This is a genomic window from Methylobacterium sp. WL6, from assembly GCF_008040095.1.
Lineage (GTDB): Bacteria > Pseudomonadota > Alphaproteobacteria > Rhizobiales > Beijerinckiaceae > Methylobacterium.
The window spans coordinates 1-42,754 of the sequence record NZ_VRVH01000018.1; the positions used below are offsets into that span (position 1 = coordinate 1).

44 protein-coding genes and 5 pseudogenes are annotated in these 42,754 nt (G+C 68.0%); 26 read left to right on the plus strand and 23 right to left on the minus strand.

Annotation, left to right across the window (positions count from 1 at the left end; all coding sequences use genetic code 11):
• A pseudogene (locus tag FV230_RS04685) lies at positions 1–429 on the minus strand (transposase); the annotation flags it as partial.
• 194 nt (positions 430–623) lie between these two features.
• Between FV230_RS04685 and FV230_RS04690 the strand changes: the two are divergent.
• From FV230_RS04690 to FV230_RS04700, 3 genes are all read left to right on the plus strand, one after another.
• Positions 624–1,877 carry an FAD-dependent oxidoreductase gene (locus tag FV230_RS04690; RefSeq protein ID WP_147841458.1) on the plus strand — a complete coding sequence of 418 codons (1,254 nt, stop codon included), beginning with the start codon at positions 624–626 and terminating at the stop codon, positions 1,875–1,877.
• 143 nt (positions 1,878–2,020) lie between these two features.
• Positions 2,021–2,926: an SDR family oxidoreductase gene (locus FV230_RS04695; RefSeq protein WP_147841459.1), complete on the plus strand. Its 906-nt coding sequence runs from the start codon at positions 2,021–2,023 to the stop codon at positions 2,924–2,926.
• Between the two features lie 174 nt (positions 2,927–3,100).
• Positions 3,101–3,799: an HAD-IA family hydrolase gene (locus tag FV230_RS04700; RefSeq protein WP_147841460.1), complete on the plus strand. Its 699-nt coding sequence runs from the start codon at positions 3,101–3,103 to the stop codon at positions 3,797–3,799.
• 720 nt (positions 3,800–4,519) lie between these two features.
• Here the strand turns inward: FV230_RS04700 and FV230_RS04705 are convergent.
• Positions 4,520–5,116, minus strand: a complete 597-nt coding sequence (locus FV230_RS04705; RefSeq protein ID WP_147724767.1) for a hypothetical protein — start codon at positions 5,114–5,116, stop codon at positions 4,520–4,522.
• A gap of 133 nt (positions 5,117–5,249) precedes the next feature.
• Here FV230_RS04705 and FV230_RS04710 point away from each other — a divergent pair, with 133 nt between their 5' ends.
• A complete protein-coding gene (locus FV230_RS04710) occupies positions 5,250–5,720 on the plus strand; it encodes a (2Fe-2S)-binding protein (RefSeq protein WP_147841461.1) in 471 nt (156 codons plus the stop codon).
• A 14-nt stretch (positions 5,721–5,734) separates the two neighbouring features.
• Positions 5,735–7,957, plus strand: a complete 2,223-nt coding sequence (locus tag FV230_RS04715) for a molybdopterin cofactor-binding domain-containing protein (protein ID WP_147841462.1) — start codon at positions 5,735–5,737, stop codon at positions 7,955–7,957.
• Between the two features lie 675 nt (positions 7,958–8,632).
• On the opposite strand, the gene FV230_RS04725 is transcribed toward FV230_RS04715, so the two are convergent.
• From FV230_RS04725 to FV230_RS30520, 6 genes are all read right to left on the minus strand, one after another.
• Positions 8,633–11,266, minus strand: a complete 2,634-nt coding sequence (locus tag FV230_RS04725; protein ID WP_147841463.1) for an MHYT domain-containing protein — start codon at positions 11,264–11,266, stop codon at positions 8,633–8,635.
• 116 nt (positions 11,267–11,382) lie between these two features.
• On the minus strand, positions 11,383–14,355 hold the full coding sequence (locus FV230_RS04730) for a response regulator (RefSeq protein ID WP_187275385.1): 2,973 nt from the start codon (positions 14,353–14,355) through the stop codon (positions 11,383–11,385).
• 194 nt (positions 14,356–14,549) lie between these two features.
• Positions 14,550–14,990, minus strand: a complete 441-nt coding sequence (locus FV230_RS04735; RefSeq protein WP_147841465.1) for a YetF domain-containing protein — start codon at positions 14,988–14,990, stop codon at positions 14,550–14,552.
• Positions 14,991–14,992: 2 nt separating this feature from the next.
• Positions 14,993–15,487: a hypothetical protein gene (locus FV230_RS04740; protein ID WP_147841466.1), complete on the minus strand. Its 495-nt coding sequence runs from the start codon at positions 15,485–15,487 to the stop codon at positions 14,993–14,995.
• 209 nt (positions 15,488–15,696) lie between these two features.
• On the minus strand, positions 15,697–16,128 hold the full coding sequence (locus FV230_RS04745) for a hypothetical protein (RefSeq protein WP_246694733.1): 432 nt from the start codon (positions 16,126–16,128) through the stop codon (positions 15,697–15,699).
• Positions 16,129–16,862: 734 nt separating this feature from the next.
• Positions 16,863–17,237 carry a hypothetical protein gene (locus tag FV230_RS30520; RefSeq protein WP_246694734.1) on the minus strand — a complete coding sequence of 125 codons (375 nt, stop codon included), beginning with the start codon at positions 17,235–17,237 and terminating at the stop codon, positions 16,863–16,865.
• 37 nt (positions 17,238–17,274) lie between these two features.
• Between FV230_RS30520 and FV230_RS30525 the strand changes: the two genes are divergently transcribed.
• Together FV230_RS30525 and FV230_RS30530 are read left to right on the plus strand one after the other, a co-directional pair.
• A complete protein-coding gene (locus FV230_RS30525) occupies positions 17,275–17,412 on the plus strand; it encodes a hypothetical protein (protein WP_246694735.1) in 138 nt (45 codons plus the stop codon).
• A 31-nt stretch (positions 17,413–17,443) separates the two neighbouring features.
• The gene (locus tag FV230_RS30530; protein WP_246694736.1) at positions 17,444–17,605 is read left to right on the plus strand and encodes a flagellin; all 162 of its coding nucleotides are present in this window, start codon (positions 17,444–17,446) and stop codon (positions 17,603–17,605) included.
• A 181-nt stretch (positions 17,606–17,786) separates the two neighbouring features.
• On the opposite strand, the pseudogene FV230_RS30535 reads toward FV230_RS30530, so the two are convergent.
• From FV230_RS30535 to FV230_RS04775, 4 genes and pseudogenes are all read right to left on the minus strand, one after another.
• Positions 17,787–17,924: pseudogene (locus FV230_RS30535) on the minus strand (VIT family protein); the annotation flags it as partial.
• Between the two features lie 61 nt (positions 17,925–17,985).
• Positions 17,986–18,225 carry a DUF2934 domain-containing protein gene (locus tag FV230_RS04765; protein ID WP_246694737.1) on the minus strand — a complete coding sequence of 80 codons (240 nt, stop codon included), beginning with the start codon at positions 18,223–18,225 and terminating at the stop codon, positions 17,986–17,988.
• Between the two features lie 14 nt (positions 18,226–18,239).
• The gene (locus tag FV230_RS04770; RefSeq protein ID WP_147841467.1) at positions 18,240–18,611 is read right to left on the minus strand and encodes a hypothetical protein; all 372 of its coding nucleotides are present in this window, start codon (positions 18,609–18,611) and stop codon (positions 18,240–18,242) included.
• A 70-nt stretch (positions 18,612–18,681) separates the two neighbouring features.
• Positions 18,682–19,332, minus strand: coding sequence for a BON domain-containing protein (locus tag FV230_RS04775; RefSeq protein WP_147724787.1), 651 nt, complete (start codon positions 19,330–19,332; stop codon positions 18,682–18,684).
• Positions 19,333–19,472: 140 nt separating this feature from the next.
• Here FV230_RS04775 and FV230_RS04780 point away from each other — a divergent pair, with 140 nt between their 5' ends.
• Complete coding sequence (locus tag FV230_RS04780) at positions 19,473–19,817, plus strand: hypothetical protein (RefSeq protein WP_147841468.1); 345 nt, start codon at positions 19,473–19,475, stop codon at positions 19,815–19,817.
• Positions 19,818–19,957: 140 nt separating this feature from the next.
• Positions 19,958–20,281 (plus strand): cytochrome c, encoded by a 324-nt coding sequence (locus tag FV230_RS04785; RefSeq protein WP_187274699.1) that lies wholly within the window; start codon positions 19,958–19,960, stop codon positions 20,279–20,281.
• 58 nt (positions 20,282–20,339) lie between these two features.
• On the opposite strand, the gene FV230_RS31335 is transcribed toward FV230_RS04785, so the two are convergent.
• Together FV230_RS31335 and FV230_RS31340 are read right to left on the minus strand one after the other, a co-directional pair.
• The gene (locus tag FV230_RS31335) at positions 20,340–20,522 is read right to left on the minus strand and encodes a hypothetical protein (protein WP_348642122.1); all 183 of its coding nucleotides are present in this window, start codon (positions 20,520–20,522) and stop codon (positions 20,340–20,342) included.
• Between the two features lie 82 nt (positions 20,523–20,604).
• A pseudogene (locus FV230_RS31340) lies at positions 20,605–20,871 on the minus strand (DUF1003 domain-containing protein); the annotation flags it as partial.
• Positions 20,872–21,235: 364 nt separating this feature from the next.
• Here FV230_RS31340 and FV230_RS04795 point away from each other — a divergent pair.
• Entirely contained in the window at positions 21,236–22,210 is a 975-nt protein-coding gene (locus FV230_RS04795) for a universal stress protein (RefSeq protein WP_246694738.1), read from the plus strand.
• A gap of 134 nt (positions 22,211–22,344) precedes the next feature.
• A complete protein-coding gene (locus FV230_RS04800; protein ID WP_147841469.1) occupies positions 22,345–22,758 on the plus strand; it encodes a hypothetical protein in 414 nt (137 codons plus the stop codon).
• A gap of 201 nt (positions 22,759–22,959) precedes the next feature.
• On the opposite strand, the gene FV230_RS04805 is transcribed toward FV230_RS04800, so the two are convergent.
• The gene (locus FV230_RS04805) at positions 22,960–23,394 is read right to left on the minus strand and encodes a hypothetical protein (protein ID WP_147841470.1); all 435 of its coding nucleotides are present in this window, start codon (positions 23,392–23,394) and stop codon (positions 22,960–22,962) included.
• A 332-nt stretch (positions 23,395–23,726) separates the two neighbouring features.
• Here FV230_RS04805 and FV230_RS04810 point away from each other — a divergent pair, with 332 nt between their 5' ends.
• From FV230_RS04810 to FV230_RS04820, 3 genes and pseudogenes are all read left to right on the plus strand, one after another.
• A complete protein-coding gene (locus tag FV230_RS04810; RefSeq protein ID WP_147841471.1) occupies positions 23,727–25,097 on the plus strand; it encodes an MFS transporter in 1,371 nt (456 codons plus the stop codon).
• Between the two features lie 56 nt (positions 25,098–25,153).
• Positions 25,154–26,140, plus strand: coding sequence for a 2-hydroxyacid dehydrogenase (locus tag FV230_RS04815; RefSeq protein ID WP_147841472.1), 987 nt, complete (start codon positions 25,154–25,156; stop codon positions 26,138–26,140).
• A gap of 26 nt (positions 26,141–26,166) precedes the next feature.
• A pseudogene (locus tag FV230_RS04820) lies at positions 26,167–26,535 on the plus strand (hypothetical protein); the annotation flags it as partial.
• Between the two features lie 93 nt (positions 26,536–26,628).
• Here FV230_RS04820 and FV230_RS04825 read toward each other — a convergent pair.
• From FV230_RS04825 to FV230_RS04855, 7 genes are all read right to left on the minus strand, one after another.
• A complete protein-coding gene (locus tag FV230_RS04825; protein WP_147841473.1) occupies positions 26,629–27,057 on the minus strand; it encodes a heme-binding protein in 429 nt (142 codons plus the stop codon).
• Positions 27,054–27,764 (minus strand): hypothetical protein, encoded by a 711-nt coding sequence (locus FV230_RS04830; protein ID WP_147841474.1) that lies wholly within the window; start codon positions 27,762–27,764, stop codon positions 27,054–27,056. Before FV230_RS04830 ends, FV230_RS04825 begins: the two co-directional genes overlap by 4 nt.
• A 72-nt stretch (positions 27,765–27,836) precedes the next feature.
• Complete coding sequence (locus tag FV230_RS04835; protein ID WP_147841475.1) at positions 27,837–28,484, minus strand: BON domain-containing protein; 648 nt, start codon at positions 28,482–28,484, stop codon at positions 27,837–27,839.
• A gap of 608 nt (positions 28,485–29,092) precedes the next feature.
• Complete coding sequence (locus tag FV230_RS04840) at positions 29,093–29,830, minus strand: cyclic nucleotide-binding domain-containing protein (RefSeq protein WP_147841476.1); 738 nt, start codon at positions 29,828–29,830, stop codon at positions 29,093–29,095.
• Positions 29,831–29,887: 57 nt separating this feature from the next.
• Positions 29,888–30,106, minus strand: a complete 219-nt coding sequence (locus FV230_RS04845; RefSeq protein ID WP_147841477.1) for a hypothetical protein — start codon at positions 30,104–30,106, stop codon at positions 29,888–29,890.
• Positions 30,107–30,246: 140 nt separating this feature from the next.
• Positions 30,247–31,344 (minus strand): sensor histidine kinase, encoded by a 1,098-nt coding sequence (locus FV230_RS04850; RefSeq protein ID WP_187275386.1) that lies wholly within the window; start codon positions 31,342–31,344, stop codon positions 30,247–30,249.
• 73 nt (positions 31,345–31,417) lie between these two features.
• On the minus strand, positions 31,418–32,092 hold the full coding sequence (locus FV230_RS04855; RefSeq protein WP_246694739.1) for an OsmC family protein: 675 nt from the start codon (positions 32,090–32,092) through the stop codon (positions 31,418–31,420).
• A gap of 44 nt (positions 32,093–32,136) precedes the next feature.
• Between FV230_RS04855 and FV230_RS04860 the strand changes: the two genes are divergently transcribed.
• The 6 genes from FV230_RS04860 to FV230_RS04885 all read left to right on the plus strand — a co-directional run bounded on the left by FV230_RS04860 (position 32,137) and on the right by FV230_RS04885 (position 36,456).
• A complete protein-coding gene (locus tag FV230_RS04860; protein WP_147841479.1) occupies positions 32,137–33,066 on the plus strand; it encodes a LysR family transcriptional regulator in 930 nt (309 codons plus the stop codon).
• 225 nt (positions 33,067–33,291) lie between these two features.
• Positions 33,292–34,065 (plus strand): PRC-barrel domain-containing protein, encoded by a 774-nt coding sequence (locus tag FV230_RS04865; RefSeq protein WP_187275387.1) that lies wholly within the window; start codon positions 33,292–33,294, stop codon positions 34,063–34,065.
• Between the two features lie 62 nt (positions 34,066–34,127).
• Positions 34,128–34,697, plus strand: coding sequence for a hypothetical protein (locus tag FV230_RS04870; protein ID WP_147841481.1), 570 nt, complete (start codon positions 34,128–34,130; stop codon positions 34,695–34,697).
• A 51-nt stretch (positions 34,698–34,748) separates the two neighbouring features.
• The gene (locus tag FV230_RS04875; RefSeq protein ID WP_147841482.1) at positions 34,749–34,988 is read left to right on the plus strand and encodes a hypothetical protein; all 240 of its coding nucleotides are present in this window, start codon (positions 34,749–34,751) and stop codon (positions 34,986–34,988) included.
• Between the two features lie 550 nt (positions 34,989–35,538).
• Complete coding sequence (locus tag FV230_RS04880; RefSeq protein WP_147841483.1) at positions 35,539–35,760, plus strand: hypothetical protein; 222 nt, start codon at positions 35,539–35,541, stop codon at positions 35,758–35,760.
• A gap of 6 nt (positions 35,761–35,766) precedes the next feature.
• On the plus strand, positions 35,767–36,456 hold the full coding sequence (locus FV230_RS04885; RefSeq protein ID WP_147841484.1) for an MFS transporter: 690 nt from the start codon (positions 35,767–35,769) through the stop codon (positions 36,454–36,456).
• 122 nt (positions 36,457–36,578) lie between these two features.
• Here FV230_RS04885 and FV230_RS04890 read toward each other — a convergent pair whose 3' ends face one another.
• The gene (locus FV230_RS04890) at positions 36,579–36,947 is read right to left on the minus strand and encodes a transposase (RefSeq protein WP_187275388.1); all 369 of its coding nucleotides are present in this window, start codon (positions 36,945–36,947) and stop codon (positions 36,579–36,581) included.
• 266 nt (positions 36,948–37,213) lie between these two features.
• Between FV230_RS04890 and FV230_RS04895 the strand changes: the two genes are divergently transcribed.
• The 6 genes and pseudogenes from FV230_RS04895 to FV230_RS30540 all read left to right on the plus strand — a co-directional run.
• Entirely contained in the window at positions 37,214–38,440 is a 1,227-nt protein-coding gene (locus FV230_RS04895; RefSeq protein WP_147728917.1) for a transporter substrate-binding protein, read from the plus strand.
• A 13-nt stretch (positions 38,441–38,453) separates the two neighbouring features.
• Positions 38,454–40,091: an urea ABC transporter permease subunit UrtB gene (gene urtB / locus FV230_RS04900; protein ID WP_246694740.1), complete on the plus strand. Its 1,638-nt coding sequence runs from the start codon at positions 38,454–38,456 to the stop codon at positions 40,089–40,091.
• A complete protein-coding gene (gene urtC, locus FV230_RS04905) occupies positions 40,088–41,203 on the plus strand; it encodes an urea ABC transporter permease subunit UrtC (protein WP_147841486.1) in 1,116 nt (371 codons plus the stop codon). Before urtB ends, urtC begins: the two co-directional genes overlap by 4 nt.
• Positions 41,200–41,910, plus strand: coding sequence for an ATP-binding cassette domain-containing protein (locus FV230_RS04910; RefSeq protein WP_147841487.1), 711 nt, complete (start codon positions 41,200–41,202; stop codon positions 41,908–41,910). The genes urtC and FV230_RS04910 overlap by 4 nt, the downstream gene beginning before the upstream one ends.
• On the plus strand, positions 41,907–42,623 hold the full coding sequence (locus FV230_RS04915; protein ID WP_243937433.1) for an ATP-binding cassette domain-containing protein: 717 nt from the start codon (positions 41,907–41,909) through the stop codon (positions 42,621–42,623). Before FV230_RS04910 ends, FV230_RS04915 begins: the two co-directional genes overlap by 4 nt.
• Positions 42,624–42,637: 14 nt before the next feature.
• Positions 42,638–42,754: pseudogene (locus FV230_RS30540) on the plus strand (amidase); the annotation flags it as partial.

Here is a 42,754-nt window from a genome sequence, read left to right on the forward strand (position 1 = left end):
AGATCGGCCGTCAGCGCCTCTTCATCATCGCGGCCCCGCGGTACCTTGCGCTGTGTCGAGCGATGCTGTCCGAGCGCCCTGCAGGCACGGCGCTCGGAGACGGTCATCGTCCGCATGATGTGCTCGATACAGGCGCGTCGGCGCGCAGGGCTCGAGACGTCTTCCCCGGGACGCCTCCTGCAGGATCAGCTTGTCCAGCGTCAAATCGGCGATGGCTTTTCGAAGCCGAGCATTCTCGGTCTCAAGACTCTTCATCCGTCGAACTTGATCCGACTTCAGGCCGCCAAACTCACGTCGCCACCGGTAGTATGTCACCGAACTCACACCGAGCGCGCGGATTGCATCGGCCACGCTCTGGCCCTGTGAGATCAGCACGTCTGCCTGACGTAGCTTCGCGACGATCTCCTCGGGCTTCGGGGGCTTTGCCATCTTGTCCGTCCTCCAGGCTCAAAAGCCATACCAAAGGGCGGACCACTTCAATGGGAGCTGACCACGGACGCCCAGGCCGGAGGACGGCGGGGTCGCCGTCTGAAGTTCAATGAGCCGCGGGGTGTGCAGACGACGTTGAGTGCAACCGGCGCAGCTATCTTGGAAGTCGTGTCGGCAGACCTCACCTTGGCCCCATGTGCAGCGCGTTCGACGTCATCATCGTAGGGGGAGGCGCCGCCGGCATCGGTGCCGCCCGGCGGCTCGCGGCACAAGGCTCATCGGCCTTGCTGCTTGAGGCATCTGCACGCCTCGGAGGCCGCGCGTGGACGCAGGACATCGGAGGGTACCCGCTCGACCTCGGGTGCGAATGGCTCCACTCCGGCGATCGAAATGCATGGGTCGGCATCGCCGAGGCATCGGGCTTCCCGGTCGACCGAGGCGAACCGCCATGGGCGAAGGCCCACCCGGGCATCGAGCACGATGAGCACGCACAAGAGGCGGCGCAAAGGGCGTACGGCGACTGGGAAGACCGGCTCCGCATCGTCGCGGCGGGCAGCGACCGGGCCAGCGACGCCCTTCAGCCGGGCGGCCCCTGGAACGCCTACGTGCGGGCCATCGCCGGCTTCATGAGCGGCATGGCGCCCGAGCAGATCTCCGCGACCGATTACCTCGCCTACGACGATGCCTCGACGGGCCGGAACTGGCATCTGCCGTCCGGCCACGGCACGTTGGTCGCTGCCAGCCTGCCGTCCACGACGACGCTGCGGCTCGCCACCCCCGCCGACCGGATCGACCTGACGACGGACGGCGTCGCCGTGACCACCCGCGCCGGCACCATCCGCGCCGGGGCCGCCATCCTCACGATCTCGACCGCGGTCCTGGCCGGCGACGCGATCCGCCTTCCCGCCGGGACCGAACCCTGGCGCGAGGCGGCCGCCGCCCTGCCGCTGGGCCGCAACGAAAAGATCTTCCTGGAGATCGGGCATAACGTAGCGTTCGAGCCGGACTCGCATGCCTACGGCAACCTGCACGACCCAAGGTCGGCTGCCTACTCGATCCGACCGAACGGATGGCCGGTGATCGAGGCGTTCCTCGGGGGCGACGGCGCCCGTATCGTGGCGGAGGGGGGCCCGGCCGCCGGCTTCGCCCACGTGTCGGCCGAACTGGCCGCCCTGTTCGGCAGTGACGTGGCGTCGGCCATCCGTCCCCTCGCGGCGACGTCCTGGAGCCGGATGGCGTCCATCGGTGGGGCGTATAGTTGCGCCCTGCCGGGCCGATCCAATGCGCGGGCGCGGCTGGCCCGGCCATTCGAGGACCGCCTGTTCTTCGCCGGCGAGGCGACGCATCCTTTCGACTTCACCACTGCACACGGAGCCCACGACAGCGGGATACGGGCCGCCGACGAGGCCTTGGCGGCGCTCGGGGACAGGCGGGGCGAAGCGGCCTAGGCGAGGTCCCGGAGGCGTCCGCATGGCCGCAGGGGCCGGAACATCCGGGGGCGGGGCCGATTTCCGAAGTTCCCGGACAGCATCACCCGACACGCGCGCCGCACGGGCTGTCCCGTACGAAGCCGGCGCGCCAGGACAACCCCATGACCGACGCCTCCGACCACCGCCTCACGATGCAGGACCCGCGCACCCAATACCCGCAGCCGCCGTTCAAGCGGCAACCGCAGGAGGCGCCGGGCCTCGCCGGCGCGATGGACCCGAAGCCGGACCACGGCGAGACCAGCTACCGGGGCCACGGCCGCCTCGCCGGCCGGAAGGCCCTGGTGACCGGCGCCGATTCGGGCATCGGGCGCGCGGCCGCCATCGCCTTCGCCCGCGAGGGCGCGGACGTGGCGCTCAGCTTCGTCGAGGCCGAGATGCCGGACGCCCGGGCGGTGGCGAAGCTCATCGAGGCGGAGGGCCGCAAGGCGGTGCTGCTGCCCGGCGACATCACCGACAAGGCGTTCTGCGACACCCTGGTGCACAAGGCCGTGGTCGAGCTCGGCGGTCTCGACATCCTCGTCAACAACGCCGGCAAGCAGACCAACCAGACGGACATCGGCGACATCACGGACGAGCAGTTCGACCGGACGCTGAAGACCAACCTCTACGCGATGTTCTGGATCACCAAGGCGGCGATGCCCCTGTTGCCGGCCGGCGCGTCCATCATCAACACGGCCTCGGTCGTGGCCTACAACCCACCCAAGATCCTGGTTGACTACGCCACCACCAAGGCCGGCATCATCGCGTTCACGAAGGCGCTGGCCAAGCAGTCCATCGAAAAAGGCATCCGCGTGAATGCGGTGGCGCCCGGCCCGTTCTGGACCGCGCTGCAGCCCTCGGGCGGGCAGCCGCAGGAGGCGGTCGAGAAGTTCGGATCTGAGGTGCCGCTCGGCCGCCCCGGCCAGCCGGTGGAACTCGCGCCGGTCTACGTCTTCCTGGCCAGCCAGGAGGCGAGCTACGTCACCGGCGAGGTCTACGGCGCGACGGGTGGCAACGGCACCGCGTGAATTCGCCGAACCGGCGGGAAAACCGCTTCCCGCCGGCTGTCATGCTTGGCACTGCCTGTTCGAGACAAACGTGGCATTCGCCCGAGCCGTACGCGCGCTACAGATCTTCGAGGGGGTGGACGCCAGGCGTTGCAGGCGGGGATACTCTACTTGGCTCGCCCGGTGGGACCGATCATGCTGCAGCTTCAACCGATGCCGAAGGTCATCACCTTCGATTGCTACGGCACCTTGGTCCGGTGGCATGACGCCGTCCGGTCGGCGGCCCACGCGATCCTTGCCCGTCGCCTCCCGGAAGCCGATGCGCAGGAGCAAGCGGCCATCCTGGCCGATCGATTGCGAGAGGCTGCGGTAGAGCGGCAGAAGCGTCCGCAATTCCGCGACTACAAGTCGATCCTGCGATCCGCCCTAGCCGAGGCCCTCGCCGATGCCGGCCATACGGCCAAGCCCGAGGACGGCGACACGTTGCTGAAGGTCCTGGGACGTATCGAGCCGCACCCCGAGGTTCCCGCGGCGCTCGACCGTCTCCGCGCACGCTACCGGCTGGCGGTCATCAGCAACACGGACGACGACCTGATCGCAGGCACCGTCGCGGCCATCGGAGTGCCGCTCGACTTCGTCGTCACGGCCGAGCAGGCCCATGCCTATAAGCCCGATCACGGGCTCTTCCTACACGCCTACAAGACCATGGGCGTGCGGAAAGAGGAAACCATCCATGTCGGCATGGGGCAGTTCACCGACCTCAAGGTCTGCCACGAGCTCGGAATCCGCTCCGTGTGGATCGACCGGGTGGGCGAACCGCCGAACCTTGCATGGCCACCGCATGCGTCGCTCAAGGATCTCTCGCGCCTGCCGGACCTGCTCTCGCCGGAGTGAGCGAACGCCGCGAGGAACCTGATGCCCTAAGATGATGCTCAGCCAGTTCGGCACGGCGATCCGAAGCGGACGTTCCGCATCCCACCCGTCTGAAACGCTCAGACAGGCGGTCTGCGGCGGCCGATGCTGGCCGAAAGCCGCTGATCCGCTTCAAAGTAGGTTCGCCGCAAACGTCGACGTTCTCTGCAGCGAACCTCGACCACAACGCTCATGCAGGAATAGGCTGCATCGCCCCCCGCTGCCAACCACAGTCGGCTCTGCTCGTCGGGCTTGATGAAGCGCACCGTGCGCGTCCGAGCCGACCTGTGGCCGGCGATGGTAGCCGGAAGTTTCCATCAGTCATTCAACAGCCGCTACGCGCTAGCCGAGGCGCCGATCATGCTCGCCCGCATGAGGAAAAACGAGCCTCTCGGAAAGATCGTTCTAAGCGTCTGACGCACCGTCCTGAGCGTCGGCCTCAAACGAGCCGGTCCAGCGCGCGGCGGCCGCTTCACGACTGGATCGCGCCGTTTCGCCGGGAGATCGCGGATGCCCCGTTGCCCGGCCGGCAGGATGCGGCGGCCGACGTGCGCGGATTGGAACAGGGCGCTCCAGCCTTCACCACCGTATTCAACGCATGGGGTAGAGTGTCGAGAACTGCGCGGCATGAGAATCTGAGATCGAGGCAGGGGGCGCCCATGGATCAACGCGTTGCCATAACAGCGGGCCGCGTACTCCGGACTATGGCTTTTGGCTGGGCGGCAGGATCATCGCGGTGTCTGGGTCGGAGACGTCGCCCTCCTGTTGCTGATCGAGCGAGAGCTTGGCCGCGAGGTCCGGCTCCTGTCCGTTCGCCAACTCCTGCGCAGCCGCAACTTCCTTATCACGTGCCTGCTCCGCCGTGAGCTCGCCGCGCACCACCGCCCGGGCCAGGTTCAGGCTCAGGACGTTCTCGGCCTCGCTAGCGCCGTATGCGGTGAGCGTGCCTCGCGTCCGGTCCGGAATGACGCTGCCGTTGAAGGTGGCGACCGCGCTGAAGAAGTTGAGCGGGACTTTGTAGGGCAAGCTCTGCTCCAGCACGTCGTTGTGCTTGGCCGGGAAATCGTGCTCGGCTCCCATCTTGTGCACCACCGTCCGGATCCAAGGCCCGTTGCGGTGCCAGATCAGCAGCGTCGCCGTCTGCTCCTGGGGTGCGCCGTACTTGTCAGCAACGGCTTCAGCGGCCTTGCGGGACGGCTCGGGCCAATCCTGCGCGAGGCGCTCGGCGGCCCCTGCGGGGCCCGCGGACAGCGCGAGGACGAGAGCGAGGATGCATCGGCTGCGGTTCTGCGAGGGCATGCGCTTCCCTGACGGCGCCGGGGGCAGCACGGCTTCCTGCAGCGAATTGGAATCGCTGTCACGCCGCCGCGTTGCTCCGGGTCTACGGCGGGTATAGGCCGAGCACCCGAGAATGGTTCCAGGGAGATGCCCGATGGTGCAGCTGATGTCGCTGGACGTGAATGGGCGCGTGGCGCCCGTGAGCGTGGACGACCCCGATACGCCGCTCCTCTACGTGCTACGCGATGATCTCGGCCTGCACGGGCCGCGCTTCGGCTGCGGGCTGGGCCAGTGCGGCGCCTGCACGGTGCATGTCGATGGGCAGGCGGTGCGCTCCTGCATCACCCCGGTCTCGAGCCTAAGGGCGGGGGCCAAGATCGTGACGCTCGAAGGGCTCGGCAGCCTGGACAAGCCGCACCCGGTGCAGGCGGCCTTCATCGTCGAGCAGGCGGCGCAATGCGGCTACTGCATCAATGGCATGATCATGCAGTCGGCTGCCCTGCTCAACGAGACGCCGAAGCCCAACGAGACCGCGATCCGGCAGGCGCTCGCCCAGAATCTCTGCCGGTGCGGCACCCATCAGCGGATCGTGCGCGCCGTCCAGCGCGCGGCCGGCACACTCTGACAGAGGTTGTTGTCATGACCGCACCCGCCCTCTCCCGCCGCAGCCTGCTCCTCCAGGGCGGCGCCCTCGTGGTCGGCTTCTCGCTGTCCGGCCGCGGCGCCAGCGCCCAGAGCTTCGCGCCGGTCGCCACCAACGGCTTCGCGAAGCCCGTCGCCCCGGACCGCGTCGACAGCTTCCTGGCGCTCGGCGCCGACGGTCACGCCACGATCTTCTCCGGCAAGGTGGATCTCGGCACCGGGGTCGAGACCGCCCTGACGCAGATCGCGGCTGAGGAACTCGACCTGCCGCTCGACCGCGTGACCGTCGTCCAGGGCGATACGGCGCTGACGCCGGATCAGGGACCGACCTACGGGAGCCTCTCGATCCAGAAGGGCGGCGTCGAAATCCGGCAGGCGGCGGCGACGGCCCGCGCGCACCTCGTGCAGATGGCCAGCGAGCGCCTCGGCGTACCGGCCGACGAGCTGGTGAGCGAGAACGGCACCGTCCGGCCGAAAGCTGGCGGCCAGAGCCTCTCCTACGCCGACCTCGTGAAGGATGGGCGCCTCGACCTCAAGGTAGATCCGGCGGTCAAGACGAAGGATCCGGCTCAGTTCGCCCTCGTCGGCAAGCCGGTGGCGCGGGTCGACATACCCGAGAAGATGACCGGCCGCTTCACCTACATGCAGGATTATCGCGTGCCCGGCATGGTGCATGCGCGGGTGGTCCGTCCCCCAACCATCGGGGCGGATCTGCAGGGCGTGGATGAGGCCTCGGTCGCGGACATCCCAGGACTGATCAAGGTCGTGCGCCAGGGTAACTTCCTGGCCATCGTCACCGAGAAGGAGTGGGCGGCCGTGAAGGCCGCAAAGCAGCTGAAGGCGACGTGGTCGGAATGGGAAGGCCTGCCCGAGCAGGGCAAGCTCTGGCAGCACGTGCGCGCCACGAAGGTCACCAAGGACGACGTCACGAGCAGCACGGGCGATGCCGAGGCGGCGCTCGGACAGGCGGCCCGGAAGCTCGAAGCGACGTACGACTTCGCCATCCATACCCACGGCTCGATCGGGCCGTCCTGCGCCATCGCAGAGCTGAAGGACGGGTTCCTGACCTGCTGGACGGCCTCGCAGATGACGCACGCCCTGCGCAAGCAGCTCGCGGCGATGACCGGCCTCGCGCCGGAGGCGGTGCGCTGCATCTACGTCGAGGGCTCGGGCTGCTACGGCCGCAACGGTCACGAGGACGCGGCGGGCGACGCCGCCCTTCTCGCCCGCGCGGTCGGCCGCCCAGTGAGGGTCCAGTGGTCGCGCGCCGACGAGCACGGCTGGGATCCGAAAGGACCGCCGACCCTGATCGACCTGAAGGCCGGGCTCGACCCGCAGGGCAACGTCACCGCCTGGTCCTCCCAGTTCCACATCCCGGAGGGGGCGGCCGGTAACGTGCCGCTGGTGGCGGCCTCGCTGGCCGATCTGCCGCACGAGACTACGATGGCGCCGGGCAACATCATCGGCAACTCGGCGCTGCCCTACGCCTTTCCGAACGTGCGCACGGTCTGCCACCGGCTGGCCTCGACGCCGTTCCGGCCCTCCTGGATCCGCACCCCCGGGCGGATGCAGAACACCTACGCCAACGAGGCCTTCCTCGACGAGTGCGCGGCGGCAGCCGGCGCCGACCCGCTGGAGTACCGCCTGCGGGCGCTGAAGGATCCGCGCGGCATTGAGGTGCTGAAGCGGCTTGCCGAACTCGCCATGTGGCGGGCGCGCCCCTCGCCGGTGAAAGACGCCGCGGGCGACGTGCTGCGCGGCCGCGGGATCTCCTACGTGAAGTACGAACTCAATCGCACCTACGTAGCGGGCGTGGCCGAGGTCGAAGTGAATCGCAGCACCGGGCAGGTGCGCGTGCCGCGCTTCTTCGTGGTCCAGGATTGCGGGCAGATCATCAACCCCGACGGCGTGCGCAACCAGCTCGACGGCAATGTCATCCAGACCGTCAGCCGGGTACTGCTGGAGGAGGTCACCTTCGATCGCGGTGCCGTGACGAGCCTCGACTGGTCGAGCTACCCGATCCTGACCTTCCCGGACGTGCCCGAGGTCGTGATCGACCTGATCGACCGGCCAACCGAGAAGCCGTGGGGCGCCGGCGAGCCGTCCGCCGCCATCGTGCCGGCGGCGGTCTCGAATGCAGTCTTCGACGCGACCGGCGTACGCGTGCGGTCCGTGCCGTTCACCCCGGCCAAGGTGAAGGCGGCTCTGCAGGGGGCCTGAAACGCGAGCAGGCAGGATCGTCGGGGCGTGGCGCCGGTGCCGCGGCGCGGGCCCGGATCGCGGTCGGCCGGCCGCGCCGCGGACACCGGGTGGTGCCTCGGCCGCCGGGATCGACGCAGCTTGATCGAGGCGGCTGGCATGGGCCGGCCCGTGCCGGGGTCCGGTCCGGCACCCTTTGACCGCACCGTGGCGGCGCTCGAACATCTGCTGCTTTACGTTCGTCCCGTACGCCGTTGGACGCCGGCTCCTCGACGGCGGCCGGACAAGGATGGAGCTGTTGGGGGCCTACCCTAACATCGCGAGCGGACCGCCTGCCTATGCCGACGAGGCGAGAAGACACTCCCACCGACCCTGCCGAAGGCGCTTCACGCTGCCCTCCGACATTAAAGTGCTTAGATATTGCTAGGCTGTGAGGCGTGGTATCGGATCCGCAAAGCCCCACAGCGCTCGTTGCAGGTTTACCCGGAAGCGGACGTTCCGCATCCAACTCCACACGGATGCAAAAAGGGATCTAGGAGGCACCCGACAGTGGATATTCTCTGCGTCATTTCAGTGATCTGGGTCAGTTAATCTTGCTCACTGGCAGGCGGTTCGTAGGATGAAGGATTGTTGCGGCGATCCATGACCTCATGGTTTAACTGAAAAACTCTAGGGACGGCAGATCGATCGGATATTCTAGGCCGACTTGCTGGTCTGACGGTTGTCGAGCTTGCGCAATTCGGTGGCGATGTCCTGGAGACTGGAATCACCCTTGCGCAAAACGCGATCGGCTTCTGATAACCGGTCCCGCTCCTCGGCCGTGACGTCCCGGGCGCTGAGGACCACTACCGGCACGTCGGCGCAACCCGGCAATCTTCGCAAGCGGTCAAGGAACGAGAACCCGTCCATCACCGGCATGGTGAGATCGAGAAGGACGAGGCGCGGCACGCCAAGCCCGACCTGCTCGAGCGCCTCGCGGCCGTCGCCGGCCTCGCGGACGCTCCAGCCGTTGCGTTCAAGGGCGGTCCGTAGGCGGTGCCGCATGTCCGCGTCGTCATCGACCACGAGGACGTCGCCGTCCGCTGCCCGGAACTGATCCAGGATCGTCCGGAGGCGCGCCCAGTCCACCGGCTTCGGCACCGCCTCGATGGCACCGAGCGAGGCGCTGAGCGTCGCGTCGGCAACGAAGCTCACCATCACCACCGGGATGCCGGCAGTCTCAGGATCCGACTTGAGAGCGGCGAGCACCGACCAGCCGTCCATCTCGGGCATCATGACGTCGAGGAGGATGGCGCGGGGCTTGAGCGACTGGGCGAGGTTGAGGCCGGTGCGCCCGTCCGCCGCCGTGCGCACGGAAAAGCGCTGGCGTTCGAGGAAGCGGGTCATGAGCTCGCGCTGGGATGCCTCGTCGTCGATCACCAGCACCAAGTCATCCATGCGTTCGCCGTTCTCCGGTACGGCATCCGGCGCGACATCGACCGTCCGGTCCGGTGCCACCGCCGGCACGCGCAGGGTGAAGCTCGTTCCCTCGCCCTCGACGCTCGTCACGGAGATGTCGCCGCCGAGCAACTGGGCGAAGGCGCGGCTTAGAGCCAATCCAAGACCGGTGCCGCCATAGTTGCGTGTGGTGCTCTCGTCGGCCTGCGTGAAGCGCTCGAACAGGCGCCCGACCTGCTCCGGGTTCATGCCGATGCCCGTATCCCGCACCGTGAACTGGAGCCAGCCGCCGCGGATACCCGCCTCGCGCCCGGCTTCCAGCGTGATGGTGCCGCCCTCGGTGAACTTGGCGGCGTTCGAGAGCAGGTTGAACAGGCACTGGCGCAGCTTCACCGCGTCCGTTCGGGCTCGGCCGACGCCATCGGCCACGTCGAGCACGAGGACGTTTCCCTTCTTTCCGACGAGCGCCTCGACGGTGGCGGCCGCGTCCGTGACGAAGGCGGCGACGTCGATGTCCTCGGGGTAGAGCTCCATCTTCTCCGCCTCGACCTTCGACAGGTCGAGCACGTCGTTGATCAGGCCGAGGAGGTGCTGGGCGTTCGATTTGATTTTTCCGAGATCCTTGAGGAGGCTCTCCTGACCGAGCTCCTCCGCCTCTTCCTCGAGCATCTCGGAGTAGCCGATTACGGCCGAAAGCGGCGTGCGCAGCTCATGGCTCATGTTGGCCAGGAACCGGCTCTTCGCCCGGCTGTGCTCCTCGGCCGCGTCCCGCGCCTCCTTGAGCGCCACCTCGAACGCGTGCCGCTCGGTGATGTCCTCATGGACGCCCACCCACTCCCGGATCGCGTCGTCGGCATCGCGCACCGGCACTGCCCTTGCCACGTAGCGGCGCCAGCCCGCCTGGGCGGTGCGCACGCGATGCTCGACCGTGTAAGGGGCCTCGGCTCGCAATGCGTCGGTCCAGGTCGCGATCGTCGCCGGGAGATCCTCGGGATGGATCGCCTTCGCCCAGCCCGCGCCCATGTACTGCTCTGGGGTGTGCCCGGTGATCTCCGCCCACCCTGCTTGCTCCTCGACGAAATGCCCGGCGGCGTCGGTCGTCCACATCACGCCGTTGACGGCCCTGACGGCGGATCGGAAGCGCGCCTCGCTGACGTGCAGGCGTCGCTGCACCCGACGCTGGTCGAGCGAGGAAGCGATCATCGCCAGGAACAGGATGAGGAAGGTAACGCCGGCGACCGCCAGGGCGAGGTCGCGTTGGCCCGCCGCCAGGGTGGCTACGTGGGCCGCATGGGCGCCGCTCTCCTGCGCGGTGAAGGTCGCCGCGGCCATCCCGGTGTAGTGCATCCCAGCGACTGCAAGCCCCATCACGCAGGCGGCGGCGAGTTTCTGCCAGGGCCGATTGCGGCGGAAGGTAAGCCACAGGGCTGCGGTCGCAGCCGTGACCGCGATGGCGACCGAGACCGCCACCACAGCCGGGTTGTAGGCAAGGTTGCCCGGCACGCGCATCGCCGCCATGCCGGTGTAGTGCATCGCCGCCACGCCAAGGCCCATGAGCGGGCCCGCGACCAGCAACGAGCCCGCACCCGTTCCCCGGCGTGCAACCCAGGCAAAGGCGCCGGCCGTGACACCCACCGCGATCAGCAGTGACAGGACCGTCAGTCCGAGATCGTAGGCCGCCGCCATTCCCATCTCGAAGGCGAGCATGCCGACGAAGTGCATCGACCAGATGCCACCGCCCATCGCCACCGCCGCGCCAGCGCCCCAGGCCCAGCGCGCACCGGCGTCCGGACGCCGGACGCGGGCACCGAGGTCCAGCGCCGCATAGGACGCGAACACCGCGATGACGATGGACAGCGTGACGAGTAGCGGGTTGTATCCGGTATGGGCCATAGGATGTCCGGTGGGGGCACGGGGTCCGTAGCACCGAAAGGCAGCGTTCCTGGGACAATCTTTCGGCCCGGAAGCGCAAGACCTTGCGAGCCGTCAGCGCGATGGCTCTCGGAGGATCAGGCCGGGCTTGGCGAAACCACCGAACGTAGTAGCCTAGTGAGGTCGTCGAGACCGACCTGGCCCTTTCTGAGGACCTTGTCGGCCCGTCCGGCCAGACGCCGCCGGTCGTTCACGTCGACGTCCTTGGCCGTCAGCACGACGACCGGGATCGAACCCCATTCCGGCTTGGCCCGCAGGGTGGCGAGGAACGCGAAGCCATCCATCTCCGGCATCATCAAATCGAGAAGGATGAGGCAGGGTTGCACTGTCGCGACGACCCCGAGCCCGACCTTGCCGTTCTCGGCCGTGACGACCCGCCAGCCATCCCGGGTGAGGTGGGTCGACATACGATCCCGTGTGTCGGCATCGTCATCGATGACCAGTAGCGGGCCTTCGTGGTCCCGGGGTCGGAAGCGGTCCATCACCCCCTGAAGCTCGTCCCAGTCCACCGGCTTCTGCAGGTAGTCGGTGGCTCCGAGGGAGAAGGCTAGGTTCTGCTCGTCCAGCACTGTGACCATGACTACGGGGGTGTTGCCGAGTTCTGGATCTCCCCTGAGTTCTCGTAATACCGACCAGCCGTCCAGCTGCGGCATGGTCACGTCGAGCAGGATAACCCGGGGCCTCAGGGTCCGCGCAATCTCCAGGCCCTCCCGCCCGTCGACGGCGGCGACGGCCTTGAACCCGTCGCGTTCGAGGAAGCGGGTGAGGAGATCACGCGGCGCCGGATCATCATCGACGACAAGGACGACGTCCTTGCCGCACACATCGTCGGATAGAGGCATCCCGACATCCGCTTCCATTGCCGGCTGGTCGTTGGTGCCAGCGATGCGGGCCGGGACCGAGATGGTGAAGGTGGTTCCTCGACCCTCCTCGCTCGCCACCTTGATATCGCCGCCCAGCATGGATGCGAACGCCTGGGTGATGGACAGCCCGAGGCCGGTGCCGCCAAACTTCCGCGTCGTCGAGGCATCCGCTTGGGTGAAGCGCTCGAACAGGCGCGCCTGCTGGTCCGGGCTCATGCCGATCCCGGTGTCGCTCACCTGGAAGGTCAGCCAACTCTCACCGTCGCGTTCGCCCCGTTCGGCCTTCAGGGCGATCCGGCCACCTTCCGTGAACTTGGCGGCGTTGCTCAAGAGGTTGATCAGGCACTGGCGCAGTTTGGTCACGTCGGAACGCGCTTCGCCGAGGTCATCGGCGAGGTCCAGCGTGAGGACGTTCACTTTTGCGGCGACGAGGGATTCGATCGTCGAGGCGACGTCGCGGACGATCGCGTCGATGGCGAAGTCCTCGACGTAGGTCTCCATCCGCTCCGCCTCGATCTTCGACAGGTCGAGCACGTCATTAATGAGGCCGAGGAGGTGGCGCGCGTTCGCCTCGATCTTGCGCATGTCGGGAAGCAGGTCGTCGTGGCCGCCGTCCTCCATCTCCTCCTGCAGCATCTCCGAGTAGCCGATCACTGCCGAGAGCGGGGTGCGCAGCTCATGGCTCATGTTGGCGAGGAACTCGCTTTTGGCCCGGTTTGCCTCCTCGGCAGCCTCCTTGGCGGCGGCCAACTGGAGCTCGCTCCGCTTGCGCCCGTCGATGTCAGTGACGACGACGACGGCACCGACGCGGTGACCATCAACGTCGAGCATCTGCGCCGCCGAGAACCCGACCCAGGCACGGCTGCCGTCGCCGCGGCGGTAGTCGATTTCAAGATCCGCGCGCGACTCGCCGGCATGCACCACGCGGTCGAGGGGCCAATCCCCGGGCTCGACCTGGCATCCGTCAGAATGGAACCCGACCCAGCGGTCCTTCCGGTCGGCGGACGTATCTGAGACCACATCATGCCCGAGGATCACGGTGGCCCGGGCGTTGTGCCCGACGATGCGGCCCGTCGGAGCCTCGGCGATCAGGACACCGACGGGCAGCGTCTCCATCACCGTGCGGAGGGTGGCCTCGCCGGCCCGCATCCCACGGCGCGCCTCCGCCTCGCCCGCTTCCGCCAACCCGGCCGGAATGGTGCCGGCGAACAGGGTGGCGACGTGGAGGTCGAGGCCGGTGAAGGCATCGGGACGACTGGACTGTAGCTTCAGGACACCGACGGCGGCGTCCCCACGGAGGATCGGGACACAGACTGCCGAGCGTGCGTTGAGCGGGCCGACGAGGTCGCGGCGGACGCGAGGGTCAACGAGGAGGTCCGGACACAGCACCGGCTTGGCGGTCGCCAAGCAATGGCCCGAGAGGCTGCCGTCGATGGGGATGCGCAGCCCGACGTGGGGTTCGAGCGCACCGCGTGCCGAGCGATAGACGAGGTCGTCGCCCTCACGGAGCTCGATCACTGCGCCCTCGGCTTGGCAGACCGCCGCCATGACACCGCCGACGAGGGTATCGAGGATCACGCCACGGTCCCCTGCCGCCCGAGTCACGCTGGCCTGGGCGGCGATCAGGGCATTCTGCTGCGCGATCAACGCCGCCTGGCCGGAAAGCAGTCCCTCGCGCTCGGCGACCGAGCGGCGCAGTTCCATCTGGGACATGACTTGCCCGGCGAGCGCGCGTAGGGCTACCGCCTGCCGATCCGTGAGGCCCTCCGGGCGGGGCGCGAGGTCGATCACGCACAGGCTGCCGAGACGCTCGCCGTCGGCCGCCTCCAGCGGCGCCCCGGCGTAGAAGCGCAGGTACGGTTCGCCCGTGACGAGGGGATTGTCTCTGGTACGGGAGTCCAGCGACAGGTCGGCGATTACGAGCAGGTCCGGGGAGCCGAGGACATGCGCGCAGACCGACTTGTCCAGGGAGGTCTCGCAAGGCGCGAAGCCCGACCGCGCCTTGAACCATTGGCGGTCGCCGGCGACCAGGCTGACCAGGGCGACCGGGACAGAGCAGGTCATTCGGGCCAGCTCGACGATGTCGTCGAACCCTTTCTCGGGGGGCGTATCGAGGATGCCGTACCCTCGGAGTGCGTCCAGGCGACGGGCATCGCCGACTTCGGGTGGGAGCGTATCGTCGGTCATGTGCGGCTCGCTCATGGGAACGGATGGGCTCGCCGACGCAAGGCCGTGGGATGACGCGATGCGGTGTTCGGGTGCCCTCGACAACACGGTGACCGTGCGGTGGTTGCCCGCCCGTCTCGGTCACGTCTTCGAGTGGTCCCTGATTGGCGTCTGTTCCGGAGCGACGGGTCACGCCCTGGGGCAGCCGCCGGGGATCAGTCCCTCTCGATGACCGAGACCTTCCCATCCCGCTCGACGATGGCAACGGCGACCTGATCCATGTCATCGAGGCCCTGTTGGCGGGCGGCGGTGCGCACGTCGGCCTGCTGCATCCGCAGGCGCCGCATCTGGGTCTCGTCCCAGTCGCCGTCTCGGTAGACGACGATGGGCGTGCCGTCGCAGATACGCTCGAACCAGACGTAGCGCAGCTTCAGCCACGAGACGGCCACGTGCATGAGGCCGACGGTGAAGATCGCGCTCATCGCGCCGACGAACGACTTGTCGTCGCCGAGCACCGCGCTGACGCTCATACCGCCGAACAGGAACAGCACCACCATGTCGATGGGGGCCTGCTGGCTCGCGGTCCGGCGTCCGATGAGGCGGATGACGAAGAGAACGACGAGGTAGGCGGCCGCGGCCTTGAAGACGGTGCTCATGCCTACGGCACCGAATACTGCGACCAGGGCAGGGTCTCGCCTGCATCCAGCCGTGCCCAGAGATGGATGCTGCCGCGGAAGCCGGGCGAGCCCGCGAACAGGATGGTGACGCGTTCCTGACCCTTCACGACGGGGAACTCCATGCGGATGCTGTCGGCGCCGGCTTCCCAGACAGAAGGACGCGGGATGATGCTCTCCAACCCAAAATGATCGGCCAGCCCCTTTGCCATGGTCACGGCGACCTTATCGCCGCCGGGCGGGACGCGGGTGTCGAACTGGACCTTGGTCGGGGCACCGAAGCGGACCACCGGCTCGTAGCGGAGCTTGATCGAGGCATCGGCGTTGGCAGCCTCGCGCTCGCTGAACAGCCCCTGCCCGAACGTTCCGAGGACGGAGGCGCCCACGAATGCGACCATGGCCCAACGGCCGATGATCTCGGCACGCCGCCAACGTCCCTCGAACGCCGGGTAGAAGCCGCGCGCGATCTCCTCGCGCATCGGCGGGTCGGGATGGATGACGTCCAAGATATTTTCCTTGGGCAGGGATCTGGGCGGAACCGCCCGGGACGGGAGCCAAGTCGTCGGACCTGCCGTTGGCTCCCTGCAGGTGCGGCGTTATCTGGGATGACGCGGGAACGTGATCGCTCCTTCGGATCGGCAAACCGGATCACGACCGCCGGATTGCGGCTGCGATCCGGCTCGGTCTCTCAGGCGGCGAGCGGTTTGGCCGTCCGAATCTTCCCATAGAGCTCGACGTGGATCTCGTGTCGAATGCCGTCCTTGGCGCCTACGATCTCGAAGTGCTTCGGCTTGCGTTGAGGCTCTCCCTCGACGGCGTAGCCCTCGGCCTTGACCGCCGCGAGGACCGCCGCCGGATCGGCCGGGGTCTGGTTCGCCTTTTCCGTGTGAAGCTTCCGCGGCCACGCGATCTCGCAGACGGTGCCGTCCTTGAGGGTGATGAGCGTCACTTTGATTTCCGAGGGCTTGGGCTCGCCCGTGATCGTAACTGTGTCGCCATGGGCGATTGCGATGACCTCGGCGCCCTTCGGCCCAAGGTCGGCGAGGATGCGTCCTTCCTTGCCATCGATGGCGAAGCGGTGGCCGAAGACGGCCCAGACGGTGCCGGTGATGGTCTGCATGTCGTTCATGTCGAGTCTTCCTCGGGTGTCGTTTGCCGGCCTGGGCCACGGGATGCCCGGTGTACCTGGACGGGGCCAGTTCCTGGCGATGCCGGTGGAGACTGGCATCGGCCCCTGTCGGGGTTGACGGCTCTCTAGGGCCAGGGTTCGAACTCATCCTGAACCGCGCCGTTCAGCCTCCGTTAAGCGCCGGCGACCCGGCCCGACCGCTCATCGGATCGGGATTGTCATCTCGAAACGGAGTCCGCTGGCGTCGATGGTCCGGCGGAAGCACCCCTGCAGGCTCAGCTCGATGATTTGCCTTGCGTGAACAGTGCCCGCCCCTGTGTGCCGATTGCCGATGAGAACTTGCTGGCGACCTAATCGGCGGGCGGAACCGGGTCTTGATTTTGATATGCCCCGCAAAAGTCAGTCAGAGGGCTTGCGAGAAGGACCATCGCGTTCGCTCGTCCTGAGCGGAGGCAACAAATGTTGCCAACGGGCCGTGCTCGACGACTACGCCGCGGTCGGTGAAATAGATCTGTCGGCTACACCACCGTCAGCTTTTCCGGCGGACTCTGTCAGAAACGGACCAGCGTCTTACGGCCAAAACCTGCCAAATGTCGAACGTCCGCCTCTGAAGTTTGACGCTCAAAAGCAGACTGGCAGAAAACCACCCACCCCGGACGTTGGCCTCTACCTCAACAGCCCGGAAGCGGACCTTCCGAAGGTCGCCAAAGGGTCAAGAGTTCGCGTCAGGATTGATCGGTGGAGCAGCAGCAGTGAAGCCGAGCCACCGCCTCCGTCGACAGCAGCGGCCAGCTCGACGTCGTCGGCACCGGCTCGGACGCGATCACCCTGGCCGCCGGCCTGACCACGGCCGGCAAGTTCACCGCCGACACCACGGAGACCGGAAAGCTCACCGGCGGGGCGGCGTTCACCACGGCCAGCGGCATCTCGGCCCAGCGCTCGGCCCTGATCGACCAGTTCAACAACCTCGGCACGCAGGTCGACCAGGCGGCCAAGGATGCCGGCTTCAACGGCACCAACCTTCTGGCCGGCGACAACCTGACCATCGCCTTCAACGAGAAGACCGGCTCGGCTCGATCCAAGCTCAGCGCCCAGGGCACCGCCCTGTCGGCGGCCGGCCTCGGGCTCGGCAGCTTCGTGGATTCGGCGACTGCCCAGGGCGGGGCGAACTTCGGCGTGCAGAACAACGCCGACCTCGCCAAGGCGTCGGACGCGCTGACCAACGCGCTGACCAGCCTGAAGTCGCTGAGCTCGACCCTGGGCTCGAACCTCTAGGGTTCAGACGCGGCAGGACTTCACCAAGCAGATGGTCGACGGGCTCGACACCGGAGCGGCGAACCTCACGGATGCGGACATGAACGAGGAGGCCGCGCGCTCGCAGGCGCTGTCGACGCGCCAGTCCCTAGCGATCTCGGCGCTGTCGCTGGCCAACGCCGCCAACCAGGGCATCCTCCAGCTCCTGCGCTGAGCCGGGACTGGCCGGCGCGGCCGTGCCGTCGCGCCGGCTGCCACGTGAGAGGGCGCCCAGGCGGTCGGGGGGGCGCAACATACGACGGTGCGCCGATACCGGCGATCTCGTGGGTTATGACGTCGCCATCACCGTCGTAGGACTCCATGCGACGTCCGGAGGCCCGACCGTGTGCTCGCACGCCCGAGGCAGCTGAGGAAGCGGCCACGCCAATAATAAGGCCCGCCGTGGAGACGAGCCCGACATCGGCACCGAGCACGGCGGCACGCAGCCAGCCGATGCGGTTGACGAGATGGTTTTCCATATGGATTGCGCGCATCGGCTTCAGGGTCTCTCGAGGGGGACGCTCGCCTTTGTCCGGGAGTTCGAGGGTCGGGGGTTCAGCAACAGCAATCGGACCCCGACCCACTCTTCACGAAGTCCCCGTCGGGGAGCACCGGCTTACCGGTCTTCTCGCCCTCAAGCTCGCATTCGGCCTGGAGCCAGAATTCGACCTCGTAGCCATGAGGGCGGCCACGCATGTTCCAGAGCTCAAAGGCTCTGAGACGGATGTCGCCTTCGGTCTGCGTCGTATCGGTGGGCATGCTCTGGTCCTCGCGATGGTCGGGATCGATGGTCATGGGCACCGCCACGCCTATGCCGGAGGCGTCTCCGGCGATGCCCTGTGCAAGGCGGCATGACGCTTACTCATCGCTCCCTGGATCAGGGTCGCGATGGCGTAGCCCATGGCGCCGACGGCCAGGGCGGTTGCCAAGGGCAATGTCAGGCCGCGCTCCTCCCGTCCCGGATGTCCGCCGCGGCTCGACCGTTCGGCCCTGCGGATGCCAGCCCGTCCGCGGTCGAGGGTATCCTGTGCCAGATGGGTCGCCCGCTTGGCGACGTCTTCAACGGCGTCGCTCGCGCGCCAGAAGATCTCGTCGGCGGCACCCTCGATGCGGCGGCCTCCATCGGTGCCGTTATCCTCGTCGTCCGTGGACTGGCGATGCTCGTTGTGGGGCTTCGTCATGGTCGATTTCCTTTTTTGGAGGTCGGAATCCCTGCCGGGCCCACGAGGACCGGCAGGGGCTTCGCGTCGCTCAGACGACGCTGATGCGGTTCTCGACCGCGGTGGTGCCAGGGGAGGCCCACGCGGCCCCCATCGCCTCCCTGCGCTCCTGCATGGTGCGCACGGTCCCGCCGAGGTAGACGGTCCCGCCATCCGCCTTGACGGTCACGGTCTTCGGATCGAACAGCCAAGAGCGATCCAGCGCCTCGCTGATGCTGTCGCTGACGGCCTCGACGTCGACCTGGGGCTTGACCACGATCCGGTTGTTCACGGCGACGACACCGGACAACTGCCGAAGCTCGCGCTCGGCGACCTCGGACTGGAAGCGATGGTCGACGTCGCCGGTCAGGATGACGGTCCCCTTCGAGACCTTCACCATGACGCGATCCGGAGGGACGGCGACGTTCCAGGCGAGACGGGCGATGGCGGTCGCGGCGATGTCCTCGTCGGACCGCTTGCGGGCGTAGGGCACCACGACCTCGATCTCCTGCACGAGGGCCCTGACGCCCCTGACGCGGCATGCGGCGGCCTCGGCAGCGATCTTCTCGTCGTAGGTCCCCACCTGACCGGACAGGGCGACCACGCCGTCCCTGGCCGTGACGCCGATCTCCGAGGAGGTCACCGCCGGATCCCAGATGAGTTCGGCCGTGACGCGGTGTTGCAGGCTGGTGTCGTGGGACATGACGGTCTCCTTGGGGGCTGCCGGGATCGCCGATGCGCGGAAGGGCTCGGCGACCCCGCCCGATGCGAGGCTGTCCGGCGACGACGTCGAAACGCGTCCCGGCATCCGGTGAACGCTAGGTGGCGGAACCGGAGCAGTCCTTGATCCAGCGCAAGGATCAGGCATCACCGGAATTGTTCATGACCGAACGAGCGGCTCGGGCGGCGAGCACGGGTCCACCGAGAACACCGGGGTTGATCTCGATCAAAGACCGGGCCCGACAACGCGGCCATCCCTGGGTCGTGGTCGGCCGTAACAGGGCGCGACCGGAAATCAGGGGTCCATCGGTCATGAGCACGTACGTCGCATCGTTGACCAATGTCGCCGTCACGCGAGCGACGCCGACTGCGGCATCGCTCGATCCATTGACGGAGAGCCTGCGGATGCTGGGGGTCGCCGTCCTCGGATCGGCAACCGCCGTCTGCCTGATGTGGCCCGTATCCTGAGCGACGTCCCGGTCGCCGCCCTATCGTCGAGCCGACCCGCCGCCTGGACCTTCCGCGTCGATGGGGGCCTGCCGGCCTCGCTTCTCGGATGCGTCCGGCGCGAGGCGCGTCATGGCATCAGCCGAACCCGGAGCCATCCCATGTCCATTCGCCTTCCCGTATCCGCGCTGCTCATGACCGGCCTCCTACAGGTCGCGGCGGCGGCCACGGATGGACAGGTCCAACGTGGCAAGACCTTCGTCGGCGCGAACTGCGCCACCTGCCATGCCGTCGGCCGGATCGGGGAAAGCCCCCTGGCCGTCGCACCCGCATTCCGGGAACTCCATACGAAGTATCCGGTCGAGGACCTCGGCGAGGCCCTGGCGGAGGGTATCACCACGGGGCATCCGACCATGCCCCAGTTCGAGCTCGAGCCCGACCAGATCACGGACGTGTTGGCCTACCTGAAGTCCCTGGAGCAATGACCGTCCTGCCATGGAGGCTTCCAACCTGCATCCCTAGGAAGCGGACATCGAAAACCCGTCAGGGACGCCTCGCCTTCTCGGCGCCGGCACCGACCGCCTTGGCGATGGCCTCGATCCGCGTCGACTGGTCGGCCAGCATGCCCTCGAGACGCGCCATCCGGATGCGATCGAGCTTGTCGTGCGAGGCCATGATCTCGACCTCCGCCTTCAGGTTGATCTCGTAGTCGAGACCGGCCGCCATGCGATCCCGCGCCGCCCGGCGGGTTCTGCGACATGAGGATCACCGGCGCCTGAAGAGCGGCGACCATCGACAGGATCAGATTCAGGAAGATGTAGGGGTAGGGGTCGAAGGCGCCGGCGCGGGCCAGGACGACGGTGTTCACGACGACCCACGCGACGAGCATTCCCGTGAAGACCAGGATGAAGCCCCACGAGCCACCCAACTGGGCGACGCGGTCCCCGAGGCGCTCGCCGAAGGTCTGGTGCTCGACGACGACGCGGTTCACGTCCCGGGACACGTACCGCCGCTTGGCGATATGAAGGATCACCCGCCGCTCGCGTTCGGAAAGCCCTTCCAATCCGGCTTCCATCAACTGCCGGGCCAGCTGGGTGACCGCACCGTCGACCGGCGGCTTACCGCCGTCATCGGCATTTCGCGGGAGGGATCATGCCGCTCGTCGGGGCGTGCTCGGTCATCAGTGGCCCAGGAAGCTGCAGACGGGGCAACGGCGCAGGACATCCCGGGTGACGCCGCGAGGACGGCCTCCCGCAAGCGCCCATGACCGTAGGCTCCCATGACGATCAGGTTGGTTGCGCCCTCGGACGCCAGGTCGAGCAGGGCTTCCGGGTCGCCTGCGAGATCGACGGACACCATGATGCTCGCGAATGTCATGGACGGGACGGCTCGCTCGGCTGCGGGAAACCGGACGATGCCCGTCCGCCGAGGTGCCGGCTTTGACCCAACGCAAGGGCGGGGCCGGAAATCGTACCGGGCCATCGTCGGCGGACGACGATGCCTGGCCTTTCGCCGCCCGGAACGGGTTTGCGCTGGATCAACGATGGATGCCCGGCGAACCGGCATGGTCCTCCCGTCTTCAGGGGAGGTCCACCATGTCGTATGCCAGCATCATCGTCGCCGTGGATCCCGGGGAGCGGACGGCTCCGCGGATCGGTGTGGCCGCGCATCTCGCGCGACGGCTCGATGCACGCCTCATCGGCGTCGCGGCCTGGGCACCGGACTACCCGCGGGGGTTCGGGGAGACGTCCGTGCCGACCGGATACGGGATCGAGGACCTCCGCCAGAAAGCCTTCGGTGAGTTGCACCGGGCGGAAGAGACTTTCCGTCTTGCGGCCCGGCCGGCGGAGCGGATCGAGTGGCGTTCCGAGCTCAGGGAAACGCTCACGTTCCTCGCGGAGCAGTCGCGGGCGGCCGATCTCGTCGTGGTCGGGCGTCAGGGGAAGAACGACCTGCCGCATCACGCGGCCGCCGTCGGACCCGGTGACGCACTGATGACGGTGGGCCGGCCGATCCTCGTCGTGCCGCACGGCGTGGAGCGACTGTCGGCGACCCGCGTGGTGGTGGCCTGGAAGGACACCCCGCAGGGCCGGAGGGCGATCTCCGATGCGATGCCGTTCCTGACGCTCGCCGAACAGGTCCAGGTCGTCCAGGTCGCGGAGGGCACCGACCGGACCGAGTTGGAGGACGTCGTCGCCTATCTCGGCCTGCACGGCGTCAAGGCCGTGGGGGTTCTCAAGGTCCCGAAGGCTGGCGGGACGGCCGAGACCCTGCTCGACGCCGCAGAGATGTTCGGGGCGGACCTGATCGTCAGCGGAGCCTTCGGGTACAGTCGCCTGCGGGAATGGTTCTTCGGCGGCGTGACGCGCACCCTCCTCGACCACAGCCCTGTCTGTTGCCTGATGTCTCACTGAACGCCATCCGGTGGATCGACGTCCGGCGAGGTCGTTGATCCACCGCAAGGACGATGCCGGCCCGGCATCTACGGTGATCCCCGCGCCTGCACGGTCGACGCCCCGCGTTCGACCACGGCGAGAAGGAATTCGAGATGACCTGTCCCCGCGCCGTCGAGGCCCTGACCAAGCAGCGTGACCGTCTCGTCGAGGTGCTCCGCCTGATCGACGACGGGCGGTGGTGGACCGGGGACGACGCCTGCCGGATCGACGAGGACGAGGTCTGCCTGCAGGCCGACGGGATCGGGGCCGCCCTCGACGTGGTCGAGCGTCTCGCCGGCGAGATGGCTGCGGAGGACGGCACCGGCACCGGGTCGCAGCTGGCTCCGAAGGCGACGCATGCCGTCTCGACACCGGGACATCATGTTCACGAAGGCCGCGCCGCGCCGGAAGGCCTCGGTCCGTTCTCTCGGGGCCAGGTCGGTCCCCTGCAAGACGAGATTCATCCGTCGGGAGGATACGAGCAGCGGGCCCGGCGGCTTTCCGGCGACGTCCCGAAGCTGGCCTGATCAATAATAAGCGCCGCACCCTGGGCCATCTCGCCGTGGCGATCCGACGGGAGCCGGAGGATACTCGGGACCGGATCGCGGGTGTCATCCGCGAGGTCGCGGAACGCCTCGAACGGGACCTCCCGACCGAACAGGCTGACCCGAAGGCGTATCCGGCTCGGTTCGGGCGGAGGCGCGTCGCGGCTCGCAGGGAAAGCCCCTTCATCGCGTGAGGAATGCCGGTACCTGACGTCCGATTTCCCTCAGGGCATGCGCTGTCGATCGTCCTTTCGTGAGCGACCGACGGTACTTCGAGGTGGTCCGGACGATGTCGAGGGCGGCGACGACCGCGATACCAACACCGAGGACGAACGGCATCGAGATCGCGGGCTCGGCCATCGGCGGTCGACTGACGGCGCCCATTGGTAGGAGAGCCCGTTGAAGCATCCAGGGCGAGACGGCGACCCAGGCACCCAGCACACTGGATGCCCACCGCGTCCAGGGCTCTGGTTCGGGCCCGTCGAGGAAGGCCAAGCCCATGACGGCAAACCCGCATGCGAAGGCGTTCAGTGCGGCGGGGGAGTTCCCGGTCTCCAAGAACAGGAACGGAGTGAGGACCACGAGCGCCCCCAGCACCGCCGAGATGCCGTCGAGCATGGCCCCGACGTCGCTCCCATCGTCCGGGAACCTTCGAGTTCTCCCGCCCATGTCACCCGTTCCTCGTGGGCCGATCACGGTCGCGAGCGAGGTCCGCCCATCGAGGTGCCAGCTGGGAACGAGCCTACGGCGGGAACGCGGGCGGTATCCTTGATCCAGCGCAAGGCTTCGTCCCGAGCCCCGATCTAGGGTCTTCGCGTCCCCCTCGTTCGCTCGCAGGACGCGTCCCCGCACCAGGAGCTCTCGATGTCGCGAACGACCATGGAAGAACGTGCTTTCCGGGCGGGCATCACGAAACCGCGGTCAGCCGCGAATGCCGGAGAGATCTCGAAATGGTGGACGCGGCAATCGCCAAAGGCGATCCAAAAGACCTCTCGGTGGCGCTGCCTGCAGGTGGACGATCCGATCCTTCGCCGCCGGCCGAGCTCAAGCTCCTGTTCCTCCTTTCCTGGGTGCTCTGCGCGGTCTTCTACTTCTTCCAGTACGCGGTGCGGTCTGCGCCCGGGGTGATGCAGGCGGAACTGACCTCGGCCTGGGGTGCCAATCACATCGGGACGATGATCTCGGCCTATTACGTCGCCTACGCGGTGATGGCCCTGGTCGCAGGCGTCCTGCTGGACCGGTACGGCGCCCACCGGACCATCCCGTACGGCATCGCCGTCGTCGGCCTCGGATGTCTCGTGTTCGCGCAGGGCAGCGAGGCGGCCGGCATGATCGGCTTCGTGCTTCAGGCGACCGGGGCGATCTTCGCCTTCGTCGGTTCGTCCTACGTGGCGGCCCGGTACCTGCCGACGCGCATGCTGGCGCTGTTCATCGGCCTCACGCAATGCCTGGGCATGGCCGGCGCGGCGTTCGGATCGAAGCCCGTCCACATGGCCATCGACCCGGCCGGCGGCTTCAACGTCCCCTGGCAGCATGTCTGGGTCACCTTCGCCGCGATGGGCTTTGTCTTGGCCCTCGCGACTTGGTTCGTGATGCCGCGCGAGACCGGCGACAGCCCGAGCCACCATGCCGAGTTCTCGGTCTCCGCCCTGCTCCATCCGTTCAAGGTTATCTTCGGTAATCCGCAGAGCTGGCTCGCCGGCATCGTCGGGGGCCTTCTGTTCCTGCCCACCACCATCGGTGCCCTGGTCTGGGCCACGTCGTTCCTCCATGCCGGCGAGAACCTGTCGATGGCGGACGCCGCGTCGGACGCGGCCATGGTGCCCATCGGCTGGGTCCTCGGGTGTCCGCTCCTCGGATACGTCTCGGACAGGCTCGGCCGGCGTAAGCCGGTGCTGCTGGGCGGCGCCCTGCTGATGCTCGCCGCGGGCCTGACGGCCATCTACGTCCCGGTGGGCACGCTGCCGCGCTACTCCGTGGCCCTCGTCCTCGGCATCGCGTCCGGGGCGGCGATGATCCCCTTCTCGATGATGAAGGAGACAAACCCGTCGGAGGTGAAGGGCACCGCGGCCGGGGTGATGAACTTCCTCGTCTTCGTGACGACGGGGATCATGTCGCCGTTCATCTCGCACCTGATGCAACCGCGGCAGGGCGTCCCCTTGACCCTGGCTGACTTCCAGACCGCCTTCCTGCCCCTGGTGGGCGGCGTCGTCCTGGCCTTGGTCCTCGCCCTGTTCCTCCGGGAGACCGGCACGGCCGAGCAGGGACCCCTCGCGCAGGACGGCACGAAGCCTTTCGTCTCAGTCCTGGCGCCCGCCTGAGCGGCTTCGACCCAAATGCCTTCTCCTCGAACGCCCTCACGCCCAAGGATGACCACATGGATGTCGCGGTCTTCAGCACCAAGCCGTACGACCAGCGCTTCCTCGACGCGGCGGTCGCGGGCCGCCACGCCCTGACCTACATCGATGCGCGGCTCGACCGGACCACGGCGGTCCTCGCCGGCAAGGCCCAGGTCGTCTGTGCGTTCGTCAACGACGCGGTCGACACCGCCGCCCTCAATGTGTTCGCGCAACTCGGTGTGCGCCTCGTCGTCCTGCGGTCCGCAGGGTTCAACAACGTCGACCTCGCCGCCGCCAAGCATCACGGCATCCGCGTCGCCCGGGTCCCGGCCTACTCCCCCGAGGCCGTTTCCGAGCACGCCGTGGCGCTGATGCTGTCCCTCGACCGGCACATCCACCGCGCCTACGCCCGGGTCCGGGACGGCAACTTCGCTCTCGATGGCCTGCTCGGGTTCAACCTGTATGGCCGCACAGTGGGAATCGTGGGAACCGGCCGGATCGGCCAGGGCGTCGCCAGGATCATGCTGGGCTTCGGCTGCAAGGTCCTGGGATACGACGTCGAGCCGAGCCCGGCCTGCGAGGCCATGGGCGTCGTCTACCGCCCGCTCCAGGACCTGCTCGCCACCTCGGACATCATCTCCCTGCACTGCCCCCTGACGCCCGAGACGCACCATCTCATCGATGCGGCCGCCATCGGCGTGATGAAGCGCGGCGTGATGCTGATCAACACCAGCCGCGGCGCCATCATCGATACCAAGGCCGTCGTTGCCGGCCTGAACGAGGGTCGGATCGGACACCTCGGCCTCGACGTCTACGAGGAGGAGGAAGAGCTTTTCTTCGAGGACAAGTCCGACGCGGTGATCCGGGACGACGTCTTCGAGCGCCTGCTGATGTTCTCGAACGTGCTCGTCACTGGGCATCAGGGCTTCTTCACGGTCGAGGCGATGACGGCCATCGCCGAGACGACCGTCGCCAACATCGACGCGTTCGAACGGACGGGACGACCGGTCCACGAGGTCCTCTGACCCCGCGGGGGCGCGTACCCTCACCGATGGAGAACACCACGCTGCCCCACGTCACCCTGACATTCGCCCGCGGACCGGATTTTCCCAGTGGAAGCGTCGACCGCCGCTACGAGATCGACGCGCCCCTCGACGCCAGGGGAGAGCTCGATCCGGTGCTCTGGCGCAAGATGCGGGACTTTTGCCGCGTCCGCCGGTTCTGGCTCGGGGAGCCGTACCGCGACGGGCGCCTGATCCACCGGCAGGGTGGCTTCGGTGGGGGCAAGTGGCTGATCGACCACGACGACAGGACGACGGATGACGACGAGCCTGGCTACCGGCTGGGCAGCCACCGTTTCGTGGAGGGCGAGTATGTCTCGATCAGCGAAGACGATACGATGCGGACCTTCGGGGTCGCAACGTTCGTCGGTCTTGACGGTGGATCGGGAGCGGGTTCCGACGAGCATGGTCGCCCGCCTGCGTCGTCGAGGGTGCCATGGCCGGGGCCGGCGTCACCCGTAGGTGGCCGCCCCGACGGTCGCGCAGGCGCGATCCTGTTCCCGTGATGCCTCGCCGTAGACGCCTATGGCACCGATGAGGGTGCCATCCCGCCGAAGGGGAATGCCGCCGCGCTCGTGGAACGCCGCGGTTCCCTCGCCTTCGACGACGGAACAATAAAGGTCATCCCCGGGCGGCGGCATGATCTCGCTCGGCTCGCCCGAGATGGCCGAGGCCACGGCCTTCCCGATGGCCCCGCGGGCGCTCATGCAGCCAGCGCCGTCCATTTTCGAGAAGGCGACGAGACGGCCCTGTGGGCCACAGACCGCGACGCTCACGGTGATCCCGAGCCGGCAGGCCTCGGTGACGGCGCGCCGGACGATTGCGGTCGCCTCCTCCAGCGTCAGGTCGCGGTCGTCGACCATGGAAACGTGGGCATTCATGACCGGTCGTCCCGGGTCAGCATCCCGCGCCCGAGCGCCAGCAGCTGGCTGTCCGTCGCCGCCGAAAGGTCGATGGTCGCAGTCGCCACCACGCGTCCCTGTATCGCGTGGTGATGCTCTCGCAGGCGCTCCGAGAGGACGGCCATCGCGCTGGCCTTGCCGGTCCCGTGGCCGACGATGGCGACGCGTGGCGCTCGTGCGACGGCCTCGGCGATGCGGTCGTAGTAGCCGAGGTCCTCGGGCGCGCGCTGGCCGCGATGGTTGGCCTCCTTTTGGGAGAGATGGTGGATGTAGCCCTTCGGGTCGTAGGGCCGTAGCGTCGTCTCGGTCTCGCCGCCCGCGGTCTCGGGATCGAGGCGATAGATCCGCGCCTCGTGGTGGTCGACGACGATGAGGGCATCGCTCTTCACCGGGGTTGGCGAGGCCTCAAGGATCTCGGTGGAGTAGGGCGACAGCCCGGCATCCTGCATCAGGTGGCGCAGACGCTCGACCTCGCGCGGTTCCATGTCCTTGTCCCGCGGACGGAGGAAGGTCGCGGTCCGGCCGGCCAGGGTGAAGCCCCACGTGTCGTCGCGCTTCTCCTCGGTGCTGCCGATCCTCCCAATGAAGGCCACCACCTCCCGCCATTCCAGGTTGTTGCTGGCAGGGTGGTGGAAGATCCGGCCGAGGAGGGTCCGGTCGTGACCGTGTATCCGGGCATTGATCATCGGATGGGGTTCCTGACGGACTCCGCACCGGGCGACCTGCCCGGTGCGGTGACGGTGGGGGTCGCAGTTCGCTCAGACGACGCGGATGTCGTTGTCGACCGTCGTCGCGCCGGGCGCGCCCCAGGCCGTCCATCCGGCCAACTGTCGGTCGTACCAAGTGTGGACCGTGCCGCCGAGGTGGACGACACCGCCGTGGGCGGTGACGCTGATGGTCTTCGGGTCGTACCAGCTCCGATGAAGCGCCTTGGTGATGTCCGCGCTGATGTCGGTCGCGTTCGGATGCGGGTTGATCGTGATCAGGTTCGTAATGCCGACCACGCCGAGCATCCCGCGGATGTCATGCTCCGCGGCCGCCTTCTGGTACTGCCACTCGACCCTGCCGGTGAGCGTGACCCAACCCTTCTCGACCTTCACCTTCACCGCCTCGTCCGGAACGGAGACGTTCCAATCGAGCCGCTGCACGAGGGCGGCGGCGATCTGGTCGTCGCTTTTCCTGGCCTCGAACGGAAGGCGGACCTCGATCTCCTCGGCGACGGCGCGGACGCCCTTGACGCGTCCGGCGGCCTTCTCGGCGGCGTGCTTCTCCATGTAGTTCTGCACGTGGCCGGTCAGGGTCACGACACCGTCCTTGGCGGTCACGCCGATATGGGCGGCGGTCACGCTCGGCTCCCAGCTGAGCTCGGCGAGGACGTTCGTCTGAAGCGTCTTGTCGATGGTCATGATCTGTTTCCTGGATCGTGGAGGATGCGGACCGTCTCCGGCGATGCCTGGCGAGGCCGGGGCGGAAGGGCGCGTGGCCCGTCGGCTTGGGAACCGCCGCTGGGGAGGGCCGGCGGCAGGACGGTTCCGTCGGTGCCCATGGGACGGACCCTAGTCGCCGGTCCCATGGGGTCCTTGATCCAGCGCAAAGTCCGACGGTGCCGATACGCGCATGCTGGCCATGACGTCGGGGTGGCCAAGACACTCGCCCCGGAAAGGACGGACGACGACAGGATCGATCAGGATCGCGTACGCCGCCTTCGGGGCGCTTCTCGTCGGGACGACGGTCCAGGCGGCGCACGCAGAGGAAACCCGCGCCCTGTCCGACGGCCCGAACATGCCGCGATCCGAGGAGGTGGTGCCGAGCGACATCCGCCCGCAGGATCCACTCGCCACCGGAACGAATCTGAGACCCGATGCGCCGGTATTGAAGCCTCGGTGGTATGACCTCAGGCGGCCGCCTGTCCGCCCCCCCCCGGACCTCTGACGGCATCGCTGCCGAGGCGCGGACGATTGGGAGGACGGCAGGCACCCGACTCACTCCCGGTCGTTCGCCCGTGGGCCCAGGCTCAGTGCGCCGACATCCGGGCGAGGCGCGCCTGGTCAAGGAGGCGCACGCCCCCGGGGACGATCAGGAGGCAGCCGTCCCGGTCGAGGCGCGACAGGGTCCGGCTCACCGTCTCGATGGTCAGGCCGAGGTGGTCGGCGATGTCCAGGCGTCCCATCGGCAGTTCGAGGGTGACCGCGGATAGCCCGATCCGGACGTAGCGTTCCTGGAGCCCCACCAGGAACGCACCGATCTTCTCCTCCGCGGTACGCCGCCCGAGAAGCATCATCATGTCCTTGGCCCGGGACAGTTCCTGTCCGGTGATCTCGTGCAGGTGCATCATCAGGCCGGGATGTCCGCAGATCAGGTCCTTGAACGCCAGCCGTTCGAACCGGCAAGCGGTGACCGAACCGAGTGCGTCCGCGGAGACGGCGAACCGGTCGAGCAGGGAAAGCCCGAGGAAGTCGCCCGGGAACGCGAAGCCGGTGACCTGCCGGCGCCCGTCCGGGAGGATGCGGTACAGGCGCAGCGCCCCCGAGGTGACGTTGAAGACCGAGCAAGCGGGCTCGTCCTGTCCGTACAGGGTCTCTCCGTGCGCGAGCGAAACGCGTCGGCTCAACGGCTCCAGGACATCGCGTTCCACCAGCGGCAGGGCCGCCGAGAGGCTGATGAGGCGGGCCTTTCCGACCCCGTTGCGAAGGAGCGAATTCGGGATGGGCCGGTAGGGTGCGGGAATGACCGTAAGTGGATGGATCGACATGGCTCTGTCCTTCCGGTTCGGTAAGGCTTCGTCGAACGGCCAGGGAGATACGTCGGGTCAGCGACCGCGCCAGCGTTCGGTCGCACGGACGCGCTCCGCATGCCGGGCGAGGTCGAGGAAGTGGTTCCGGGCACCCTCGTCGAGCTTGAAGGCGCGCTGGAGGGCGCCGGCGGCCAATCGGACCGTGACGTCGTCCCAGGCACGACTGTCTTCCGCTCCGTCACGCACGGTCGTGACCGACTTGGCTAGAACGGAAAAGGCGTTGGCTCTGAACATTGTGACCTTTCGGAGCGGGCAATCCAGGTCGGTCTACGCCTAAGTATAACGTGCATGCGGCGTCAGGGTGCGGAACCAAAAGCGCCGACCGGAGACGCAGTTTTGCTTGCATCCCGAGACCAAGGATCTGTGTCCGCCACTCAATCGAACCGCAGGATCTCGCTCAGGATCGCCGTGGCCGAAAAGAGGATGCCGGCCGGGCGGTAATCGATCTCGGCGGTCCCGCCGATCTCGACCGCCAGGGCGCGTTCGATCATACGAGACCCGAAGCCCGCCCTGGTCGGCGGGGCAACGGCCGGTCCCCCCGCCTCCTCCCAGGTGAAACGCAGCCGTTCCAAGCCGTCGACCTCGAGGATGTCCCACGTCAGCAGGACGCTTCCGGCCGCCGTGGACAAGGCTCCGTATTTGACGGCGTTGGTGGCGAGTTCATGGAGGGCCATGGCGAAGGCCAGCGCGACCCGCGAGGCGAACTGGACGCTGGGCCCCCGGCACGTGAAGCGCCCCTCCTGGTCTGTCCCGAATGGGCGCAGCGCGACGCCGACGACCTCGCCCAGGGTCGCCCCCTCCCAGGTGTCGCGGATGAGCACGTCGTGCGCGGCCGACAACGCCAGGATGCGGGCGTCGAGGATGGTCTCGGCCTCTTCCAGGGAGGCGGACCTGCGGAGGGTCTGGCGGACGATGGACTGCACCGTCGCGAGGGTGTTCTTGACCCGGTGGGCCAGTTCCTTCGCCAACAGGTCGCGGTGCGCCTCGACCCTCCTGCGGTCGGTGATGTCGAGCGAGATGCCGGCGATGGTCAGGGCCGTCCCGTCCATTCGGTAGGAGGCATGCCCGCGGGCGTGTATCCAATGGACCGCCCCGTCCGGGTAGGTGATCCGGAATTCGTGGTCGTACTGCGTGTCCCCGGCGATGGCCGCCGAGACCGCTCCCTGCATGCGTCCCCTGTCCTCCGCGTGGACACCCTCGATCCAGGCCTCGTAGGTGAAGGGTGCGAGGGGATCGCGTCCGAAGTTCGCCTTGCATCCCTCCGATGCGTCGAGCGACATCGTCGCGAGGTCGAGGGTCCAGGAACCGATGCGTCCGGCCTCCTGGGTGAAGCGGAGGCGCTCCTCGCTCAGGGCCAACGCGGCCGCATGCGCCTTCGCCTCCGTGGCAAGCCGATCGAGGATCACCACCCCGTGCACGTCCCGGTCGTGGAACACGGCGGGCGGCGAACCAAGGATCGGAGGCGGTTCCACTCTTGTCCGAGGTCTCGCGCGGCGCTGTCCCAACGCGGAAAGGAACGATGTGACGGTCATGTCCGGCCTCGTTTCAGGCGGCTGCGGCGGGTGCGAGCGCGATGTCGAGATGGACCGGGTTGTGAAGGGTGTTCGCCACTGCCGACCATAGAACCGTATGCCTGACGAGCGCCGCGAGTGCCTTTCGGGACGCATCGGCGTCCATCCTCACCGACACCCGGATGCTCTCGAAGCCGATGGTCCTCGGTTGCCGGTCGCCGCCGCCCCAGACCGAGGTCATGTGGATGTCGGCTTCGATGTCGAGTTCCAGCGAGCGGATCCGGATGCCCTGGGCGAGGGCGTTGGCGTGGATACCGATGGAAAGGCATGAGCCGAGGGCCGCGAGCAGGGCCTCGGAGGCGTTCGGGGCGGCGGCCTCGCCGAGCGGGCCCTCGGGCGCGTGCTCCGTCACCGGCTGCGGCGGCAGGTCCCGGATGTAATTGAGCTGGCTCAGCCTTCCTTGCGCGACAGTGTGGCAGCGCAGGGTCCGGACGGCGGTCGGGTCGGCCTTGCTCTGGTCGATCACCGTCTGGAGTTCGCGCTTGTCGATGGGTGTGGCGGCTCCAAGACCTGGTTTGACGGGTGGTGGTGCCATCGAATTCTCCAGGAAGGAAATAGTGGCCAGGAGAATTCTCAGATGGCGAAAATATTTCCTGCGTGGTGATTTCCTGCCATTCAGCATAGGCTCATCCGCGACGAAGTCGGCCACCAAAGCTGACGAGGAGGAATGCGAAAACGGATCGCGGGGAGCACATGCTGGACTGGGACGACCTGAGATTTTTTCTGACGCTCGTCCGGCACGGCAGCCTTTCAAGCGCCGCCAAGGTGCTCCACGTCTCGCAATCGACCGTGGGACGGCGCCTGAACTCGCTGGAGGCGACCCTTGCGGTGCGCCTGCTCAACCGGACCCCCGACGGCTACGTGCCGACGCTGGCCGGGAAGGAAGTCCGCGAGAAGGCCGAGCGTCTGGAAGCCGAGGCCTTGGCCCTTGAGCGGGATGTCACCGGCCGCGACAGCCGTCTGCGGGGGCTGGTGCGGGTGACCTGCGCCGAGACGATGGCTGCGCACCTGCTGGCACCGAGCTTCGCCGGCCTGCACGCCAGGCATCCCGACATCATGATCGAGCTGATCCCCAACCCGAGGGAACTCAGCCTGGCGATGCGCGAGGCGGACATCTCGGTCCGCATGCGGCAGCCCGAGCAGAACGACCTCGTGGTGCGGCGCATCGGCGGCATCGCCTTCGGCCTCTACGCCACGTCGGATTACATCAGGGAACGGGGCGACCTGAACTTCGCCGAGGGCTGCCCGGACCATCACCTGATCACGCAGATGGAGGACAGCCAGGAGATGACGCAGTCGGCTTGGCTGACCGAGATGGCCTCGATGTCCCGTGTCGTCCTGCAGACGAGCAGCCACGAGGCCGCCGTGCAGGCCGCTGCCAGCGGCGGCGGGCTGGCCTGCCTCGCCCGTTTCCGAGGGGACGACGAGCCCAGGCTGATCCGGATGGACGTGCCGACGGAACCGCCCAGCGCCGACATCCTCCTGCTGGTCCACAAGGACAATCGCGACACGCCGAGGATACGGACGGTGCTCACGCACATCACGGAAAGCCTCCAGGCGCTCGCCCAACTCCTCCAGCCACCGGGCGCGAACGAGGAGGACGTGCGGGCCGTCGGCGCCTGACAAGGCGCCTTCACCCACCGACGTGGGCCGGACTTGATCCAGAACAAAGTATCGAGGGGGCCGAAGGGGCAAACCCGGGGATGAACGGGGCGAGCAGTCTTTGGGCGCCCGACAACCCGGAACACGAACATGCAACGGCCAGCCAGATCCATCGCCCTCGGGGCGGTCGTTTCGCTCTCCCTGATGGCTCCGCTCCGGGCCGCCGAGGAGCCGAAGGCCGGACCCATGGCGGAGACGGATGCCAAGCCGGCGCAGGCCTGCCTCGACCACCTCAAGGCCTTCGACGCCCGGATGGAGAAAGACGGCTACTGGCTCGGCGGGTCGGGCTACGGATACGGCTATCCCCTCGGCGGATACTGGTTCGGCGGCTTGGCCGGGAACAACGGCATGGCGATGGGCGCCGCGTCCGCGATGATGGGGTACGCAAACGCCCGTCCCGGATACGAGGTCCGGGTGCTCCTCTCCGCCGCCGACATCCTGGCGCGCCACGGCAGGCAGCAGCCGTGCGAGGACGTGCTGGTCCAGATCCAGGCCAGCTACGACCGGTACAAGACCGGCATTCAGGGCCGGGACCTCCGGGTCGCGAACGCCCTGGGCTTCCGCGAGCAGGAGCTCTCGCTGGCGCGGCCGGTCGTGAGCCGGTCCGTCGCCTTCCGGTCGGACGACCTGCTCGGGAGCGAGGTGCGCACGCCGGCCAACGTGGCGCTCGGCAGCGTGGACGACATCGTCATGGGGCCCGAGGGCGGCGGGATCGCCTACCTCGTCGTCGCTCGCGGCGGCGTCTTCGGCCTCGGCGAACGCCACGTCGCGGTCCCGTGGGACCGGTTCAAGGTCTCGCCCAACCTGAACATCCTCGTCCTCGATACGACCAAGGACGCCATGGACCAGGCTCCGCGTATCGTCGAGGGCCGGTTCGTCAAGGCGGAGCCGTTCGCCCTGCAGACGGCGAAGGCGGATGCCTATTGGGGCGTCGCCTCCAAGACCCCGCAGGTCGATTGAGAACGCCCCCGTCGGCAGGCCCGCCCTGCCGTCTACACCCCACACCACGAATGGATCGCGACATGAGAACGACGACGGTACTGACTGCGACCTTCCTCGCCCTGACGACGATAACGACGGCGATGGCGCAAACGCCGATGGCACCTTCCACGGATGCCGCGGCGACGATGCGGGAGGCCGGGCGCGAGGCGAACGAGGCCGCCGATGCGGCCCGTGAGGCGGCCCGGCTCGCGATGCAGGCCTCGAAGGCGGCGGTGAAGGGTGCCCCGAAGCAATCCGCCGACATGATCGGGAAGCTCGTCACCGACGCCGCGGAGGCCGCCAACCGGGCCGAGACCAAGATCGCCGCGGCCAACAGGGCGGCGGGGGTCTCGGCGAACGCCTCGATGCGCAAGGCCGCCGATTCCGCGCAGAAGTCCGTGGAGGCGACGCAGGCGGCGGTGCGGAAATCACAGGATGCCGTCGCGGCCTCCATCAGCTCCAACATGGCGGCGATGCGTCGGGCGGCGTCCGGAGCGCGTGCGTCCATCGTTCGCGCGGCGACGGCCACCGCGAGCGCCGCCCGCGCCGCCCGCGAGGCGGCCAGGACGACCTGGGACCGCGACATGGCGCAGAGCCAGGTCCGCGGCTGACGAGGGCCGCACGCGGCTGATGGGCACCAATTCGGGGGAAGGACGATGGCGATGAGCAAGATGGCACGGATCTGCGAGGAAGCCGCGCACCAGCATGACCGGGCCGCCGCCCATTACCGGCATTCCGCCAGGCATCTTGCGAACGGCGAGCACGCCGCCGCCGCCAAGGAGCGGGACCTCGCCCTCGACCACTCGGAGAAGGCCCGGATCGGCGAGGTCGGGCTCCGACCCGATGACATCGTCTCCCACGAGCGCACGACGTCCGAGGCCGCCTGGCACTTCATGGGCTAAACGCCCAGGCCACCTTCGGATCCCACGCACCCCGACGAGGAAGCCCCGATGCCCCCGAGTGGCCCGACCCTGCTTTCCCGAACCCGTCACTGGCCCATCTCTCCTCAGGCCGATCGGAACCCGCTTTCGGAGCCGCAAGGCGTGCCAGACTACGGGCCCGGACATCCGCTAGCCGCAGCTTGGCAATAATCACACCGGGCTTCGGAGACTTGGCCATGCCATCCGTTCTGCAAGTCCAAGTGCCATACCATAGGGCGGACGCTTGAACCGGTTCGGATCACGCTCGGGCAGCGCCATACGCCAAACCAAGGCAACCTCCGGCGTCCTGCTCGGCCGTCAGCAGCAGGCAGCAGGCAATGGTGGGGAAGGGCGGACGAGGTCGTAAGCGCAGGATGCTTAAGCAGTCCTGAATGGCGATTCATCGTCGATGAAAGCCAAGACGTCGGTGCGGATCCGAATAGCTCGACTGACAATCGATTTGCTCGAATCAAGCAGCCATGCCTAAGCTTGACCGTCATCACTTGTCACTGCTTGCAGACGGTCGCCGCAAATGCCCGGCACCACGGACGTGCGCACCTTGATGTGCGGCGCACTCACGTCACTCCGCGAGGCAACACGGCGCGCAAAGGTCGACCGGCCGGCCGTGCTGCTACAGCGCCCGACGGAACGCTCGTTCGCACGCACCTGCGAGGTCAACGATCTCTTGATCGAGGGCACGGAGGCGGTGCTGAGCGAGAGCGGCCGCCTGCCGCCGTACCGGGACACGAGCTGAGAACCGTTGCGCCTCGATCCGAAGGGCCACGGCATCACGACGCTCCGACGTCATGACGCTCCAGCATCGCGGCGGATCGATGCGGCGCCTCACACGTGGAAGCCGGACGAAGACCGCCCGGTCCGCACCGTCTCCGCTCTCGGACATTCGGGTTCGACGGTCGCCGGGTTGGCGCTCCTGCCGCTCCCACTCGTTATCGCCATCGGCTCGCTGGTGCTCAACGGCCTCGCGGGCCGGATCGCGTCCAGCCCCCGCCTGATTGCAGGTCCCCTGGCCGTCGCGGCCGGGTTCCCTCTGCTTCTGCGTATCGGCGGACACAACGCCCACGGGTCGACGGTTCTGCCCGGCACCTTCGTCGCGGCACTCGGCATGGCCTATGCCGTGGCACCGCTCACGAGCGCGGCGGTCGGGTCCGTCGACGAACGCTACAGTAGCTTGGCCCAGGGGTTCAACACCGCCGTCGCCCGTGCGGGGGCTCGTGGCCACGAGCTCGATCGGAGGGATCCTCGCCGCCCGTGGCTCTGTGCTGGTCGATGCCTTCGTCGTCGCCGTCGTCGCGAACGTGGTCGCCTACATCGCTGCCGCTGCCGGTCTGATGCCAAAGCGCCCAAACGCCTGAATGCCGCGTCCCGGCCTAGTGCCGTCGGACCGCTCGATCAATTCAGCGCCGACGGCTTCACCCGAGCGGTGCTGTAAGCCGGTTCATGACGTCGCTCAACGCCGCCTGGATCATCTCGCGTTAGGATCACGTGGTGGCGCCCTTCACATTCCGACAGCCTCCGGACGTGACCGTCGACCGGCGTCGCCGCGGTGGTTCGTCAATTCGCTCCACGGACGAAGGCATAGCGACCGACGGAGGCGCCACCGCCGCGATGATGCACGGGCGCTGGTATACGATTGTCCGGCTTCGCGCCGGGCGCACGACGGGCATCGGACGCGTGAGTGGAGGCGGTGCGCAAGGCGCTGCGCAGGCGCAGGACCTCGTCGCGGAGCCTCGCGTTCTCGCGCTCGACTTGCCCCAGCCGCTCGACACCCTCCGGCGGCAGGCCGCCGAGCCGTCGGCGCCAGCGGTAGAACGTACCGATCGAGACGTGCGCGGCGGAGCAGATTTCCGCGATGGCGGTCCCGGCTGCGGCCTCCTTCAGGAGGAACGCCACTTCCTGGTCGGTATGCCGGGATCGACGCATGCGCAGCTTCCCTGTTCGGAGCCGTCCGGTCGCCGCGATGCAAGAGCAGTCCTCGCGGCGCGCTCGACGCCTTGGAATGCCGGATCTCTGCAAGAGCCGGACCGACGCCCAAACGGCAATTTTGACGTTTGGGCACGACCGCGCCCACAGGGCGGGCGCCATGCCGGCCATTTGCGCACGCCGCCGCCATGCCTGCAGTCACTTTGGTCTTCCGCGCACAGCCCCGCGCCCGGACAATCCGACAGCGAGGCAGGGGCATGGGTCCGATGGCAGAATTCACGAGACGGGGCTTGATCGGAACCGCCGCGGCGCTCGCCGCCCCAGCCCTGATTCGCCCAGCTTGGGCGGCAGAGACGGTCAAGCTCGGCTGCCTGTTCTCATCGTCTGGAACGATGGCCAACATCGAGGGGCGGCTCAACTATGTTGTCCGCATGGCCGCAGACCAGCTGAACGCCAAGGGCGGCGTCAACGGGCGCCAGGTCGAGGTCGTCACCTCGGATCCGGCCTCCGATTGGCCGCTCTACGCGCAGATCGGCCGGCAGATGCTGCAACAGGAGAAGGTCGCCGCCCTGTTTGGCTGCTGGACCTCGGTGTCGCGCAAATCCGTGCTGCCGGTGGTGGAGCAGAACGACGGCCTGCTGTTCTATCCGCTCCATTTCGAGGGCGAGGAGAACTCCAAGAACGTCGTCTACGTGAACTCGCCGCCGGCAAGTTCCGTGCTGCCGGCCGTGGATTACCTGATGGGGTCCGAGGGCGTGTCCGCCAAGCGCTTTTTCATGATCGGCTCGGACTACGTCTGGCCGCGGACCATCAACAAGATCCTGAAGGGATACTGGGCGTCCAAGGGCATCGCCGAGAGCGCGTGGCGCGAGGAGTACGTGCCGCTCGGCTTCTCGAACTTTCAGACGCTGGTGAACCAGATCCGCACGTTCGCCGCCCAGCCCGGCGGCCAGCCGATCGTCGTCCTCACTGTCGTCGGCTCCTCGATCCCGGACTTCCTACGCGAGTTCGCCAACCAAGGCATTCTCGCCACCGACGTGCCGATCCTCGGCCTCGACATGGTCGAGGCGGATCTGGAGGGCCTGGATACGACCAAGCTGGTCGGGCATCTCAATTGCTGGGCATACCTTCAGGCCGCCAAGGGTGAACGCAACGCGGCGTTCCTCTCGGATTGGGCGGCCTATGTGAAGGCCAAGAACGTGCCCTTCAGCGCCGACACGGTGATCGATCCGATGGTGTCGGCCTACGACAGCGTCCAGCTTTGGGCGCTGGCGGCCGCGAAGGCGAAGAGCTTCGCGGTGCCCGAGGTGCGCAAGGCCTTTGCGGGGCTCAGCTACGAGGGACCGTCCGGTTACACGCTGACCATGACAGGCGAGAACAACTACGTCTCGCGCGGGATCTTCATCGGCTCGGTCAACGAGAAGCGCGGCTTCGACGTCTTGTGGCAGTCGCCGGATGCCCCCAAGCCTGTGCCGTTCAGCCCGTATGGCTGAGTTGCCGCAACCGGTGTCGTTTCTCGTTCGCGGGGTGCGGGTCGCCCTCGCCTTGATCCTGATGGTGTCCGCTTCGATGGCGCAGGCCGCTGCGGACCCCATCGACCGCTCGGCCCTCGCCAGGGCCGTCTGCAGCGACGGAGCCGGCCTCGCTCGCGGCGCGGAAGATGTTGTCCGATCCGCCGCCACCGCCAGCGCCGACGACCTCGCGTTCTCCGGCTCCATCCTGCGGGCGCTGCTCGACCGACGCCTCGCCTGCGTCGGGGACACGTCGGTCCTGCTCGATCGCCCAGGGGGCAGCGAAGGCCGCGATGCCGCGACCGGCGCGACGCGGTCGGCCGCCGGCGCACACTCGCCGGTCCTCGGCCTGCGCCAACGCGGGCTCGTCGAGACAGGCGCTGGGGTCGTCGCGCTGCTCGCCGGCGCCAGCACTGCCCAGCGTTCGGCCGGACTCGCCACCCTGGAGCGACGGGCCGCAGCGGTGCCCGAGGCCGACACCATCCTGGAGCGCGCCCGCGCCGCCGAGACGGATGCGGTTCTACGCGCCGCGATCGTTCAGGCAATGCAGGCCGCCGCGCTGAACGCCCCCGAGCCCGCGCGCCGCCGGGCGGCCATCGGCGCCATCGCCGACGCCCCGTCGAGCGCCGCACGCTCCCGGCTCGCGAGTTTGCGGACCGATCCGGCCTATGCCGCGGATCCGGCGTTCAAAGCCGCGCTCGATGCGGGGATCGCGCGGGTCGAACGCGCGGTCACCATCGGCGACGGACTCGCGCTCTCCTACAACGCCCTGAGCTTTGCCAGCATCCTGTTTATGGCAGCGGTCGGCCTCGCGATCATCTTCGGGCTGATGGGGGTGATCAACCTCGCCCAGGGCGAGCTCATCATGGTCGGCGCCTATGCCGCCTACGGCGTGCAGGAGGCCTTTCGGATGGTCGCGCCGGGTCTGATCGACCTCTACCTCGTCGCGGCGATTCCCGTCGCGTTCCTGGCATCGGCCGGCGTCGGCATCGTCGTCGAGGCCTTGATCCTACGCCACCTCTACCGAAGGCCGCTGATGAGCCTGCTCGCCACATGGGCGGTGAGCCTGTTCCTGATCAATCTTGTGCGCGTCGTCTTCGGCTCGCAGAACCTACAATTCGGCATGCCGTCCTACGTCAGCGGCGGTGTCCCGCTCTACGCCGACTTCATCGTCACCTGGAACCGGCTCTTCGCCATCGCCTTCGCCGCGGTGACGCTCGCCGCGACGCTGCTGATCCTCAAGCGCACGCCGCTCGGCCTCGACATCCGCGCGGTGACGCAGAACCGCGACATGGCCGGCGCGCTCGGCATTAGGACCCGACGGGTCGACCGCCTCGCCTTCGGTTTCGGCTCAGGGCTCGCTGGGCTCGCGGGAGTGGCCCTATGCCCGATCTACAGCGTCAATCCGGGCATGGGCGCGACCTTCATCGTCGACAGCTTCATGGTGGTGGTCCTGGGCGGCGTCGGCACCGTGGTCGGGACGGTGGTGGCGGCGCTCGGCATCGGCGGGGCCAACGTGCTGATCGAGCCGTTCTACGGGGCGGTCGCGGCCAAGGTGATCGTGCTCGTCGGCATCATCGTGTTCCTCCAACGACGCCCCGAAGGCCTATTCGTTGCGAGGCGTCGGCGATGAGCGGGGCAGCCGAGAGCCTGCCGTCCCCGGTCAATGCACGTCCGCGTCGGCCGGCCGCGTGGCTTCACGAACCGCTCCTCGTCGGCATCCTGCTGCTAATCCTGGCTGCTTGTTTGGTGCTCGTCGGGCTGAAGCCCGCCCCCTACGTCGTCAACACGATCGGGCAACTCGCCGTCTTCGCGATCCTCGCCGTGTCGCTCGACCTCATCTGGGGCTACCTTGGAATCCTCAGCCTCGGTCACGGGCTGTTCTTCGCCATCGGCGGCTACGTCTGCGCCATGCACCTGTTGTCGCACGCGTTCTCCGCGACGGGGGTCGCGCCGGACTTCGTGCAGTTCATGGGCTGGAAGACGCTGCCGGCCTACTGGGCCGGGCTCACCAACGCGCCCTACGCCCTGTTCCTGGCGATGGCGCTGTCGGGGGCCGTCGCCTTCGTCTTCGGCTTCGCCTCGTTCCGCTCGCGGGTGAACGGCGTCTACTTCTCGATCATCAGCCAGGCACTCGTCTACGTCGCCATGTTGCTGATGTTCCGCAACGATACCGGGCTTGGCGGCAACAACGGCATGACCGGCTTCCCGCTGCTGTTCGGATATCCGATGGGCTCGGCGGCCGTGACGACGGGCCTCGCCCTAGCCTCGCTCGGCGCGCTGGCGGCGGTTCTCGTCGGCACCCGCGCGCTGGTGGCGGGGCGGATCGGGCGACGCATGCTGGCGTGCCGCGACGACGAGACCCGGCTGCGCACCCTCGGCTACGGCACGACACGGCTGAAGCTCGGGATCTGGTGCCTCTCGGCGATGATCGCGGCGCTGGCCGGCGTGCTCTACGTGCCGCAGGTCGGCATCATCAACCCGCGGGTGCTCGCCCCCGACCTGTCGATCGAGATCGCGGTCTGGGTGGCGATCGGCGGGATGGGCCGTCTCGGCGGTGCGGTGATCGGCGCGGTTGCAGTCAACGCGCTCAAGTTCTGGCTCAGTGCGGCGATGCCGGAGGCGTGGCCCTTCATCCTGTCGGGGCTGGTGCTCGTGGTGGTGCTGGCATTGCCGAACGGCCTGCTCGACTTCGCCTCCCTCCGCACCAAGCCGACATGGCTGCGCAACGGAGGGGGCCGGTGAGCGCCCTTCTGGTCGACAAGCTCGATGTGGTCTTCGGCCGCTTCCGGGCGCTGACCGCGCTATCGCTCGCCGTCGATGCCGGCGAGGTCCGCGCCGTCATCGGCCCGAACGGGGCCGGCAAGACCACGCTCCTCGACGTGATCTCCGGAATCACCAAGCCCCTCCGCGGCCGGGTGATGCTCGGCGACAGCCTGGACCTCGCCAGGTGCTCCGAGGCTGGGATCGCCAAGGCAGGCGTGCGGCGCAAGTTCCAGAAGCCGAGCGTCTTCCCGGCGCTGACGGTGTACGAAAACCTCGACATCGGCTGCGGCGCTGGGCTCCCGGCATCGGAGCGCGCCGCGCGCATCGGGGCGGTGCTCGGCGAGATCGGCCTCGAACCCCGCGCGCACGCACTCGCCGGGGCACTTGCCCACGGCGAGAAGCAGTGGCTGGAAATCGGCATGGTGCTGGGTTCGAACCCCAGGATCATCCTGCTCGACGAGCCGGTGGCGGGGCTCTCGGACGCGGAGACCGAGCGCACCGCCGCGCTGATCCGCGCGCTGCGAAGGCCCGACCGGGCCATCGTGGTGATCGAGCACGACATGGCCTTCGTCGAGGCCATCGCGGACCGGGTGACGGTGCTGCACGAGGGCCGCACCCTCTACGAGGGCGGGATGCGCGGCGCTCGGGCAGATGCCCGCGTGATCGAGGTGTTTCTAGGCCGATGAGCATGCCCGAAGCACCGCCGATGCGGCTCACGGTCGAGGGGCTCGACCAGCATTACGGCAGCGCGCAGGTGCTGCGCGGCGTCGCGCTCACGATCGAACCGGGCAGCTGCCTCGCAGTGCTCGGCCGCAACGGCGCGGGCAAGACCACGCTGCTGCGGTGTCTGGCCGGGCTGATCCCGGCGAGCCGCGGGCGGATCGCCTTCGACGAAGACGAGATCGCATCTTGGCCGACCGATCGGCGCGCGCGGGGCGGGCTTGCGACGGTGCCTCAGGGCCGCGAGATCTTTTCGGATCTGACCGTCGCAGAGAACCTGCGCGTCGCCGCCCGCGCTCATGGGCTGGAGCGCACCGGGGCGGTGGACGAGGCGGCGGCGCTGTTTCCTGCGTTGCGCGAGCTTTGGCACCGGCCCGGGGGCAACCTCTCGGGCGGGCAGCAGCAGCAACTCGCCATCGCCCGCGCGCTGGCGACGCGCCCGCGGCTGCTGCTCCTCGACGAGCCGACCGAGGGCATCCAGCCCTCAATCGTCTCGGCGATCGAGGCAGTGATCGCCGGCCTCAAAGGTCGGATCACCGTGCTGCTCGTCGAGCAGTATCTCGATTTCGCGATCCGCCTCGCCGACTCCGTCGTGGTCCTCTCGCGCGGGGGCATCGTCGAGCGGAGCGAGCGCGGCGCGATCAGCCACGCCGACCTCACCCGCCACATCGCCGTCTGACATCAGGAGCGCACATGCCGACGCATCACGAGATCCCGGCCACCCCCGACAAGATGGTGCTCGGCTACTTCGACGCCGCGCTGCCGCCGGTGCTCGAGATCGCGTCCGGGGACACGGTCACCCTCCATTCC

Excerpts from the sequence above, each read along its gene's own strand:
- FV230_RS04915 (WP_243937433.1), top strand. The coding sequence starts at position 41,907 with ATGAGCATGCCCGAAGCACCGCCGATGCGGCTCACGGTCGAGGGGCTC.
- FV230_RS04815 (WP_147841472.1), top strand. The coding sequence starts at position 25,154 with ATGGATGTCGCGGTCTTCAGCACCAAGCCGTACGACCAGCGCTTCCTC.
- FV230_RS04715 (WP_147841462.1), top strand. The coding sequence starts at position 5,735 with ATGACCGCACCCGCCCTCTCCCGCCGCAGCCTGCTCCTCCAGGGCGGC.
- FV230_RS04895 (WP_147728917.1), top strand. The coding sequence starts at position 37,214 with ATGGCAGAATTCACGAGACGGGGCTTGATCGGAACCGCCGCGGCGCTC.
- FV230_RS04840 (WP_147841476.1), bottom strand. The coding sequence starts at position 29,830 with ATGTCGATCCATCCACTTACGGTCATTCCCGCACCCTACCGGCCCATC.
- FV230_RS04835 (WP_147841475.1), bottom strand. The coding sequence starts at position 28,484 with ATGACCATCGACAAGACGCTTCAGACGAACGTCCTCGCCGAGCTCAGC.
- FV230_RS04810 (WP_147841471.1), top strand. The coding sequence starts at position 23,727 with ATGGTGGACGCGGCAATCGCCAAAGGCGATCCAAAAGACCTCTCGGTG.
- FV230_RS04875 (WP_147841482.1), top strand. The coding sequence starts at position 34,749 with ATGAGCAAGATGGCACGGATCTGCGAGGAAGCCGCGCACCAGCATGAC.
- urtC (WP_147841486.1), top strand. The coding sequence starts at position 40,088 with ATGAGCGGGGCAGCCGAGAGCCTGCCGTCCCCGGTCAATGCACGTCCG.
- FV230_RS04865 (WP_187275387.1), top strand. The coding sequence starts at position 33,292 with ATGGCGGAGACGGATGCCAAGCCGGCGCAGGCCTGCCTCGACCACCTC.
- FV230_RS04880 (WP_147841483.1), top strand. The coding sequence starts at position 35,539 with ATGCCCGGCACCACGGACGTGCGCACCTTGATGTGCGGCGCACTCACG.
- FV230_RS04825 (WP_147841473.1), bottom strand. The coding sequence starts at position 27,057 with ATGAATGCCCACGTTTCCATGGTCGACGACCGCGACCTGACGCTGGAG.
- FV230_RS30530 (WP_246694736.1), top strand. The coding sequence starts at position 17,444 with ATGGTCGACGGGCTCGACACCGGAGCGGCGAACCTCACGGATGCGGAC.
- FV230_RS04710 (WP_147841461.1), top strand. The coding sequence starts at position 5,250 with ATGGTGCAGCTGATGTCGCTGGACGTGAATGGGCGCGTGGCGCCCGTG.
- FV230_RS04700 (WP_147841460.1), top strand. The coding sequence starts at position 3,101 with ATGCTGCAGCTTCAACCGATGCCGAAGGTCATCACCTTCGATTGCTAC.
- FV230_RS04845 (WP_147841477.1), bottom strand. The coding sequence starts at position 30,106 with ATGTTCAGAGCCAACGCCTTTTCCGTTCTAGCCAAGTCGGTCACGACC.
- FV230_RS04860 (WP_147841479.1), top strand. The coding sequence starts at position 32,137 with ATGCTGGACTGGGACGACCTGAGATTTTTTCTGACGCTCGTCCGGCAC.
- FV230_RS04765 (WP_246694737.1), bottom strand. The coding sequence starts at position 18,225 with ATGACCATCGATCCCGACCATCGCGAGGACCAGAGCATGCCCACCGAT.
- FV230_RS04830 (WP_147841474.1), bottom strand. The coding sequence starts at position 27,764 with ATGATCAATGCCCGGATACACGGTCACGACCGGACCCTCCTCGGCCGG.
- FV230_RS04725 (WP_147841463.1), bottom strand. The coding sequence starts at position 11,266 with ATGGCCCATACCGGATACAACCCGCTACTCGTCACGCTGTCCATCGTC.
- FV230_RS04695 (WP_147841459.1), top strand. The coding sequence starts at position 2,021 with ATGACCGACGCCTCCGACCACCGCCTCACGATGCAGGACCCGCGCACC.
- FV230_RS04890 (WP_187275388.1), bottom strand. The coding sequence starts at position 36,947 with ATGCGTCGATCCCGGCATACCGACCAGGAAGTGGCGTTCCTCCTGAAG.
- FV230_RS31335 (WP_348642122.1), bottom strand. The coding sequence starts at position 20,522 with ATGGCGGCCGGTCTCGACTACGAGATCAACCTGAAGGCGGAGGTCGAG.
- FV230_RS04775 (WP_147724787.1), bottom strand. The coding sequence starts at position 19,332 with ATGTCCCACGACACCAGCCTGCAACACCGCGTCACGGCCGAACTCATC.
- FV230_RS04690 (WP_147841458.1), top strand. The coding sequence starts at position 624 with ATGTGCAGCGCGTTCGACGTCATCATCGTAGGGGGAGGCGCCGCCGGC.
- FV230_RS04740 (WP_147841466.1), bottom strand. The coding sequence starts at position 15,487 with ATGCGCGAGGAGATCGCGCGCGGCTTCTACCCGGCGTTCGAGGGACGT.
- FV230_RS04805 (WP_147841470.1), bottom strand. The coding sequence starts at position 23,394 with ATGCTCGACGGCATCTCGGCGGTGCTGGGGGCGCTCGTGGTCCTCACT.
- FV230_RS04800 (WP_147841469.1), top strand. The coding sequence starts at position 22,345 with ATGACCTGTCCCCGCGCCGTCGAGGCCCTGACCAAGCAGCGTGACCGT.
- FV230_RS04770 (WP_147841467.1), bottom strand. The coding sequence starts at position 18,611 with ATGACGAAGCCCCACAACGAGCATCGCCAGTCCACGGACGACGAGGAT.
- FV230_RS04705 (WP_147724767.1), bottom strand. The coding sequence starts at position 5,116 with ATGCCCTCGCAGAACCGCAGCCGATGCATCCTCGCTCTCGTCCTCGCG.
- FV230_RS04735 (WP_147841465.1), bottom strand. The coding sequence starts at position 14,990 with ATGAGCACCGTCTTCAAGGCCGCGGCCGCCTACCTCGTCGTTCTCTTC.
- FV230_RS04730 (WP_187275385.1), bottom strand. The coding sequence starts at position 14,355 with ATGACCGACGATACGCTCCCACCCGAAGTCGGCGATGCCCGTCGCCTG.
- FV230_RS04745 (WP_246694733.1), bottom strand. The coding sequence starts at position 16,128 with ATGCAGACCATCACCGGCACCGTCTGGGCCGTCTTCGGCCACCGCTTC.
- FV230_RS04785 (WP_187274699.1), top strand. The coding sequence starts at position 19,958 with ATGTCCATTCGCCTTCCCGTATCCGCGCTGCTCATGACCGGCCTCCTA.
- FV230_RS04870 (WP_147841481.1), top strand. The coding sequence starts at position 34,128 with ATGAGAACGACGACGGTACTGACTGCGACCTTCCTCGCCCTGACGACG.